The sequence below is a fragment of the Streptomyces sp. NPDC086777 genome, assembly GCF_040702065.1.
Lineage (GTDB): Bacteria > Actinomycetota > Actinomycetes > Streptomycetales > Streptomycetaceae > Streptomyces.
The window spans coordinates 1-55,708 of record NZ_JBFBJI010000042.1 but is presented as its reverse complement, the minus strand read 5'-3'; the positions used below and the strand labels follow the sequence as shown (position 1 = coordinate 55,708).

55 protein-coding genes (1 of these 55 cut by a window edge) are annotated in these 55,708 nt (G+C 71.9%); 28 read left to right on the top strand and 27 right to left on the bottom strand.

Annotation, left to right across the window (positions count from 1 at the left end; all coding sequences use genetic code 11):
* A protein-coding gene (locus tag AB0472_RS38370) for a response regulator transcription factor (RefSeq protein WP_366363701.1) crosses the window boundary here: on the top strand, positions 1-361 show its 3' portion. 305 nt of this gene lie to the left of the window's left edge; only the last 361 of its 666 coding nucleotides appear in the window; its start codon lies beyond the left edge, outside the window; it ends in the stop codon at positions 359-361.
* 182 nt (positions 362-543) lie between these two features.
* Positions 544-1,632 carry a glutamate--cysteine ligase gene (locus tag AB0472_RS38365; protein ID WP_366363699.1) on the top strand — a complete coding sequence of 363 codons (1,089 nt, stop codon included), beginning with the start codon at positions 544-546 and terminating at the stop codon, positions 1,630-1,632.
* 17 nt (positions 1,633-1,649) lie between these two features.
* Here the strand turns inward: AB0472_RS38365 and AB0472_RS38360 are convergent, their stop codons facing one another.
* Complete coding sequence (locus AB0472_RS38360) at positions 1,650-2,306, bottom strand: class I SAM-dependent methyltransferase (protein WP_366363697.1); 657 nt, start codon at positions 2,304-2,306, stop codon at positions 1,650-1,652.
* Positions 2,307-2,566: 260 nt separating this feature from the next.
* Here AB0472_RS38360 and AB0472_RS38355 point away from each other — a divergent pair, with 260 nt between their 5' ends.
* From AB0472_RS38355 to AB0472_RS38315, 9 genes are all read left to right on the top strand, one after another.
* Positions 2,567-3,784 (top strand): M20 family metallopeptidase, encoded by a 1,218-nt coding sequence (locus AB0472_RS38355; protein ID WP_366363695.1) that lies wholly within the window; start codon positions 2,567-2,569, stop codon positions 3,782-3,784.
* A 357-nt stretch (positions 3,785-4,141) separates the two neighbouring features.
* Positions 4,142-5,173, top strand: a complete 1,032-nt coding sequence (locus AB0472_RS38350) for a BMP family ABC transporter substrate-binding protein (RefSeq protein WP_366363693.1) — start codon at positions 4,142-4,144, stop codon at positions 5,171-5,173.
* Between the two features lie 244 nt (positions 5,174-5,417).
* Positions 5,418-6,467 carry a BMP family ABC transporter substrate-binding protein gene (locus tag AB0472_RS38345; protein ID WP_366363692.1) on the top strand — a complete coding sequence of 350 codons (1,050 nt, stop codon included), beginning with the start codon at positions 5,418-5,420 and terminating at the stop codon, positions 6,465-6,467.
* Between the two features lie 348 nt (positions 6,468-6,815).
* Positions 6,816-8,528, top strand: a complete 1,713-nt coding sequence (locus AB0472_RS38340; RefSeq protein ID WP_366363753.1) for an ABC transporter ATP-binding protein — start codon at positions 6,816-6,818, stop codon at positions 8,526-8,528.
* Entirely contained in the window at positions 8,525-9,646 is a 1,122-nt protein-coding gene (locus AB0472_RS38335) for an ABC transporter permease (protein ID WP_366363690.1), read from the top strand. The genes AB0472_RS38340 and AB0472_RS38335 overlap by 4 nt, the downstream gene beginning before the upstream one ends.
* Complete coding sequence (locus AB0472_RS38330) at positions 9,646-10,908, top strand: ABC transporter permease (RefSeq protein ID WP_366363689.1); 1,263 nt, start codon at positions 9,646-9,648, stop codon at positions 10,906-10,908. Before AB0472_RS38335 ends, AB0472_RS38330 begins: the two co-directional genes overlap by 1 nt.
* Positions 10,905-11,309, top strand: a complete 405-nt coding sequence (locus tag AB0472_RS38325; RefSeq protein ID WP_366363687.1) for a cytidine deaminase — start codon at positions 10,905-10,907, stop codon at positions 11,307-11,309. The genes AB0472_RS38330 and AB0472_RS38325 overlap by 4 nt, the downstream gene beginning before the upstream one ends.
* Positions 11,310-11,380: 71 nt before the next feature.
* A complete protein-coding gene (locus AB0472_RS38320; RefSeq protein WP_366363751.1) occupies positions 11,381-12,658 on the top strand; it encodes a thymidine phosphorylase in 1,278 nt (425 codons plus the stop codon).
* 95 nt (positions 12,659-12,753) lie between these two features.
* Entirely contained in the window at positions 12,754-13,338 is a 585-nt protein-coding gene (locus tag AB0472_RS38315) for a Uma2 family endonuclease (RefSeq protein ID WP_366363685.1), read from the top strand.
* Positions 13,339-13,346: 8 nt separating this feature from the next.
* On the opposite strand, the gene AB0472_RS38310 is transcribed toward AB0472_RS38315, so the two are convergent.
* On the bottom strand, positions 13,347-14,267 hold the full coding sequence (locus AB0472_RS38310) for an AEC family transporter (RefSeq protein WP_366363683.1): 921 nt from the start codon (positions 14,265-14,267) through the stop codon (positions 13,347-13,349).
* 152 nt (positions 14,268-14,419) lie between these two features.
* Here AB0472_RS38310 and AB0472_RS38305 point away from each other — a divergent pair, with 152 nt between their 5' ends.
* Positions 14,420-14,818 (top strand): STAS domain-containing protein, encoded by a 399-nt coding sequence (locus tag AB0472_RS38305; protein ID WP_366363681.1) that lies wholly within the window; start codon positions 14,420-14,422, stop codon positions 14,816-14,818.
* On the opposite strand, the gene AB0472_RS38300 is transcribed toward AB0472_RS38305, so the two are convergent.
* Positions 14,702-15,715: a sigma-70 family RNA polymerase sigma factor gene (locus AB0472_RS38300; RefSeq protein WP_366363679.1), complete on the bottom strand. Its 1,014-nt coding sequence runs from the start codon at positions 15,713-15,715 to the stop codon at positions 14,702-14,704. The genes AB0472_RS38305 and AB0472_RS38300 overlap by 117 nt on opposite strands.
* A gap of 212 nt (positions 15,716-15,927) precedes the next feature.
* Positions 15,928-17,196 (bottom strand): MFS transporter, encoded by a 1,269-nt coding sequence (locus AB0472_RS38295; protein ID WP_366363677.1) that lies wholly within the window; start codon positions 17,194-17,196, stop codon positions 15,928-15,930.
* Positions 17,197-17,259: 63 nt separating this feature from the next.
* Between AB0472_RS38295 and AB0472_RS38290 the strand changes: the two genes are divergently transcribed.
* Positions 17,260-18,213, top strand: coding sequence for a LysR family transcriptional regulator (locus AB0472_RS38290; protein WP_366363675.1), 954 nt, complete (start codon positions 17,260-17,262; stop codon positions 18,211-18,213).
* A gap of 101 nt (positions 18,214-18,314) precedes the next feature.
* On the opposite strand, the gene AB0472_RS38285 is transcribed toward AB0472_RS38290, so the two are convergent.
* Positions 18,315-19,079, bottom strand: coding sequence for a prolyl oligopeptidase family serine peptidase (locus AB0472_RS38285; protein ID WP_366363673.1), 765 nt, complete (start codon positions 19,077-19,079; stop codon positions 18,315-18,317).
* A gap of 123 nt (positions 19,080-19,202) precedes the next feature.
* Here AB0472_RS38285 and AB0472_RS38280 point away from each other — a divergent pair, with 123 nt between their 5' ends.
* Together AB0472_RS38280 and AB0472_RS38275 are read left to right on the top strand one after the other, a co-directional pair.
* Entirely contained in the window at positions 19,203-20,360 is a 1,158-nt protein-coding gene (locus tag AB0472_RS38280) for an adenosine deaminase (protein ID WP_366363671.1), read from the top strand.
* A 151-nt stretch (positions 20,361-20,511) separates the two neighbouring features.
* Complete coding sequence (locus tag AB0472_RS38275) at positions 20,512-20,862, top strand: ATP-binding protein (protein WP_366363669.1); 351 nt, start codon at positions 20,512-20,514, stop codon at positions 20,860-20,862.
* Between the two features lie 82 nt (positions 20,863-20,944).
* On the opposite strand, the gene AB0472_RS38270 is transcribed toward AB0472_RS38275, so the two are convergent.
* The 5 genes from AB0472_RS38270 to afsQ1 form a co-directional block, all read right to left on the bottom strand.
* Positions 20,945-21,145, bottom strand: coding sequence for a PspC domain-containing protein (locus tag AB0472_RS38270; protein ID WP_181805292.1), 201 nt, complete (start codon positions 21,143-21,145; stop codon positions 20,945-20,947).
* Positions 21,146-21,244: 99 nt separating this feature from the next.
* Complete coding sequence (locus tag AB0472_RS38265) at positions 21,245-21,796, bottom strand: VanZ family protein (protein WP_366363667.1); 552 nt, start codon at positions 21,794-21,796, stop codon at positions 21,245-21,247.
* A gap of 302 nt (positions 21,797-22,098) precedes the next feature.
* Positions 22,099-22,728 carry a hypothetical protein gene (locus AB0472_RS38260; protein WP_366363665.1) on the bottom strand — a complete coding sequence of 210 codons (630 nt, stop codon included), beginning with the start codon at positions 22,726-22,728 and terminating at the stop codon, positions 22,099-22,101.
* Entirely contained in the window at positions 22,728-24,284 is a 1,557-nt protein-coding gene (locus AB0472_RS38255; RefSeq protein ID WP_366363663.1) for a HAMP domain-containing sensor histidine kinase, read from the bottom strand. Before AB0472_RS38255 ends, AB0472_RS38260 begins: the two co-directional genes overlap by 1 nt.
* A 50-nt stretch (positions 24,285-24,334) precedes the next feature.
* On the bottom strand, positions 24,335-25,012 hold the full coding sequence (gene afsQ1 / locus AB0472_RS38250; RefSeq protein ID WP_177232965.1) for a two-component system response regulator AfsQ1: 678 nt from the start codon (positions 25,010-25,012) through the stop codon (positions 24,335-24,337).
* 253 nt (positions 25,013-25,265) lie between these two features.
* Here afsQ1 and AB0472_RS38245 point away from each other — a divergent pair, with 253 nt between their 5' ends.
* Entirely contained in the window at positions 25,266-26,003 is a 738-nt protein-coding gene (locus AB0472_RS38245; RefSeq protein ID WP_366363661.1) for a SigE family RNA polymerase sigma factor, read from the top strand.
* Positions 26,004-26,282: 279 nt separating this feature from the next.
* On the opposite strand, the gene AB0472_RS38240 is transcribed toward AB0472_RS38245, so the two are convergent.
* The gene (locus AB0472_RS38240) at positions 26,283-26,927 is read right to left on the bottom strand and encodes a uridine kinase (RefSeq protein ID WP_366363659.1); all 645 of its coding nucleotides are present in this window, start codon (positions 26,925-26,927) and stop codon (positions 26,283-26,285) included.
* Positions 26,928-27,054: 127 nt separating this feature from the next.
* On the opposite strand from AB0472_RS38240, the gene AB0472_RS38235 reads away from it, so the two are divergent.
* The gene (locus AB0472_RS38235) at positions 27,055-27,450 is read left to right on the top strand and encodes a hypothetical protein (protein ID WP_366363657.1); all 396 of its coding nucleotides are present in this window, start codon (positions 27,055-27,057) and stop codon (positions 27,448-27,450) included.
* A 101-nt stretch (positions 27,451-27,551) separates the two neighbouring features.
* Here the strand turns inward: AB0472_RS38235 and AB0472_RS38230 are convergent, their stop codons facing one another.
* Genes AB0472_RS38230 through deoC form a run of 3 tightly spaced genes read right to left on the bottom strand, consistent with a single transcriptional unit; the run spans position 27,552 to position 30,836 of the window.
* Positions 27,552-28,436 (bottom strand): aldehyde dehydrogenase family protein, encoded by an 885-nt coding sequence (locus AB0472_RS38230; RefSeq protein WP_366363655.1) that lies wholly within the window; start codon positions 28,434-28,436, stop codon positions 27,552-27,554.
* The gene (locus AB0472_RS38225) at positions 28,429-29,865 is read right to left on the bottom strand and encodes an aldehyde dehydrogenase family protein (RefSeq protein WP_366363653.1); all 1,437 of its coding nucleotides are present in this window, start codon (positions 29,863-29,865) and stop codon (positions 28,429-28,431) included. The genes AB0472_RS38230 and AB0472_RS38225 overlap by 8 nt, the downstream gene beginning before the upstream one ends.
* A 20-nt stretch (positions 29,866-29,885) precedes the next feature.
* Positions 29,886-30,836 carry a deoxyribose-phosphate aldolase gene (gene deoC, locus AB0472_RS38220; RefSeq protein ID WP_366363749.1) on the bottom strand — a complete coding sequence of 317 codons (951 nt, stop codon included), beginning with the start codon at positions 30,834-30,836 and terminating at the stop codon, positions 29,886-29,888.
* Between the two features lie 190 nt (positions 30,837-31,026).
* Here deoC and AB0472_RS38215 point away from each other — a divergent pair, with 190 nt between their 5' ends.
* From AB0472_RS38215 to AB0472_RS38205, 3 genes are all read left to right on the top strand, one after another.
* Complete coding sequence (locus AB0472_RS38215; RefSeq protein ID WP_366363651.1) at positions 31,027-31,707, top strand: PH domain-containing protein; 681 nt, start codon at positions 31,027-31,029, stop codon at positions 31,705-31,707.
* Between the two features lie 175 nt (positions 31,708-31,882).
* Positions 31,883-32,194: an AzlD domain-containing protein gene (locus AB0472_RS38210; RefSeq protein WP_366363748.1), complete on the top strand. Its 312-nt coding sequence runs from the start codon at positions 31,883-31,885 to the stop codon at positions 32,192-32,194.
* Positions 32,195-32,251: 57 nt separating this feature from the next.
* Positions 32,252-32,884, top strand: coding sequence for a TetR/AcrR family transcriptional regulator (locus AB0472_RS38205; protein ID WP_366363649.1), 633 nt, complete (start codon positions 32,252-32,254; stop codon positions 32,882-32,884).
* Here AB0472_RS38205 and AB0472_RS38200 read toward each other — a convergent pair.
* The 6 genes from AB0472_RS38200 to AB0472_RS38175 all read right to left on the bottom strand — a co-directional run bounded on the left by AB0472_RS38200 (position 32,871) and on the right by AB0472_RS38175 (position 39,745).
* On the bottom strand, positions 32,871-33,635 hold the full coding sequence (locus AB0472_RS38200) for an SDR family oxidoreductase (protein ID WP_366363647.1): 765 nt from the start codon (positions 33,633-33,635) through the stop codon (positions 32,871-32,873). The genes AB0472_RS38205 and AB0472_RS38200 overlap by 14 nt on opposite strands.
* A 115-nt stretch (positions 33,636-33,750) precedes the next feature.
* Complete coding sequence (locus AB0472_RS38195; RefSeq protein WP_366363645.1) at positions 33,751-34,323, bottom strand: EF-Tu/IF-2/RF-3 family GTPase; 573 nt, start codon at positions 34,321-34,323, stop codon at positions 33,751-33,753.
* Positions 34,324-34,714: 391 nt separating this feature from the next.
* The gene (locus AB0472_RS38190; protein ID WP_366363643.1) at positions 34,715-35,899 is read right to left on the bottom strand and encodes a hypothetical protein; all 1,185 of its coding nucleotides are present in this window, start codon (positions 35,897-35,899) and stop codon (positions 34,715-34,717) included.
* Between the two features lie 225 nt (positions 35,900-36,124).
* Positions 36,125-37,756 carry a phospho-sugar mutase gene (locus tag AB0472_RS38185; RefSeq protein ID WP_366363641.1) on the bottom strand — a complete coding sequence of 544 codons (1,632 nt, stop codon included), beginning with the start codon at positions 37,754-37,756 and terminating at the stop codon, positions 36,125-36,127.
* A 555-nt stretch (positions 37,757-38,311) separates the two neighbouring features.
* A complete protein-coding gene (locus AB0472_RS38180; protein WP_366363639.1) occupies positions 38,312-39,136 on the bottom strand; it encodes a purine-nucleoside phosphorylase in 825 nt (274 codons plus the stop codon).
* A 168-nt stretch (positions 39,137-39,304) separates the two neighbouring features.
* Complete coding sequence (locus AB0472_RS38175; protein ID WP_366363637.1) at positions 39,305-39,745, bottom strand: gamma-glutamylcyclotransferase; 441 nt, start codon at positions 39,743-39,745, stop codon at positions 39,305-39,307.
* Between the two features lie 98 nt (positions 39,746-39,843).
* Here AB0472_RS38175 and AB0472_RS38170 point away from each other — a divergent pair, with 98 nt between their 5' ends.
* A complete protein-coding gene (locus AB0472_RS38170) occupies positions 39,844-41,292 on the top strand; it encodes an NAD(P)H-quinone dehydrogenase (protein ID WP_366363635.1) in 1,449 nt (482 codons plus the stop codon).
* Positions 41,293-41,458: 166 nt separating this feature from the next.
* Positions 41,459-42,418, top strand: a complete 960-nt coding sequence (locus AB0472_RS38165) for a DeoR/GlpR family DNA-binding transcription regulator (RefSeq protein ID WP_366363633.1) — start codon at positions 41,459-41,461, stop codon at positions 42,416-42,418.
* A 53-nt stretch (positions 42,419-42,471) separates the two neighbouring features.
* On the opposite strand, the gene AB0472_RS38160 is transcribed toward AB0472_RS38165, so the two are convergent.
* Both AB0472_RS38160 and AB0472_RS38155 read right to left on the bottom strand, forming a co-directional pair.
* Positions 42,472-43,053 (bottom strand): TetR/AcrR family transcriptional regulator, encoded by a 582-nt coding sequence (locus tag AB0472_RS38160; RefSeq protein WP_366363631.1) that lies wholly within the window; start codon positions 43,051-43,053, stop codon positions 42,472-42,474.
* An 89-nt stretch (positions 43,054-43,142) separates the two neighbouring features.
* Positions 43,143-44,915, bottom strand: a complete 1,773-nt coding sequence (locus AB0472_RS38155; protein WP_366363629.1) for a biotin carboxylase N-terminal domain-containing protein — start codon at positions 44,913-44,915, stop codon at positions 43,143-43,145.
* A gap of 376 nt (positions 44,916-45,291) precedes the next feature.
* Here AB0472_RS38155 and AB0472_RS38150 point away from each other — a divergent pair, with 376 nt between their 5' ends.
* A complete protein-coding gene (locus tag AB0472_RS38150) occupies positions 45,292-45,834 on the top strand; it encodes a hypothetical protein (RefSeq protein ID WP_366363746.1) in 543 nt (180 codons plus the stop codon).
* Here the strand turns inward: AB0472_RS38150 and AB0472_RS38145 are convergent.
* The 4 genes from AB0472_RS38145 to AB0472_RS38130 form a co-directional block, all read right to left on the bottom strand.
* Entirely contained in the window at positions 45,806-46,408 is a 603-nt protein-coding gene (locus tag AB0472_RS38145) for a nucleoside triphosphate pyrophosphatase (RefSeq protein ID WP_366363627.1), read from the bottom strand. The two genes, AB0472_RS38150 and AB0472_RS38145, sit on opposite strands and share 29 nt — an antisense overlap.
* Before the next feature lie 95 nt (positions 46,409-46,503).
* Positions 46,504-46,632 carry a hypothetical protein gene (locus AB0472_RS38140; protein ID WP_366363625.1) on the bottom strand — a complete coding sequence of 43 codons (129 nt, stop codon included), beginning with the start codon at positions 46,630-46,632 and terminating at the stop codon, positions 46,504-46,506.
* 90 nt (positions 46,633-46,722) lie between these two features.
* Positions 46,723-46,932, bottom strand: coding sequence for an acyl-CoA carboxylase subunit epsilon (locus tag AB0472_RS38135; protein WP_366363623.1), 210 nt, complete (start codon positions 46,930-46,932; stop codon positions 46,723-46,725).
* Positions 46,933-46,941: 9 nt separating this feature from the next.
* Positions 46,942-48,525, bottom strand: a complete 1,584-nt coding sequence (locus tag AB0472_RS38130; RefSeq protein ID WP_366363621.1) for an acyl-CoA carboxylase subunit beta — start codon at positions 48,523-48,525, stop codon at positions 46,942-46,944.
* Between the two features lie 110 nt (positions 48,526-48,635).
* Between AB0472_RS38130 and AB0472_RS38125 the strand changes: the two genes are divergently transcribed.
* A complete protein-coding gene (locus AB0472_RS38125; RefSeq protein WP_366363619.1) occupies positions 48,636-49,508 on the top strand; it encodes a biotin--[acetyl-CoA-carboxylase] ligase in 873 nt (290 codons plus the stop codon).
* Between the two features lie 294 nt (positions 49,509-49,802).
* Entirely contained in the window at positions 49,803-50,918 is a 1,116-nt protein-coding gene (locus AB0472_RS38120) for an adenylate/guanylate cyclase domain-containing protein (RefSeq protein ID WP_366363617.1), read from the top strand.
* 65 nt (positions 50,919-50,983) lie between these two features.
* Here the strand turns inward: AB0472_RS38120 and AB0472_RS38115 are convergent, their stop codons facing one another.
* Complete coding sequence (locus tag AB0472_RS38115) at positions 50,984-51,625, bottom strand: hypothetical protein (protein WP_366363615.1); 642 nt, start codon at positions 51,623-51,625, stop codon at positions 50,984-50,986.
* 214 nt (positions 51,626-51,839) lie between these two features.
* On the opposite strand from AB0472_RS38115, the gene AB0472_RS38110 reads away from it, so the two are divergent.
* The 3 genes from AB0472_RS38110 (at position 51,840) to hutH (ending at position 55,584) form a co-directional block, all read left to right on the top strand.
* Complete coding sequence (locus tag AB0472_RS38110) at positions 51,840-52,634, top strand: enoyl-CoA hydratase-related protein (protein ID WP_366363613.1); 795 nt, start codon at positions 51,840-51,842, stop codon at positions 52,632-52,634.
* Between the two features lie 163 nt (positions 52,635-52,797).
* Positions 52,798-53,943, top strand: a complete 1,146-nt coding sequence (locus AB0472_RS38105; protein ID WP_366363611.1) for a sensor domain-containing diguanylate cyclase — start codon at positions 52,798-52,800, stop codon at positions 53,941-53,943.
* A gap of 102 nt (positions 53,944-54,045) precedes the next feature.
* A complete protein-coding gene (gene hutH, locus AB0472_RS38100) occupies positions 54,046-55,584 on the top strand; it encodes a histidine ammonia-lyase (RefSeq protein ID WP_366363744.1) in 1,539 nt (512 codons plus the stop codon).
* Positions 55,585-55,708: the final 124 nt, after the last annotated feature.

The following is a 55,708-nucleotide window of genomic DNA, read 5'->3' as shown; positions in this document are numbered from 1 at the left end:
CCTCGGCGCGGGCGCCCGCGGCTATCTGACGAAGAACGCCGGACGCCAGGACATCGTCCGCGCGATCCGCGCCGCCGCCGCGGGACAGTCGGTCCTGGACCGCGAGGTCCAGGACCGGCTGCTGGCCACGGTCCGCGCCAGGCCGACGGCGTCCGGGCCGCAGCTGCCCGCGGATCTCACGCCCCGCGAACGCGAGGTGCTCACCCTGATCGGCCAGGGTCTGCCCAACCGCGCGATCGCGGAGAAGCTCTTCGTGAGCGAGGCGACCGTCAAGACGCACATCAACAACCTCTTCGCCAAGGCCGACATCCGGGACCGGGCCGACGCCGTGCGCCGCGCCATCGCGGCCGGCCTGGCCTGACCTCTCGGCCGAGACCAGGGCGCCGGTGGCGTCCTCGGAGCCGCGGACGGTGTGCCGGTGGCGGTCCGGTGCCCCGCCGGCGGGCGCGGGTGGCGCGGCGGCAGGTGTCCGGTCGCTCCGGCTGGGAAGTCGGGGTGTGCAGCCTGCCGCGAACGGGCGCGGCGCGGACGGAGGGCGGCTTTGTGCGTACCGTCGGAGTGGAGGAAGAGCTTCTTCTCGTCGACCCGGCGTCGGGTGAGCCCAAGGCGTCGGCCCCGGCCGTGCTGGCGCGGGCCTCGCTGGTGGATCCGGGGCAGGACGTGTTCGAGAAGGAGCTCTACGGGCAGATGCTGGAGTTCGCCACCCATCCGCAGTCGGACATGGCGGAGCTGGGGGAGGAGATCGTCCGGTGCCGCAAGGAGGCCGCCCGGCTGGCCGGGGAGCTGGGGTGTGCCGTCGTCGCGCTGGCCTCGTCGCCGCTGCCCGTCAGTCCCTCCATCAGCGTGAACCCGCGGTACCAGTGGCTGGCCGAGCAGTACGGCATCGCCACCCGGGAGCAGCTGGTGTGCGGATGCCACGTGCACGTCGCCGTGGAGTCCGACGAGGAGGGGGTGGAGGTCCTCGACCGCATCCGGCCGTGGCTGCCGGTGCTCATCGCGATCAGCGGGAACTCGCCCTTCTGGCAGGGCAGCGACACCGGCTACGCCAGTTACCGCAGCCGGGTGTGGTCGCGCTGGCCGTCCGCCGGTCCGGTGGAGCTCTTCAGGTCCGCCGAGCGGTACCACCGGCTGGTGGCGGACATGGTGGCCACCGGAGTGATCCTGGACGAGGGGATGGCGTACTTCGACGCCCGGCTGGCCCGGCGCTATCCGACCGTGGAGATCAGGGTCGCGGACGTCTGCCTGCGGGCCGGGACCGCCGTGCTCGTGGCGACCCTCGCCCGCGCGCTGGTGGAGACGGCCGCGCGGGAGTGGCGTGCCGGGCGGGAGCCCGTCGACCACGGGGTGGGGCTGCAGCGGCTGGCGGGCTGGCGGGCCGCACGGTCCGGGCTCGGCGGCGAACTGCTCGATCCCGGCACCATGCGGCCCCGCGCGGCCCCCGCTGTACTGGAGTCGCTGCTCGCGCACACCCGGGACGCCCTCGCCGGCAGCGGTGACCTGGCGGCCGTGGAGGAGGGCGTGGCGCGGCTGCTGCGGTGCGGCAACGGCGCCGACGAGCAGCGGGAGCTGCTGTCGGGCTCCGCGAGCCTGCGGGACGTCGTCACGGGGTGCGTGCAGCGCACCCAGGAGTGACGCCGCCCGGTGTCCGGTCAGCCCGGCTTGCGGGCCAGGACGAACGCCCGCGGCCGCGTCTCCGACGCCACCGGCTCCCGGATCAGCGTCGCCGCCACGTCCAGGCCCGCCTTGGCGAGCATGTCGCCCACCGCGTACGCGGGGCGCCAGTAGTAGCGCAGGTCGATCTCGTGGCCGAAGCGTTCGGTGAGGTGGAGGCCGGGTGTCTCGCCCTTCTGGAAGGACAGCAGGACGTGGCCGCCGGGGACCAGCACGCGGTGGAAGCCGGCGAAGGTCGCCGGGAGGTGGTCGTCGGGGACGTGGATGATCGAGTAGAGGGCGAGGATGCCGCCGAGGGTCTCGTCGGGCAGGTCCAGGGAGGTCATCGAGCCCCGGTGGAAGCGCACGGCGGGGTGGGCCTCGCGGGCCAGGGTGACCATGGCCGGCGAGAGGTCGATGCCGAAGGCCTGGACACCCAGGTCGTTCAGGTGGGCCGTGATGTGGCCGGGGCCGCTGCCCAGGTCGGCCACGGGGGCGGTGCCGTTCGCCTTCACCAGCGCGGTGAAGGCGGCGATCATGGACATGTCTACCGGTAGGTCCGGGATGCCGGGAAAGGCGGCGGAGTAGTCCTTGGCGATCGTGTCGTAGGACGTACGGGTGGTCTGTATGAAGTCGGTCGTCTCCGGGTCCGTCACGGTCGCGCACGCTACCGGGCGGGCGGGGCCCGTGTGGCGAAGTCGCGGTGGCGGCCCGGTCCCGTTCCGGTGGGTGGACACGAGGGGCGTGATCGTCGTCAGGCGTGGTATCCGTGGAAGAGGAAACATATGTGTTACCCAGCCACGTCCGAGGTCATGCGTTCGCGGTCAGATTTTCTTCCCCTAACGGGCTGAACTTTTGTTGATCTCGGGTCAGTTGACCCTTCGGGCGTCCTACCCTTCAGAGGGTGAACCAATTGATGTCCCTAGAGACCGAGGCCGACCTCCCCGGGGCTGTGCTCCCCGGCGTGCTCAGCGAGGAACTGCACGCCGAACTCGTCGCCTTCCGCCGCGACCTGCACATGCACCCCGAGCTCGGAAACCAGGAGTTCCGCACCACCGCCGCCATCAAGGAACGGCTGGAGAAGGCCGGCCTGCGGCCGCGCGTCCTCCCGGCGGGGACCGGACTCATCTGTGACATCGGGCCGGTCGGGGACGGGCTTCCGGTGCTCGCCCTGCGGGCCGACATCGACGCCCTGCCCATCCCGGACATGAAGACCGAGTGCTCGTACCGGTCCACCGTGCCGGACCGCGCGCACGCCTGCGGGCATGACGTGCATACGACAGTGGTGCTGGGCGCCGGACTGGTTCTCGCCGAGCTGCACGCGAAGGGACAGCTGCCGCGGCCGGTACGGCTGCTCTTCCAGCCCGCCGAGGAGGTGCTGCCCGGCGGCGCCGCCGACGCCATCGAGGCCGGGGTGCTGGACGGGGTGGGGCGGATCATCGCCGTGCACTGCGACCCCCGCGTGGACGTGGGGCGGATCGGGCTCAGGACCGGTGCCATCACCAGCGCCTGCGACCGGGTCGAGGTCGCGCTGGACGGGCCCGGCGGGCACACCGCGCGGCCGCATCTGACGACCGACCTGGTCACCGCCGCCGCCCGGGTGGCCGTCGACGTGCCGGCGCTCATCGGGCGGCGCGTGGACAGCCGGAGCGGGCTGGCCGTGACCTGGGGCCGGATCGAGTGCGGGCACGCGCCGAACGTGATCCCGCAGCACGCCGAGCTGTCCGGGACCGTGCGCTGCCTGGACCTGGAGGCCTGGCGGACCGCGCCGGACGTCGTGCACGCCGCGATCGACGAGGTCGCCACCATGCACCGCGCCAAGTCCGAGATCAACTACGTGCGCGGGGTGCCGCCGGTCGTCAACGACCCGGTGATCACCGAACTGCTGCGGGACGCGATGACCGCCCGGCGCGGTACCGACTCCATCGAGACCACCGAGCAGAGCCTCGGCGGCGAGGACTTCTCCTGGTACCTGGAGCACGTGCCGGGCGCCCTGGCGCGGCTCGGGGTGCGCACGCCGGGCGAGCGGACCGTGCGCGACCTGCACCAGGGTGACTTCGACGCCGACGAGCGGGCGATCACCGTCGGGGTGGAGCTGTTCACGGCCGCCGCCCTGATCGACGCGACCATGTAGCCGGAGCGGCGGCGGTCCTTTCGGACGGCATGGCGGACGGCGGGAGAAACGGTCGCTCTCCCCGCAAGCCACGCAAGTCCCACAGGGGGCGAAGGGGTGCCCGGTCGGTACCCCTTCGCCCCCTTGTGTCACCCCGCCGTAACCGGCGGCGGCCGCTTGTAACCCGGAGTCGGCACGGTTCGATAACGGCCCGGAGAAACCCCGTTCCCCTCCCCTTCTACGCGCGTTACTGTGCGCCGAAATCGCCACCGTGGGTGGACGGTTGGGGAAGCGGGCCGGGGACGGTGCCGTGGGGACGAAGGGGTGCTTGCTGTGCGTCATATCTCGGGTCGGAGGACTCGGTTCTCCCAAGCTGCGGTGACCGTTGCCGTCATCGCCCTCGCGGCCGCCGGGTGCGGCAAGTCCAGCTCGGACAGCGGTGCGACCAGCACCAACTCGTCCGGCAAGTACAACGGCAAGGGCATAGGCCTCGCCTACGACATCGGCGGCAAGGGCGACCAGTCCTTCAACGACGCCGCGTTCGCCGGCTTCGAGAAGGCCGAGAAGGAGTTCGGCATCGGCGGCCGGGACATCGAGCCGCAGGACGGCGAGTCCGACGCCGACAAGGTGCAGCGCCTCGACACGCTCGCCAAGGCCGGCTACAACCCGATCATCGGGGTCGGCTACTCCTACGCGCCCGCCGTCAAGGAGGTCGCCGCCAAGTACCCGAACATCACGTTCGGCATGATCGACGACTCGACGATCCAGGCGAAGAACGTCGTCGACATGGTCTTCGCGGCCGAGCAGTCCTCGTACCTGGCCGGTGTCGCGGCCGCCTCCGCGACCAAGAAGGACCACATCGGGTTCATCGGCGGCGTGGACATCCCGCTGATCCACACCTTCGAGGCCGGGTTCGACCAGGGCGCCAAGTCCGTCAACCCGAAGATCAAGATCGAGTCGCAGTACCTGACGCAGACCGCGGCCGAGGGCGGCTTCTCCAGCCCGGACAAGGGCAAGACCGCCGCCCAGGGTCAGATCGACGCCGGCGCGGACGTCATCTACCACGCGGCCGGCCTGTCCGGTCAGGGCGTGATCGAGGCCGCCGCCGCCGACAAGGTCTGGGCGATCGGCGTCGACTCCGACCAGTACGCGCAGGACGCCCTCGCCAAGTACAAGGACTACATCCTCGGCTCGGCGCTGAAGAACGTCGGCGGCGCCGTCTACGACCTGGTGAAGTCGGTCTACGACGGCAAGCCGGAGAGCGGCACCGTCGAGGGCACCCTGAAGTCCGGCGGCGTCGGCTTCGCGGACACCAACCCGAAGTACAAGGCCATGACCAAGGTCGTCGCGGCCGTGGACAAGGCCAAGCAGGACATCATCGACGGCAAGGTCACCGTCAACACGAAGTAATGCGACATATATGAGTCGCCGGGTGAGCGGCCGTACCGAACGGTACGGCCGCCCGCACGTCGTGGCAGCCCCCGCGCCCCTTGCCTCCTGCAAGGGGCGCACTGCTGTCCGTAGCCTTGACGGTGACTGTGGCCACAGCTAGATAACGGACCGGACATTGGGGGTTTTCCGTCTGGTCTACGCGCGTTACGCTGCCGCGGAACCAGCGCCTGGTTTGGGCGCTTGCACGAAGGAGTCTCGTTCCATGCGCCGGGTGTCCCGAATCGCCGTTGCGGGCGTTGCAACCGCAGCCCTTGCCGTCACCGTTTCAGCGTGCGGCAGCTCGTCCAGCTCGTCCACCGGCAAGGCCGGCGCGTCCAAGGGTGTCGGTCTCGCCTACGACGTCGGCGGCAAGGGCGACCAGTCCTTCAACGACGCCGCGTACGCCGGCTTCCAGAAGGCCAACAAGGAGTTCGGCGTCACCGGCCGCGACATCGAGCCGCAGGACGGCGAGTCGGACGCGGACAAGGTGCAGCGGCTGGAGACCCTCGCCAAGTCCGGCTACAACCCGGTGATCGGTGTCGGCTTCGCCTACGCGCCCGCCGTCAAGGAAGCCGCCGCGAAGTTCCCGAAGGTCACCTTCGGCATCATCGACGACAACCAGGACCAGGCGAGCAACGTCGCGGACATGGTCTTCCACGAGGAGCAGTCCTCGTACCTGGCCGGCGTCACCGCCGCGCTGACCACCAAGTCGAACACCGTCGGCTTCATAGGCGGCGTGGACGTCCCGCTGATCCACAAGTTCGAGGCCGGCTTCGAGCAGGGCGTCAAGGCCACCAAGAAGAACATCACGGTCAAGGCCCAGTACCTGACCCAGACCGCCCAGGAGGGCGGCTTCTCCAGCCCCGACAAGGGCGAGGCCGCCGCCGAGGGCCAGATCGGCGCGGGCGCCGACGTGGTCTACGCCGCCGCCGGCCTCTCCGGCCAGGGCGTCATCAAGGCCGCCGCCGCGCACAAGGTGTGGGCGATCGGCGTCGACTCCGACCAGTACAACCAGGCCGCGCTGTCGAAGTACAAGAACTACATCCTGACCTCGGCCCTCAAGAACGTCGAGGGCGCGGTCTACGACCTCGCCAAGTCCGTCATCAAGGACAAGAAGCCGCTGTCCGGCGAGATCCGCGGCTCCCTGAACAACGGCGGCGTCGGCCTGGCCGACTCCAACCCGGTCTTCAAGAACAACGCCGCCCTGCAGGCCGCGCTCAAGAAGGCCGAGGCCGGCATCAAGGACGGCTCGATCACGGTCAAGACCTCCTGACCCAGGGGTCATGACCTTGTCGTAGGCATGGTCAAAAGAACGCTGTAATGGCAGCGTTACGGCCACGGAACGGGGTGCGGGAAGGATGTTCTTCCCGCGCCCCCTGTCATGGATCCGGGACCTCGACGGGGTCGCGGGCGCGGACCCGAGAGTTCGGTCAGGAAGCTCGGGTGCGGGTCCGGCCGGCCGGTCGGGGGTCCCGGGGACCGGTGGCAGGGGCAACCCTCGTTCGCGCGGCAGAATGCTCGGAACGGATCGAGAGTCGAAAAAGCTCGGTCGGGTCCGGGCACTATTTAAAGCAGGGGCGCTACGCGCGTAGAGTGACCCCTTTTCCGAGGAGAGTGCGCCATCGACGCGTCCAGCAGCCCTCCGCTCACCGCAGAGACGACAGCCGCGGTCGAGCTGGCGGGGATCACCAAGCGATTCCCGGGTGTCGTAGCCAACCACGACATCCACCTGTCCGTCCGCAAGGGCACCGTCCATGCCCTGGTGGGCGAGAACGGAGCCGGCAAGTCGACCCTGATGAAGATCCTCTACGGCATGCAGAAGCCGGACGAGGGCACCATCGCGATCGACGGCGAGCAGGTCTCCTTCTCGTCCCCGGCCGACGCCATCGCACGCGGCATCGGCATGGTCCACCAGCACTTCATGCTGGCGGACAACCTGACCGTCCTCGAGAACGTCGTGCTCGGCAGCGAGAAGCTGTACGGCATCGGCGGCAACGCCCGGAAGAAGATCAGGGAGATCTCCGACCGGTACGGCCTCGGCATCCGCCCGGACGCCCTCGTCGAGGACCTCGGCGTCGCCGACCGGCAGCGCGTGGAGATCCTCAAGGTCCTCTTCCGCGGCGCCAAGACCCTGATCCTCGACGAGCCCACCGCGGTCCTCGTCCCGCAGGAGGTCGACGCGCTCTTCGACAACCTGCGCGAGCTGAAGTCCGAGGGCCTCTCGGTCATCTTCATCTCCCACAAGCTCGGCGAGGTGCTCTCCGTCGCCGACGACATCACCGTCATCCGGCGCGGCACCACGGTCGGCACGGCGATCCCGTCCGAGACCACCCCGCGCCAGCTCGCCGAGCTGATGGTCGGCAGCGAGCTGCCCACCCCGGAGACCGCCGAGTCCACGGTCACCGACAAGGCCGTGATCACGGTGAAGAACCTCACCGTCCACGCCAGCGGCCCCTCGCTCGGCGAGGTCGGCGCGCAGCCCGAGACCGCCACCGTCGGCTCCTCCGGTGCCACCGCCCGCGGTGACGTCCTGGACGAGGCCACCGCCCCCGGCGCCGCCAAGCGCGTCCTCGACGACGTCTCCTTCACCATCCACGCCGGCGAGGTCATGGGCATCGCCGGAGTCGAGGGCAACGGCCAGACCGAGCTGATCGACGCGCTCATCGGCACCCGCAACGCCGACTCCGGCACCATCGAGTTCCTCGGCGAGGACGTCACCCCCTGGGGCACCCGCAAGCGCCGCGAGGCCGGCGTCGGCTACATCCCCGAGGACCGGCACCGCCAGGGCCTGCTCCTGGAGTCCCCGCTCTGGGAGAACCGCATCCTCGGCCACGTCACCGAGAAGCCCAACGCCAAGGGCTTCTGGCTGGACATCAAGGGCGCCCAGGCCGACACCCGCCGGATCGTCGAGGAGTACGACGTCCGCACCCCCGGCATCGACGTCACCGCCGCCTCCCTCTCCGGCGGCAACCAGCAGAAGCTGATCGTCGGCCGCGAGATGAGCCACCACCCGAAGTTCCTGATCGCCGCCCACCCCACCCGCGGCGTCGACGTCGGCGCCCAGGCGCAGATCTGGGACCGCATCCGGGAGGCCCGCCGCGAGGGCCTGGCCGTGCTGCTGATCTCCGCCGACCTGGACGAGCTGATCGGCCTGTCGGACACCCTGCGGGTGATCTTCGACGGAAGGCTGGTCGCGGACGCCGACCCGGCCACCATCACCCCGGAGGAGCTCGGCTCCGCCATGACGGGTGCCGCGTCCGGCCACCTGGAACACGTAGACACCGCCCCAGAAGGACACGAAGGCGCCGACGGCCCGGAGGACGAGGCCCGATGAAGAAGTTCGACAAGGAGCGGGTGCTCCTCGCGCTGGCCGGCCCGGTCATCGCGCTCGTCCTCGCGATCGCCCTGACCTCGATCGTCCTGCTCGCCTCGAACCGCAACCCGTTCGAGCCGTACGTGCTCATGCTCCAGCAGCTGCCGTACTCGGACATCCAGGTCCTGATCATCAACCAGGCGGCGATGTACTACATCGCGGCCATCGCGGTCGCCCTCGGCTTCCGGATGAACCTGTTCAACATCGGCGTCGACGGCCAGTACCGCCTCGCCGCCGTGATGACGGCCGTGGTCGGCGCCAACGTGGGCCTGCCCGCCTTCCTGCAGATCCCGATGCTGCTCCTGGTCGCCATGCTCACCGGCGCCTTCTGGGCCGGTATCGCGGGCGTCCTCAAGGTCACCCGAGGGGTCAGCGAGGTCGTCGCCACGATCATGCTGAACGCCATCGCCACCAGCGTCATCGGCTACGTCACCCTCTCGAACGTGTGGGGTGTCCAGGTCGGCAACAACATGACGACCGGCGTGATGAAGAAGTCCGGCTGGTTCCCCGGCATCAACCTGGGCTCCGACGTCGGCGAGATCTACGGCATGGTCTTCGTCGCCATCGCCCTCGGCATCGGCTACTGGGTCGTCCTCAACCGCACCCGCTTCGGCTTCGACCTGCGCGCCACCGGCGCCTCCGAGTCCGCCGCGGCCGCCTCCGGCGTCGACGCCAAGCGCATGGTCCTGCTGTCCATGCTGATCTCCGGCGCCGTCTCCGGCCTCTCGGGCCTCCCGCTGCTGCTCGGCGACTCCCACACCTACAGCCTCGACTTCCCGGCCGGCCTCGGCTTCACCGCCATCGGCATCGCCCTGCTCGGCCGCAACAACCCGGGCGGCATCGCCTTCGCCGCCCTGCTGTGGGCCTTCCTCGACAAGGCCTCGCCCGCCCTCGACTACGCGACCCCGGTGGCGTACGAGAAGGAGATCGCCACGATCATGCAGGGCCTGATCGTCTTCTCCGTCGTCATCTCCTACGAAGCCGTACGGCAGTGGGGTCTGCGCCGCCAGCAGCGCCAGGTCGGCGCGGAGCTCGCCGCGGCCGCCGCCAAGAACACCAAGAAGGAGGTGGCGGCCTGATGTCCACCGCGACCATCGCCAAGCCGCAGGCGAAGCAGCCCGGCAGGGGCGGCCGCCGAATGTCGCTCCCGGTACTCCTGCTGGTCATCGCCGGCGTACTGGTCCTCACCTCGGCCGTGCGCATCATCACCGGCGCCGAGGGCATCACCTCGACCGGCCAGATGTCCACCGCGCTGCGCCTCGCCGTCCCGATCGGCCTCGCCGGTCTCGGCGGTCTGTGGGCCGAGCGCGCGGGCGTCGTCAACATCGGCCTCGAAGGCATGATGATCCTCGGCACCTGGTTCGGCGCCTGGGCCGGCTACCAGTGGGGCCCCTGGGTCGGCGTCGTCTTCGGCATCCTCGGCGGCGCGCTCGGCGCCCTGCTGCACGCCGTCGCCACCGTCACCTTCAACGTCAACCACATCGTCTCCGGTGTGGCCCTGAACATCCTCGCCCTGGGCGCCACCCGCTACCTCTCGAAGTTCACCTTCGAGAACGCCGAGGGCGGCTCCTCCAAGCAGTCCCCGCCGATCGACTCACTCGGCACGTTCAGCGTCCCGGGCCTGTCCGACTGGCTGGACACGCTCAACCAGAAGCACTGGTTCTTCATCTCCGACATCGCGGGCCTGGTCGGCGGTCTGCTGACCGACCTCTCCCCGCTGACGGTGATCGCGGTGGCCCTCGTACCGATCACGTGGTGGGTCCTGTGGCGTACCGCCTTCGGCCTGCGGCTGCGCTCCTGCGGCGAGAACCCGGTCGCGGCCGAGTCCCTCGGCGTCAACGTCTACAAGTACAAGTACATCGCGGTGATCATCAGCGGTGGCTTCGCCGGCCTCGGCGGCGCCTTCCTCTCCATCGTCGCCTCCAACGTGTACCTCGACGGCCAGACCGCCGGCCGCGGCTACATCGGCCTCGCCGCGATGATCTTCGGCAACTGGATGCCGGGCGGCCTCGCCCTCGGCGCCGGCCTGTTCGGCTACACCGACAGCCTCAACCTGCGCGGCGGCACGGTGAACGTCCACGCGCTGATCCTGCTCCTCGCGATCCTGCTGGTGTTCGGCGCCGGCTACCTGGCGTGGAAGAAGAAGTACGTCCCGGCCGTCATCACGACCGTCATCTCGGTCCTGATGTTCGTCTGGTACGCCACCACCGACGACGTCCCGCGTCAGCTGGTGACCGCGACCCCGTACATCGTCACCCTCCTCGTCCTCTCGCTGTCCGCGCAGTCCCTGCGGATGCCGAAGGCGGACGGCCTGCCGTACCGGAAGGGACAGGGCAAGTGACCGCCGAGGACGCCGGCTTCGACTGGGAGGCCCTGCGGGCCGGGGCGCGGGAGGCCATGTCCCACGCCTACGCCCCGTACTCCGGCTTCCCGGTCGGGGCCGCCGCCCGGGTCGACGACGGCCGTACGGTCTCCGGCTGCAACGTGGAGAACGCCTCGTACGGACTCGGCCTGTGCGCCGAGTGCGGACTCGTCTCCGAGCTGCAGCGCACGGGCGGCGGCAGGCTCACGCACTTCACCTGCGTGGACGGCACGGGCGCCCTCCTCGTCCCGTGCGGCCGCTGCCGCCAGCTGCTCTACGAGTTCGGCGGCCCGGAGCTCCTCCTGGACACCCCGGAGGGCGTCCTGCCCCTCTCCGAGATGCTGCCCCAGGCCTTCGGCCCGGCCCATCTCACCAAGTAATCCCGTACGGCCCCTTCCGGTTGGGAGGGGCCGTACGCATCGCACTTCTCGAAGGGAACGCCATGGCCACCATGGACGCCGTCTCCGTCATCCGCACCAAGCGGGACCGCGGTGAGCTCAGCGACCACCAGATCGACTGGGTCATCGACGCGTACACGCGCGGCGAGGTCGCCGACGAGCAGATGTCGTCGCTCGCGATGGCCATCCTCCTCAACGGCATGAACCGCCGCGAGATCGCCCGCTGGACCGCCGCGATGATCGCGTCCGGCGAGCGCATGGACTTCTCCTCCCTGTCCCGTCCGACGGCCGACAAGCACTCCACGGGCGGCGTCGGCGACAAGATCACCCTCCCGCTCGCGCCCCTGGTGGCGGCCTGCGGCGCGGCCGTCCCGCAGCTCTCCGGCCGCGGCCTCGGCCACACCGGCGGCACCCTGGACAAGCTGGAGTCCATCCCCGGCTGGCGCGCCCTGCTCTCCAACGAGGAGATGCTGAACGTACTCGACACCACCGGCGCGGTGATCTGCGCGGCGGGCGACGGCCTGGCCCCTGCCGACAAGAAGCTGTACGCGCTGCGCGACGTCACCGGCACGGTCGAGGCGATCCCGCTGATCGCGTCCTCGATCATGTCGAAGAAGATCGCCGAGGGCACCGGCTCCCTGGTCCTGGACGTGAAGGTCGGCACCGGCGCCTTCATGAAGACCATCGAGGACGCCCGTGAGCTGGCCTCGACCATGGTGGGCCTCGGCACCGACCACGGCGTGAAGACGGTCGCGCTCCTCACCGACATGTCCACCCCCCTCGGTCTCACGGCCGGCAACGCCCTGGAGGTCCGCGAGTCGGTGGAGGTGCTGGCCGGCGGCGGCCCGGCCGACGTCGTCGAGCTGACGATCGCCCTGGCCCGGGAGATGCTGGCGGCGGCGGGCATCCACGACGCCGACCCGGCGAAGGCGCTGGCCGACGGTTCGGCGATGGACGTCTGGCGCCGGATGATCGCGGCCCAGGGCGGCGACCCGGACGCGACGCTGCCGGTGGCGAAGGAGCAGCACGTGGTGAAGGCCGCCTCCTCGGGTGTCCTGACCCGCCTCGACGCCTACGGTGTCGGCGTCGCCGCCTGGCGCCTCGGCGCGGGCCGCGCCCGCAAGGAGGACCCGGTGCAGGCGGGCGCCGGCGTCGAACTCCACGCCAAGCCCGGCGACACGGTCACCGCGGGCCAGCCCCTGCTCACCCTGCACACGGACACCCCGGAGCGCTTCGAGTACGCGCTCCAGGCGATCGAGGGGTCGTACGACATCGCGGCGGCGGGTACAGCCTTCACGGCGTCGCCGGTGGTGCTGGAACGTATCGCCTGACCAGGTGTTTCTTCTTTCGGGTGAACGGGACCGGTGGACCTCCGCCGGTCCCGTTCGGCATGCTGGGATCGGTGACGCAGCCGAAGGAGACCGCCATGAGCGCACTCACCGTGGGCCAGGACCCCGACCAGAACTGGGACGAACTCGTCCGGTACTGGGAGGAGATGGAATGGCCCGAGGGCAGCAAGGTGGAGATCATCGAGGGGATCATCACCGTGTCACCTGCTCCCGCCTCCCGCCACAACGTGATCGCGGCGCGCATCCAACGCCGCCTCTACAGCGTGCTACCCGACGACTTGGAGATCTTCCAGACTCAGGCCGTCGAGGTACCTTCGCGTCTGGGCATGCTCATCCCGGACCTGCTCGTGGCACCTGTGCAGGTTTGTGTGGAGGCGGACTCCCACATCCCTGCCGCCCTCGCCGAACTCGTCGTCGAGGTCACCTCCAAGTCCAACGCCCGGCACGACCGCATCAGCAAGGCCGCTGCCTGCGCCACCGCAAGCATCCCGCTCTACCTCCTGATCGACCGCTGGGCCCCCGGCGGCCCCACCGCGACGCTCTACGGCGAGCCGAAGGGCGACGTCTACCGGGTGCTCAGCGCCGTCAAGTTCGGCGACCCCATCACGCTGCCGGAGCCGTTCGGCCTCACGATCGACACCGGCGAGTTCCCCGTCGGCTGACCGGCCCGTCACCCCAGCAGCGCTGCCACCACCACCAGCACCGGCACCGACAGCACAGTCGACAGCAGGATCGAGTCGCGGGCGAGTTCCTCGCCGACGTGGTAGGTGCTGGCGTACGTGTACAGGTTCTGCGCGGCCGGCAGTGCCGAGGTCACCGTCACGTCCAGCAGAGGCGCGCCGTGCAGGTCGAAGACGGCCGACGCCAGGGCCCAGGCAGCCAGCGGCTGGCCCACCGACTTCAGGGCGACGGACAGGAGAACCGGGTGGCGTTCGCGGCCCCGGCCGGGGAGTCTGCTGCCGCGCAGGGAGATGCCGAAGGCCAGCAGCACCGCCGGGACGGACATGTTGCCGATCAGCGTCAGAGGGTCCATGACCGGGCCGGGGACGTGGATCGCGAGACCCGAGACCGCGACGCCGGACAGGGAGCCCACGGCTATCGGGTTGCGGAGCGGGGTCAGCAGGCGGCGCCACCAGGGGCCCTTCTCGCCCGCGCCCGACAGGTCGAGGACCGTCAGAGCGACCGGGGTGAGGAGCACCACCTGGAACAGCAGCACCGGGGCCACCAGGGACGCGTCGCCCAGTACGTACACCGCGATCGGGATGCCGAGGTTGCCGGAGTTGACGTAGCTGGAGCAGAGCGCGCCGATCGTCGTACGGCCCACGCCCCAGCCCCGTGCGACACCCACCGCCACGAACGCGCCCGCCGCCGCGGCCGTGCTCAGGGCCGTCACCAGGAGACGGCTGGAGAAGACGACCGCCAGGTCGGCCCTGGCGAGCGTGGTGAAGAGCAGGGCGGGGGAGGCGACGTGGAAGGCGAGCTTGGTGAGGACCTCGCGGCCGTTCTCCCCCAGGTGGCCGCCGCGGCCGAGGGCGTAGCCGACGGCGATGACGATCGCGATCACCGCGAAACCGCTCAGCACCCCTTGCACGGGACCCCCATGGCATGCGCGAGGCCGTCGGGTATCCGGGAGGGTGCTGGTCTGTGGGACATACATCTAACCCTCTGGTGCGGGTCAGGCGCAGGTCAACTTTGTGATCCTTGTGATCTGCGCGGCCGCGCGGGGGCGCACCGCACCTACCGATGAGTTGCAGGGCCCGGTTCGGTCTACCGCTCGTGGATGCCGTGACCCCCGCCGTGCTCGTGCTGTCGGGCCCCGTCGTCAGGGACGAGGTGCCGGGGCTCTGCCACGACGTACGTGAGCTGCTCGGGGCGGGCGAGGCCGGGGCCGGCAGCCGCGTCGTCGTCTGCGACGTCGGCGGTCTCGGGCCGCCGGGCCTCGCGGCCGTCGACCTGCTGGCCCGCCTGGAGCTGTCCGCCCGCCGGGCCGGCGGGCGGATACGACTGCGGAACTGCGACCCCGCCCTACGCTCCCTGCTCCGGTTCGTCGGACTCGGAATCCAGATGGAGGGGGAGGCCGAAGAGCGGGAACCACCGCTTGGTGTCGAGGAAGAAGTGGAACCCGGTCAGCCGGCCGTCTGAGATCTCCAGGACCTGGACGGCCCAGGGGCTCCAGCCGCCGGTGTCCGGGTCGGGCTTGTACTGGGCGAAGCCGGGCAGGCCGTTGACCCGGACCGGGAACAGCCGCGAGCCCTCGCAGGCGGAGCCGATGGTGGTCATGAAGCCGGTGATGTCGTCGTGGCCGGTGAGCCACAGGTCGAACGGCGGCATCGTCATGATGGCGTCCTCGTGGAGGAGCGCCGTCAGAGCCGTCATGTCGTAGCCCTCGAAGGCGGCGACATAGCGCTCCAGGAGCTTCTGCTGCTCCTCGTCGAGCGGGTCGGAGACCTCGGCGGCGGCGCCGGACTGCCGCTGCTCGGCCAGCGTGGCCCGGGCCCGCTGCAACGCGCTGTTGACCGAGGCGACCGTGGTGCCGAGCAGCTCGGCCACCTCGTTGGCCCGCCAGGCCAGCACCTCGCGCAGGATCAGCACCGCCCGCTGCTTGGGCGGCAGCTGCTGGAGCGCGGCCATGAAGGCCAGCCGGATCGACTCCTTGGCCACGGCCGCCTCCGCCGGGTCGTCCACCGTCGGCAGCACGCGGGCGTCCGGCACCGGCTCCAGCCAGGTGTTGTCGGGCCGCGGCGAGAGCGCCGCCCGGGCCAGCGGCGTCGACTCGCTGAGGTCCATCGGCCGGGCCCGTTTGTTGCCCGCGGTGAGCATGTCCAGGCACACGTTCGTCGCGATCCGGTACAGCCACGAGCGCAGACTGGAGCGGCCCTCGAACTTCTCGTAGCTCCGCCAGGCCCGCACCAGGGTGTCCTGGACCGCGTCCTCGGCCTCGAAGGACGAGCCGAGCATGCGGTAGCAGTACCCCGTCAGCTCGGTCCGGTGCTTCTCCAGTGCGACGTCGAGGTCCGCCGTCGCCGTGCCGTTGCTCATTTCCGTCCACCCACCCCTGTGGCCGTTCCTGTTCGCGCGCCGTTGCGCTTCAGCACTCGAAGCTAGCGCAGGGGACTGACAAAGGCGCCCGGAGTGAGGAAACGTGCAGGTGGGATGGGGTGCGCCCACCAACTCGGGTAGTGCTGTCGGTGGGCGGGTGCGGCGCCGTCGTGGCTTGTCGCGCAGTTACCCGCGCCCCCTTTCGGGGCGCGTCAGTGGGCGTTGGCCAGGAGGGTGCGGCGGGCTGCCACGGAGCCCAGGACCGTGATGGTCACGACGCCCAGGATCGCGAGCAGGCCCACGCCGACCGTGCCTGACCAGCCGTTCGCGTGGAAGGCCAGCGCGCCCACCGTGCTGCCCGCGCTGGACCCGATGTAGTACGCGGACTGGTAGAGGGCCGAGGCCTGGGCCCTGCCGCGGGTGGCGGTCCTGCTGACGGCGGAGGAGGCGACCGCGTGGCCCGCGAAGAAGCCCGCGGTGATCAGGACCAGGCCCAGCAGGACCAGCGGGAGCGAGTCGGCCAGGGAGAGGAGGAGGCCGGTGGCCGTGGTGCCGCCCGCCAGGTACAGGGCGCCCCGCCGGCCCAGCCGGCCGACCAGGCGGCCCGCGGTCGACGCGGACACCGTGCCGACCAGGTACACCAGGAAGATCGAGCCGACGATGCCCTGGGGGAGCGAGAAGGGCTCCTGGGTCAGGCGGTAGCCGATCACCGTGTAGACGCCGCCGAAGACGGTCATGAAGAGCGCGCCGATCGCGTACAGGCGGCGCAGCAGCGGGTCGGCCAGGTGGTCGCGGACCGTGCCGAGCAGCAGGCGCGGATGCAGCGAACCCGCCGTGAAGTGCCGCGGCGCCGGCAGGAGCAGCCGGAAGGCGACGGCGCAGCCGACCGCGATCACGCCGATCGTGCCCACGGCCACCCGCCAGCCCCACTCCTGTGCGACCCAGCCGGTGATGACCCGGCCGCTCATCCCGCCCACGCTGTTGCCCGCGACGAACAGGCCTATCGCCGTGACCAGCGCCTTCGGCCGGACCTCCTCGGCCAGATAGGCCTGCGCCGACGCCGGCAGACCGGCCAGCGCAGCGCCCTGGACGCCGCGGAGCAGGATCAGCACACCGAGGGACGGCGCGAAGGGCACCAGCAGTCCGACGGTCACCGCGACCGCCAGCGAGGCCGTCATGACCGTGCGGCGTCCGAACCGCTCCGAGAGGGCGCTCATCGGGATGACGAACAGCGCCAGACCGCCGGTCGCCGCCGCCACCGTCCAGCTCGCGTCGCTCGCGGAGACGCCGTAGCCGTCCGAGATCAGCGGGAGCAGGGCCTGCGTGGAGTAGAGGAGGGCGAAGGTCGCGACACCGGCGAGGAAGAGCGCGAAGCTCATCCGGCGGTAGCCGGGACCGCCCGGGGTCAGACGGGAGTCGGAGGCGGGGACGGACGGAACGGCGTCCAGGGTGGTGGACGCCCCGGTACTGGCGGGAGACATGCCTTGAACGTACGGACCCCGTCGTTGATCCGTCCAATGCACGGAATCGCCATAATCGTTCCCATGGAGCATCAGCACAGGTCCACGAAGCGCCTGTCACCGGACAGTGACACAGAAGACATGACGATGTTGCTGGCCCCACGCCTCGCGTACTTCGCCGGCGTGGCCCGCACGGAGCATGTCACCAGGGCCGCCCAGGAGCTGAACGTCCCCCAGTCCACCCTCTCCCGCGCCATGGCCCGCCTGGAACAGGACCTGGGCGTCGACCTCTTCACCCGGCACGGCCGCACCGTCTCCCTCACCCCGGCCGGCCGCACCTTCCTCACCTCGGTCGAGCGCGCCCTCGGCGAGGTCCGGCGCGCCGCCGACGAGGTACGCGCCGACGCCGACCCCACCACGGGCAAGGTGGCCTTCGGCTTCCTGCACACCATGGGGGCGGAGACGGTGCCCGGCCTCCTCCAGGCCTTCCGTGCCGACCATCCCCGGATCCGCTTCAGTCTCGTCCAGAACTACGGCGAGGCGATGATCGAGAAGCTGCGCGCGGGCGAGCTGGACCTCTGCCTCACCTCGCCGGTCCCGGACGCCCCCGGCCTGGCCGCCCGCCGCCTCGACGAACAGAAGCTGCGCCTGGTGGTGCCCGCCGACCACCCGCTGGCCAACCGCAAGCGCATCCGCCTGGCCGAGGCCGCCGACGAGACCTTCGTGACCCTGGAACCGGGCTACGGCCTCCGCCGCATCACGGACGACCTCTGCAAGGAGGCGGGCTTCAGGCCGCGGATCGCCTTCGAGGGGGAGGAGGCGGAGACCCTGCGGGGCCTGGTGGCCGCCGGGTTGGGGGTCGCACTGCTCCCGCCACCGGCCTTTCCCCGCCCGGGAGTCGTGGAACTCACGGTCACGGCCCCGAGAGCGGCGAGAGAGATCGGCGTGGCCTGGCTGGAGGGCCGTCCGGACACCCCGCCGGTGGCGGCCTTCAAGAGATTCCTCCTCTCAAGAAGGGGCAACCTGCTCCCGGCCTAGCGACAGGGCGCCCCCTTAGGGGCGCTGGGGGTACCCCCGGCCGAAGGCTGGGGGAGGAACCGCGTGAGCACCCACCAGGCACCCGCAGCCTGAAACGGGGCTCAGCCCCTCCGCAACGACTTGCCGAACCCCGCAGCCAACGGCATCCGCAACCCGATCGGCGGCGGCGCGGCCAGTGCGTCCTCCACCGGCCGTGACACCGCCCGCCCGTACAACGCCCCCATCACGAAGTCCGAAGCGAGCGCGAGGACTTCGTCGCGGTGCTGGTGCAACCCGTGGCCGTCCGAGTGCACCTCGAACCGGCACACCTCCCGGTTCGCCTTCTTCGCCCGCGAGGCCAGCCGGAACGACAGCTCCGGATCGGTCCGTTCGTCGTTCGTGCCGTGCACGATCAGCACCCGCCGCCCCACCAGCTGCCGAACCGGTTCCGCGGGCGCCGCCACATCGTCCTCGGGCAGCCAGGGGGCGATGGACACCACGGAGTTGACGGCCTCGTGCCCGCCCGCGCGCAGCGCGGCCCGGCCGCCCATCCCCACGCCGAGCAGGCACACCGGAACATCGCCGTACCGCCGTACCACCTCGTCGGCCGCCCAGTCGGCGTCCCCGGCGAGATGCGCCTCGCTGCCGTTCCACCCGCGATAGCGGTAGTGGACGACGTGCGCGGCCAGTCCCTCGTCCCGGCCGTCCCGGGCGAGCCGGCGGCCGAGCGCGCGGACGAAGGCCGTCGCCCATACGAGGGACGGCCGTCGCGCGGAGACCTCCTCCCCGCCGGGGAGGAGCAGGACCGCGCCGCTCACCGTCGTCGGCTCCTGGCCGACTGCCCTGCTCAGGCTGGCCGTTCGGGCCGGCGTCGCTTGCTGTGCCATGACAGAACAGTGTCAGAAGTGGCGGTGTACGCGACCCGTCCGTGCGGTCACCATTGCGTATCGACGGAAACGGAATTCTCCGAGTACCCGGACATCTACGCGCGTAGGAGTTACAGTGCGGAAATGACGAGCCAGAGCACCGCGAACACCCCGACGCCGGACCAGATCCGCCGGGCGCCGAAGGTTCTGCTGCACGACCACCTCGACGGCGGCCTGCGTCCGGGCACCGTCGCCGACCTCGCCCGGGAGACCGGGTATGCCGGTCTCCCCGAGACCGACCCGGACAAGCTCGGCGCCTGGTTCCGCGAGGCCGCCGACTCCGGTTCGCTGGAGCGGTACCTGGAGACGTTCTCGCACACCGTCGGTGTCATGCAGACCCGGGACGCCCTGATCCGGGTCGCCCGCGAGTGCGCCGAGGACCTCGCCGAGGACGGCGTCGTCTACGCCGAGGTGCGGTACGCCCCCGAACAACACCTGGAGCGGGGGCTCAGCCTCGAAGACGTCGTCGAGGCCGTCAACGAGGGCTTCCGGCAGGGCGAGGCCCTGGCGCGGGAGAACGGCCGGCGGATCCGGGTCGGCGCCCTGCTCACCGCCATGCGGCACGCGGCCCGCTCCCTGGAGATCGCCGAGCTCGCCAACCGCTACCGGGACCTGGGCGTCGTCGGCTTCGACATCGCCGGCGCCGAGGCGGGCTACCCGCCCACCCGGCACCTGGACGCCTTCGAGTACCTCAAGCGCGAGAACAACCACTTCACCATCCACGCCGGGGAGGCCTTCGGGCTGCCGTCCATCTGGCAGGCGCTGCAGTGGTGCGGCGCCGACCGGCTCGGGCACGGCGTGCGGATCATCGACGACATCCAGGTCCACGAGGACGGCACGGTCAAGCTCGGCCGGCTCGCCTCGTACGTCCGCGACAAGCGGATCCCGCTGGAGCTGTGCCCCAGCTCCAACCTCCAGACCGGCGCCGCCGACTCCTACACGGGGCACCCGATCGGGCTGCTGCGCCGGCTGCACTTCCGGGCCACCGTGAACACCGACAATCGGCTGATGTCCGGGACCAGCATGAGCCGGGAATTCGAGCATCTCGTCGAGGCGTTCGGTTACACGCTCGACGACATGCAGTGGTTCTCCGTCAATGCGATGAAATCAGCGTTCATTCCTTTCGATGAACGACTTGCCATGATCAATGACGTTGTGAAGCCCGGGTATGCGGAGCTGAAATCCGAATGGCTGTTCCGGCAGACCGCCTCCACCAGCGGTTCTGCCGACCCGGAGGGCTGATCGGGCCTCCTGGCGGGGTGCGGAATGCGGACGGGCCTTCACCGGCCGTCCGCATTTCGGTGTTTGCGGCCGACAGTCCGGCATGTTTACGGTCGGGGACCGCTCAGCGTGTTATCGATCCCCGTCTCCGTATTCCAAGGACGCATTGACGATGAAGCAGTCTGCTGCCAAGACCCTCGGTGTCGCCGCCCTCGGTGCCGCCTTCGCCGCTGTCGGCGCGGGCGCGGCCAACGCGGCCCCGGCCGTCCCGGACTCCCAGGCCCTGGACACCGTCACCAAGACGCTGCCGGCCGAGAACGTCTCCAAGGCGCTGCCGGGCGCCGGCGAGGCCGTGGCGCAGGGGCAGAGCGCCCTCGGTGCCGGACTGACCGCCGTCCAGCCGGCCGTCAGGCAGGTGCTCGCCGGCGGCCCGACCAAGCCCGTCGCCGGCCTCCTCGGCGGCCTGCCGGTGCAGGGCCTGCCCACGCACGGCCTGCCGGTGAACGGGATTCCGCTCGGCTGACCTCTCCCCGGCCGATCGGCAATGCCGTTGGGGCGCCCCGGAAACGTCCGGGGCGCCCCAACGGCGTTGCCGTACCACGCGGTCACCAGGCGGTGGAGGCCTTCTCCTCGGAGGGGAGGAGGATCCACAGCGCTATGTAGAGCAGGAACTGCGGCCCCGGCAGCAGGCAGGACAGCAGGAAGATCACCCGCATGGTGGTCGCGGAGGTGCCGAAGCGCCGGGCCAGCGCGGCGCACACTCCGCCGATCATGCGGCCATGGGTGGGGCGGGCGAGGCTGGACATCTGCGGCTCCTTCGTGAGCGTCCGGTGCGAGGCGGCCCTTGCGGCCCCTCGTTCGTCCACCCACGACACTACGGAGACGAACCGGGTCGAAGCGTCGCTCTACGGGGCGATCCCGACCCTGGGAATCGTCGGGGTACGACCCTGAGCGGCTTCCTCCTGGGGGAGGGCGGCGGGCCGCCGTCGCTCACCCCGTCGGCGGAGCCGGGCGCGGGCCGCCGGCACCACCGCCAGATGGGCGATCACCACACCCGCCGTGTTGAGCAGGATCGAGTCGACGTCCACCACCCGGCCCGGCACCCCGGTCTGCAACAGGGCTATGCCCGTGGAGATCAGCGCGCCCGCGGCGGCCGAACTGGTCAGGGAGGCGAGCGGGGAGACCCGGAGCCTGCCGTGCGTCATCGGCAGCAGCACACCCAGCGGCGCGAGCAGCGCGAACCCCTCACCGATGCGGTGCGCCGCCTCACGCGGGCCGAGCACCAGGTCGGCGCGGATACCGGCGAGAGGGTGCAGGTTGGCGGGCATCACCCAGGGCACGTCCAGCGGCCGCAGCATCAGCCAGGCGACGAACACGAGATGTGCGGCAAGGAGGACACCCCCTGCCACACGGACGCGGATCGCGGCGCTGCCGCCGATGGAGCCTTGACGCTGCACGCCCCCGTAGACGCGCCCGCGCACACGATCGGTTCCGGATACAGCGATGAGGCCTCGGCCACACGCCGCCCCGTCAGGGGCGCGGAACCCGCGCGAGCAACCGTCCACGACCCGCACCGGCCGCACGGCCTCGGGCGGTACCCCACTCGGCGCCCCATCGGCAGTGCCGCGGCATGCCGTCGACCGACCGCGGCGCCGTCGTGGCTGGTCGCGCAGTTCCCTCCCCAGCCTTCGGCCGGGGGGGGGACCCCAGCGCCCCTGACGGGGCGCTGTCCCTCGCGCCGCCGACGGGGCGCCGGTTGTCAGCTGGAGGGGACCTCGGTGGACGGTGGGCGGTTTCCGGCCGGTGCGTTGCGTACCGCGTCCGTGCACTCGTACCGCCGCAGCGGCTCCCTGCCCGGCCCGCCCAGGATCACCGAACCGTCCCCCTCGGCGGCCGCCGAGTCGGACAGCGTGCACACGATCTGGGCGAGTGCGTACGCCGTCAGCTGCGGCGGCGACGTGCTCAGCCGCAGCGTGTCGTCGGGATCCCCGGCCCGCGGCCCCCACACGCTCATCCCGCCCCGCACGTACGTCGTGTAGCCCGCCTCCTTCTCGGCGGCCGACGGCGTCTCGGCGAGCTGGTCGAGCAGCCCCTGGGCGACGATGACCCGCCGCTTGGCGTCCGCCGACCCGTCCGGCACCCGCACCTGGCGGTCGACGGTCACCAGCGACGAACCGCACAGCAGGAACACCTGCACCGGCACCCCGCGCTCGTCCTGCGCCGACAGGTCCGGCTGGGTCATCGAGCACGGCACCCGCGAGGGCGCCCCGCCGAAGTCGGTCGGCACCTCGGTGGCCCGGATCCCGCACCCGGAGAGCGCCAGCGCCAGCCCGGCGACGGCCAGCAACGGCCCGCCGTGCCGCCGTGCCGCCAGTCCTCTTACGTGCATCAGGCGTCCTTCTCCCCGGTGTCCCCGGTGTCCCCGGTGTTCCCGGCTTCCCCGGGCTGCCCGGTGTCCTTGCTCTCCTCCGTCAGCCGGGAGGCGTCCCGGGGCAGCCGGAGGGTGAACACCGCGCCGCCCTCGGGGGAGTTCGCGGCGGTGATCGAGCCGCCGTGGATGCGGGCGTTCTCGGTGGCGATGGACAGGCCCAGGCCGCTGCCCTCGGAGCGCGGCCGGGAGGCGCTGGCCTTGTAGAACCGGTCGAAGACGTGCGGCAGCACGTCCTCCGGGATGCCCGGACCGTGGTCCCGTACGGCGACGACCAGTTCAGCGCCTTCTTCCCGGTCCATCCGCACCGACACCCGCACCGGCGACCCGCCGTGCTTGAGCGCGTTGCCGATCAGGTTGGCGAGGATGACGTCGAGGCGGCGCGGGTCGAGGCGGGCGTGGATGCCGCGCTCGGCGTCCAGGTCCACCGCGTCCAGCCAGGCGCGGGCGTCGATGCAGGCGGTGATCTGGTCGGCGATGTCGACGTCGTCGAGGACGAGACGGGCCGTACCGGCGTCGAAGCGGGTGACCTCCATCAGGTTCTCGACGAGGTCGTTGAGGCGGCGCGTCTCGCTGACGACCAGCCGGACGGCGGGCTCGATCATCGGGTCCATCGACCCGGACTCCGCCTCCAGCTCCTCCTCCAGGATCTCCGTCACGGCGGTGATCGCGGTGAGCGGGGTGCGCAGTTCGTGGCTCATGTCCGCGACGAACCGCCGCGAGGCGTCGTCCCGCGCGGCCATGTCGTCGACCCGCTTCTCCAGCGCCTCGGCCGCGTCGTTGAACGTCCTCGACAGGTCCGCGAGTTCGTCCGTCCCGGAGACCCGCAGCCGGGTGTCCAGCTTGCCCTCGCCGAGCCGCCGGGCGGCGACCCCGAGCCGGTGCACCGGCTTCAGCACGGTCGTGGCGGCGGCCTGCGCCAGCAGCGCCGACCCGATGAGGGCGAGCCCGGTGGCGATCCCCAGCGACCAGGCCAGCGAGTTGAGGTCCTTCGCCTCCGGCTCCAGGGACTTCATCATGTAGCCGGTCGGGCCGCCGCCGATCAGGCGGGTGCCCGCGACGAGATACGGCGTGCCGTGGTCGACGACCCGCTGCCAGTACAGGTGGTACGCCGACTTGTTGCTGTCGGTCACCTTCTGCTGCTTGTCGACGGCCTTGCGCAGCGAGGTCGGCACGTCGTCCAGCGCGAACGCGCTGAGCCCGTCCGAACTGCCGTACACGGTCTTGCCGTTGCTGTCCTGGCCGACCAGCAGCACGCTGAACCGCTGGCTGCTGCCGGCCATCTGCCCGGCCGTGCGCTGCAGTTCGTCCTGCGTCGGGTGCACGGGCAGCGCCCCGGCGCGGTTCTGCATCTCCTGCTGGAAGTCGCGCAGCACCGCGTCCTGGGTACGGGTGAGCACGGCCTCGCGGTTGAGCCAGTACGCGATGCCGGACGCGGACACGGCGGCGGTCAGCGCGACGAGCCCGAAGACGACGACGAGCCGCAGCCGCAGACTGGTGAAGCGCAGCCGGGACATGGCTCCCCTGCGATCCGCGGCCCAGCCGCGGAACCCCCCCTGCACGTCCGTCACTGAGGGGCGTCCAGGCGGTAGCCGACACCGCGCACGGTACGGATCAGGGTCGGGGACGAGGGCACGTCCTCCACCTTGGCGCGCAGCCGCTGAACGCACGCGTCCACCAGGCGGGAGTCACCGAGGTAGTCGTGCTCCCAGACCAGCCGCAGCAGCTGCTGCCGGGACAGCGCCTGCCCCGGACGCCGGCTCAGTTCGAGCAGCAGCCGCAGCTCGGTCGGCGTCAGCTGCAGATCCTCGCCGTTCTTCGTCACGGTCATCGCGCTGCGGTCGATGACGACGTTGCCGAAGGTCGCGGAGTCGGTGGACTCCCGCTCCCCGCGCCGTAGCACGGCCCGGATCCGGGCATCGAGCACCCGTCCCTGGACCGGCTTGACGACGTAGTCGTCGGCTCCGGACTCCAGCCCGACCACCACGTCGATGTCATCGCTGCGCGCGGTCAGCAGAATGATCGGCAGCTGGTCCGTGCGCCGGATGCGCCGGCACACCTCGAACCCGTCGATGCCGGGCAGCATGACGTCGAGGACGATCAGATCGGGCCGCTGCTCACGCAACAGCTTCAGACCGTCCTCACCGGTCGCAGCGGTGGCCACCCGGTGTCCCTGGCGCGTCAGAGAGAGCTCCAGGGCCGTGCGGATGGCGTCGTCGTCCTCGATCAGCAACAGGGAAGGCACGGGCTCATTCTGGCCCATGCGGGCCCCGTCGTACGACCGGTGCGGCGTGCAGCTCCCGGCAAACCTCCGTACCGCCACCACCTGTGCACGCTCTGTGGACGTTCTGTGCCGGACCCCTGTGACAGGTCTGTGACAGTCGGCGGATACGGCCGTGAAGGTGGCCCGGCAGTCTTTTCGGCACGGGCAAGCGAGTGAACACGGCGAGCGGCCCGAGCAAGCCGAACTACCGGAAGTCCACGACGGGGGGCGCGAGATGAACACGCTGATCGGTCACAGCACCAGCGCAGTGATCACGCGTCTGCACGACGTGAACCGGGGTTCCGAGAAGTCCGGTGCCGTGAGCGGGCGGGGGTGCGCTCGCGGCACCGGGCGTCAGCACACCGGCTACATGACGGTGGTTGACAGCTTCACGGGGGAAGCACACGGGGGATCCGCCTACAGGGAGGACACGGGGGAGCGCCGCTCACTGACCGAGGCGGAGTTCACCGCCTACGTCCAGGAGCGCCGCGCCTCCCTGTACGCGACCGCCTACCACCTGACCGGCGACCGTTACGAGGCCGAGGACCTGCTGCAGAGCGCGCTGTTCTCGACGTACCGGGCGTGGGACCGGATCAGCGACAAGGCGGCCGTGGGCGGGTACCTGCGCCGCACCATGACCAACCTGCACATCAGCGCCTGGCGGCGCCGCAAGCTCAACGAGTACCCGACCGAGGAACTGCCGGAGACGCCCGGCGACACGGACGCGATGAGCGGCACCGAGCTGCGCGCGGTCCTGTGGCAGGCGCTGTCCCGGCTCCCCGAACTCCAGCGCACCATGCTGGTCCTGCGCTACTACGAGGGCCGCACGGACCCGGAGATCGCGGAGATCCTCGACATCAGTGTCGGCACGGTGAAGTCCAGCATCTGGCGGTCGCTCCGCCGGCTGCGCGAGGACGAGGTCCTCAGCTTCGGCCGTGACGAGGAGGACGCCTTCGGGGAGCTCGTCGCCTGAAGGTCTGGGGATCCGGGGGGATCCTGACGGGGGAGACCCCGGGGAAACCCGGGGACACGGGGGAGGGTCCGGGGGGACCCACGGGGGAAAGCGGATCCGGGGGGATCCGGGGGGAAGCACGGGGGAGCTCCGCCACGGGGGACACGGGGGTGTTCGGCGGGGCAACGGGGGAAGCGGGACTGGAGGGCCGGGGGGTCCGTCCAGTCCCGCTTCTTCACTCCGCTGCGCGCCTGAACCGGCGCCGCTCTCGCGGAGGTGGTTGCGCGCCGTCGTGGTTCCTCAATTGAGGGTTGCGGTGGTCTTCGTTGTCCCTTGCCGGCCCACGGCAGCCGCCGCCATCCGGGTCAGTGCCTCGTCCCGGTCGCAGGGGCGGGCGCCCAGCGCCACCTGGCGGGCCACGATCGTGCGTTCCGCCCGCATCAGCCGCCAGCCGCGCCGCAGCAGGAACGGGACCGACTTGCGGCCCTCCCTGAGGTCGCGCAGGAACCGGCGCCGGAACGTCTTCACCGGGCCCCGGCTCAGGCACAGCGCGTCGGCCAGCAGGCCCAGTTCGCGGCAGCGCTCCACGATCTCGGCGGCGAAGATGCCCTCGGCGATGAACAGCGGGGTGCGGCCGATGTCGAGTGTCTCCGCGCCGGTGCGGGCGCTCAGTGCTATGTCGTACACCGGTACGGGCGTCGCTCCCGTGGCGCACAGCTTGCCGATCGCCTCGACGGCGACCTGGGCGTCCCAGGACTCCGGGTGGTCCCAGTCGATGTCCGAACTCCCCGCCACCAGCGGCAGAGTCGGGTCGTCGCCCTCTTTGTAGAAGTCGTCGAGGCGCAGGACGGGGAGCCCGGAACGGGCGGCGACCAGTGACTTGCCCGAGCCCGAGGGGCCGCACAGCAGCACGACGCGGGCGGGGGGCGGGGGATGAATGCTCACGGAACACCAGTTTGACGTATGGGGGGCCTCCTGCCGACCCCGCGGGTCGGCTTTGGAGCGTGAGTCACACCTCAACTACCCTGTGTGTCGACACGATTACCTTGCGTACGAGAAGGTGGCACCAGCGATGTCCCGACACGCGTCCTCCCCGACCCCGACCGCCCGGCGTGCTCTCACCGCCCTTGCCACGGCGGGTGTGGCGCTCGGCGCGGGCGCCGCGACGGCGGCCGCGGACACCCGGCCCGCGGCGGACGTGGTCCACACCCGACCCACCTCGCTCGGCCACGTCGACCCGCAGGCGGGCGTGCGGGCGCTGGGCGCGGTGCTGCCGTACGTGACGGGGACGGTGGCGGCCCTGAAGCCGAACCCCCTCGCGGGCACGGGTGTCGACCCGCTGGACAACGGGGTGGGGACCCAACTCGCCGACTTCAAGCCGCTGACGTCGAAGACGCTGACGGGGCCGGTGGCGCAGGCCCCGTCGGTCGGGGCGTTGCCGGTGGTGGGGCAGGTCCTAAGGGGCTGAGCGGGGTGGGGAACCGCGGGCCGGCGGTGGCTTGTCCGCAGTTCCTCCCCCTGGCCTTCGGCCGGGGCCCCAGCGCCCCTTGCGGGGCGCTCCGGTGCACGTCAGTACGAAGAGCCGGACGCGCCCAGTGCCCCCGTCGGGTGCCAGACCGTCTTCGTCTCCAGGAACGCCGTGAGGCGCTCGGTTCCCGGGGTCTCGGTGTAATCCACAGCCTGTGGACGCAGGACGCGCTTCAGGTTGTCGGCCGCCGCGATCTCCAGCTCCTTGGCCAGCACCTCGTCGGCGCCCGCGAGGTCGATCGCGTTGACGTCCTGGTGGGCGGCGAGCGGCGCCGCGATCTCCGCCGTACGGCCGGAGAGGACGTTGACGACTCCGCCCGGCACGTCGGAGGTGGCCAGCACCTCGGCCAGCGAGAGGGCCGGGAGCGGGGACTTCTCGCTCGCGATCACCACCGCGGTGTTGCCCGTGGCGATCACGGGGGCGACGACCGACACCAGGCCCAGGAACGACGACTCCTGCGGGGCCAGGACGGCCACCACGCCGGTCGGCTCCGGGGCGGAGAGGTTGAAGAACGGGCCCGCGACCGGGTTGCCGCCGCCGACCACCTGGGCGATCTTGTCGGTCCAGCCCGCGTACCAGACCCAGCGGTCGATCGTCGCGTCCACCACGGCGGCCGCCTTGGACTTGCCGAGGCCCTCCGCGTCGGCGACCTCGCGGACGAACTGGTCGCGGCGGCCCTCCAGCATCTCCGCGACGCGGTAGAGGACCTGGCCCCGGTTGTAGGCGGTGGCGCCCGACCAGCCGCCGAACGCCTTGCGCGCGGCGACGACCGCGTCCCGGGCGTCCTTGCGGCTCGACTGCGGCGCGTTGGCCAGCCAGTTGCCCTTCGAGTCGGTCACCTCGTACACCCGGCCGCTCTCGGAACGCGGGAACTTCCCGCCGACGTACAGCTTGTAGGTCTTGAACACACTGAGTCGCTCAGACATCGAGGTACGCCTCCAGGCCGTGGCGGCCGCCCTCGCGGCCGAAGCCCGACTCCTTGTACCCACCGAACGGCGAGGTCGGGTCGAACTTGTTGAACGTGTTGGACCAGACGACGCCGGCGCGCAGCTTGTTCGCGACCGCCAGGATCCGCGACCCCTTCTCGGTCCAGATGCCGGCGGAGAGGCCGTACTGGGTGTTGTTGGCCTTGGCGACCGCCTCGTCGGGCGTCCGGAAGGTCAGGACCGACAGGACGGGGCCGAAGATCTCGTCGCGAGCGATGGTGTGCGCCTGGGTGACGTTGGTGAAGAGCGTCGGCGCGAACCAGTAGCCGGCGGAGGGGAGCTCGCACGCCGGGGACCAGCGCTCGGCGCCCTCCGCCTCGCCCTGGTCGGCGAGGGCGGTGATGCGGGCCAGCTGCTCCGCGGAGTTGATCGCGCCGATGTCGGTGTTCTTGTCCAGCGGGTCGCCGAGGCGGAGCGTGGACAGCCGGCGCCTGAGGGAGTCGAGCAGCTCGTCGTGGATCGACTCCTGGACGAGCAGACGGGAGCCCGCGCAGCAGACCTGGCCCTGGTTGAAGAAGATGCCGGTGACGATGCCCTCGACGGCCTGGTCGATCGGGGCGTCGTCGAAGACGATGTTGGCGCCCTTGCCGCCCAGTTCGAGGGTGAGCTTCTTGCGGGTGCCCGCGACGGTCCGCGCGATCTCCTTGCCGACGGCGGTGGAGCCGGTGAAGGCGACCTTGTTGACGTCGGGGTGGGCGACCAGCGCCGCGCCCGCGTCGCCGTAGCCGGGGAGGATGTTGACGACGCCCTTGGGCAGGCCCGCATGGCGGCAGATGTCCGCGAAGAACAGGGCGGACAGGGGGGTCGTCTCGGCGGGCTTGAGGACCACCGTGTTGCCGGTGGCGAGCGCCGGGGCGATCTTCCAGGCCAGCATCAGGAGCGGGAAGTTCCAGGGGATGACCTGGCCGGCCACGCCGAGCGGCCGCGGGTCGGCGCCGTAGCCGGCGTGGTCGAGCTTGTCGGCCCAGCCCGCGTAGTAGAAGAAGTGCGCGGCGACCAGGGGGAGGTCGGCGTCGCGCGTCTCCCTGATCGGCTTGCCGTTGTCCAGGGTCTCCAGGACGGCCAGCTCGCGGCTGCGCTCCTGGATGATGCGGGCGATGCGGAAGAGGTACTTGGCGCGCTCGGAGCCCGGCAGCGCGGACCACTTCTCGAACGCCTTGCGGGCGGCCCTGACGGCCCGGTCCACGTCCTCGGCGCCGGCGCGGGCGACCTCGGAGAGGACCTCCTCGGTCGACGGGCTGACCGTCTTGAAGACCTTGCCGTCGGCCGCGTCCGTGAACTCGCCGTCGATGAAGAGGCCGTAGGAGGGCGCGATGTCGACGACGGAGCGGGACTCGGGCGCCGGTGCGTACTCGAATGCGGTGGTCATCTTTTCCTTGGCCATGGTGATCAGTCCACCGTCACGTAGTCGGGGCCGGAGTAACGGCCGGTGGCCAGCTTCTGACGCTGCATCAGCAGGTCGTTCAGGAGCGAGGAGGCGCCGAACCTGAACCAGTGGTTGTCCAGCCAGTCCGCACCGGCGGTCTCGTTGACGAGAACGAGGAACTTGATCGCGTCCTTGCTGGTCCGGATCCCGCCGGCGGGCTTGACCCCGACCTGGACGCCGGTCTGCGCCCGGAAGTCGCGCACCGCCTCCAGCATGAGGAGGGTGTTGGCCGGGGTGGCGTTGACCGCGACCTTGCCGGTCGACGTCTTGATGAAGTCGGCGCCCGCGAGCATGCCCAGCCAGGAGGCCCGGCGGATGTTGTCGTACGTCGACAGCTCGCCGGTCTCGAAGATGACCTTCAGGCGGGCGGCGCCCGAGGCCTCCTTCACGGCGGTGATCTCGTCGTACACCTTCAGGTAGTTCCCCGCGAGGAACGCGCCCCGGTCGATGACCATGTCGATCTCGTCGGCGCCGGCGCTCACGGCGTCCCGCACGTCCGCGAGCTTCACGTCGAGCGCGGCCCGGCCGGCCGGGAAGGCGGTGGCGACGGAGGCGACCTTGACGGACGAGCCGGCGACGGCGTCCTTCGCGGTGGCCACCATGTCGGGGTAGACGCAGACGGCGGCCGTGGCGGGGGTCGTACGGTCCGTCGGGTCCGGGCGGACCGCCTTGGCGCCGAGCGCCCGGACCTTGCCCGGGGTGTCCGCGCCTTCCAGCGTCGTCAGGTCGACCATCGAGATGGCGAGGTCGATGGCGTACGCCTTCGCGGTGGTCTTGATGGAACGGGTGCCGAGGGAGGCGGCACGCGCCTCCAGGCCGACCGCGTCGACGCCGGGCAGCCCGTGGAGGAAGCGGCGCAGCGTGCTGTCGGACGCGGTGACGTCAGCAAGTGCGTGGGGTGCGGTGGTGGGCATGGTCACCAGCCGAGCATATCTACGCGCGTAGCAGCTGTACACCCCGAGGGCGCGGTTCTTCTCGCCTGCGGGTGGGACCGTCCCCCGGAGGGGCGCGGGGACCGCGCGGGCGACCACCCGCGACCCGCACGCGCGTACGGTGACCAAGCCCGCACCGCGCACGGGCGCACGCCTGAGGCAGAATCGGCGCATGACCACGCCCCTCGTGAAGGACCGCATCTACCGCTCGCCCCAGGCGCTGATCGGTGGCGTACTGCTTCTCGTCATCGTCGGCTGGCTCGGTATCGACGCGCTGATCCGGGGGCACGGCCACACCCCCTGGCTGGCCCTCGCCGCGCTCATCCTCGTCGTGCCGCTGGTCGTCGCGTTCACCCTGCGTCCCGCGGTGTTCGCGGGCGAGGACCGGCTGCGGGTACGGAACCCGTTCCGGGTGATCACGCTGCCGTGGGGGGAGATCGCCTCGCTGCGGTCCGGGTTCTCGAACGAGGTGATCGTCAAGTCCGGCGCGAAGTACCAGCTGTGGTCGATCCCGGTGTCCCTGCGGGGCCGCAAGAAGGCGGCGCGGCAGCAGGCGAGGTCGCAGGCGGACGCGCGGCGCGGGCGGACCGGGCCGGGGGCCGGGGGTGCCGGGCGCGGGCTCGGGGGGTTCGGCGGCTTCGGAGGGTTCGGGGGGCAGGCCTCGGCCGAGCAGGCGGACGGGCCGATGCGCGCGGAGACCGACAAGGTCATGGACGACCTGCGGGAGATGCTGGAGAGCAGGGAGTCGGCGGAGTCGGCGCAGGGCGAGGTCACGGTGCGGTGGGCGTACGAGGTGGTTGCGCCGGTGGTGGCGGGGGCGGTGTTGCTGGCGATCCTGCTGGTGGTGTTGTAGGGCCGTGGCGGGGGCGAGGGTCGGCGTCCGGGCGCGGCCCGGTGGGGGTTCTCGCGTAGTTCCCCGCGCCCCTGGGGGGCTGTCGGTGGTGGCGGTTGGGTGGGTCCGGCATCCACCGCCGCGCTGCTGATACGGAGCCGCAAGGAGGCGTCGTCCCGTGCCTGACACCCGTTGACTGCTGTTGGCCGTCGCCGTCTCGGCCGCCGTCACCTGGGCGCTGCGCGCGCTGCCGTTCACCGTCCTGGCCTCGCTGCGTGCCGGCAGGACGGTGCGCTACCTCGGCGCCCGGATGCCCGCCGGCGTGATGGTGATCCTCTTCGTCCACTGCCTGCGCGACCTGCCGCTGACCCAGCCCCGCGGCACCGCGCCCCTCGCCGCGCTCGCGGTCACCGTCGGACTGCACCTGCGGCGCCGCAACGCCCTGCGCGGCATCATCGCGGGCACCGCCGTCAGCGTGGCCCTGGCCGGCACGCTCTTCACCGGCTGAACCCGCGGAGCCCGGCGTAGAGTGGACCGCACGGTCCACCGTACGGAGGCGGGTGCGATGCGCCACAAGGAGCTGACGGCCAAGGGGAAGGCCACCCGGCGCCGGATCGTCGAGGGGGCCGCCGAGGTGCTCCGGGAACGGGGCGTCGGCACGGTGACGCTGGACGACGTCATGGCCAGGACCGGCACCAGCAAGAGCCAGCTCTTCCACTACTTCCCGGACGGCAAGGACGAACTGCTGCTCGCCGTCGCGCGGTTCGAGGCGGAGCAGGTGCTGGAGGACCAGCAGCCGTATCTCGGCCGCCTCGAATCCTGGGAGGACTGGCAGCGGTGGCGGGACGTGGTGGTCGCCCGCTACGAGGCGCAGGGCGACACCTGTCCGCTCGGATCGCTGTTCCTCCAGGTCGGCCGGTCGACGCCGGGCGCGCGGGCGATCGTGGTCGAGCTGTTGCGGCAGTGGCAGGACAGCCTCGCCGCGGGCATCCGCGCGGTACGGGCCGGCACCGGCCCCGGCAACGATGCGGACGTGGACGTCGAGGCACGGGCCGCCGCCCTGCTCGCCGCGATCCAGGGCGGGGTGTCCATCCTGCTGTCGACGGGACGCTCCGCCCACCTGCGGGCCGCCCTCGACCAGGGGATCGCGGACCTGCGGCGCGACCTGGACCCCGCCCCGGCCGCTACGCCGCGATGACCGCCGCGGTGGTACGGCCGCCGTCCACGTCGAGCACGATCCCGTGCACGAACGACGACTCGTCGGCCGCCAGGTACACCGCCGCGCTCGCGATCTCCTGCGGCGTGCCCATCCGGCCGGCCGGGGTCCCCGCCATCATCGCCTCGGCGGCCCCGACGTGCTCGGCGTCCGCCGCCAGCACCACACCCGGCGAGATCGCGTTCACCCGCACCCCCTGCGCCCCGAACTCCGCTGCCCACGCCCGGGTCAGCGTCTCCATCGCGCCCTTGGTGGAGCTGTACAGCGCGCCGACGGGGATGCCCAGCCGCGCGATCCAGGACCCCAGGTTGACGATCGTCCCGCCCCCGGCCCTTGCCATGGCGGGTGCGACGGCCGCGGTCAGGAAGAACGGGGCCTTGACGTTCACGGCGTAGACCTGGTCGAACGTCTTCTCGTCGGTGGCGGGGGTCGCGTCGGCGGGATAGATGCCCGCGTTGTTGACGAGGACGTCGATACGGCCGCCCAGCACCCGCGTCGCCTCCTCGGCGAGCGCCCGCGACGCGGCGGCGCTGCCGTCCAGGTCGGCCCGCACGAAGTCGGCCCGACCGCCCCTGGCCCGGATCCCCTCGACCACCTCCGCCCCACGCCCCGCACTCCGCCCCGAGACGACGACGTGCGCCCCCTCCACGGCGAACGCCTCCGCGACCGCCCGCCCGATGTTGCTGGTCGCACCGGTCACCAGCGCGCTCTTGCCGCTCAGCCGCATGGTCATGATCAACCCTCCGTGTCACGTGGTCCCCGTCGGACGCGGACCACTGTGCGCCCAGAAAAATGGACCGGCAAGTCCAAAAATGGCGGGGTGTGCGGGGCGCCCGGCGTTCCGGAGCTCAGGTCGGTAGACGGGTCACGGTGCCGGAGCCGGCGGCCCGCCCGAGATGGCGGAACGCGAAAGCCTGGGCTACCTCCAGGGCGACGGGTTCGTCGAGGGTGACGGTCACCCCGGCCCCGTGGCGGGGCCGCACCACGTCGACCCCGTGCAGCGTGACAGCGCCCCACACCGCGGCGCTGCGGGTGTGGAAGCGGAGACGATCACCGGACACCACGTCCGCACCGCCGTGTTCCTCGGACAGCAGGACGATGTCCGCGGTGAAGCGGGCGTGGGCGCCGACGGAGCCCGGTGCCGCGAGTACCTGGCCCCGCTCCACCGTGTCCGCCGCAGTGCCCGGCAGCAGTATCCCCACGTGCATGTCCGCACCGGCCTCGCCGACGCGTACCCGGCCCGCGTCGATGTCCGCCACCCGGACGGTCGTACCGCCCCCGGAGCCGACGATCTCCACCTCGTCACCCCTGCGTACCCGACCGCGTTCGATCCGGCCGGTCACCATGACCGCCCGGCCCTGTCGCAGGCGGAAGACGTCTTCGACGGGCATCAGGAACGGCTGCTCCACCGTATTCACCACCGGCCCAAGGTACGGCCGCGGCGGTCCGCCTCGAACCTCGGGCGCGGCACCCTGCCGCCCTGCCTCCGGCAGACGCCGGCCGCCCGCCGGACGTCCCTTCCTCGCACAACTCCCGGACGGGACCGTGCACTTCGCCACGGTCCGCCGAACCGGTCCCGGCCCCGGCCCATCGCCGGTTCGGGCAGTGACGGCGTCCACCGTCCCGCGTCCAGGGCGGCGCGGACGCCGAGTGGCATCGGCGGGTCCGGACCCGCGTGCCCGATCCCGAGGCGAGGGCGCAGCGGCCGGGGCGGCCGGGGCGGCGTGGGCGGCCGGGGTGGCCGAGGCGGTGCGGGTGGCCGGGGTGGCCGAGGCGGTGCGGGGACCGGTCACCTGGTGTGAGGCTGACCGCTCATGGCGCGCTCGGCCACACCAGGAGCATGTACGCGCCGCAGTACGCCGAGCCCGCGACGGCCGCCGTCAGGACGAGGACGCGGACGCGTGCCGAGGCGCGGGCGAGATACCCGGCGAGCGGCAGCAGCAGCGGGAAGCCGGGGAGGAGGAAGCGGGCGCGCGGGAAGTAGACGCCGCCGCTGGCCGCCACGATCACCAGCAGGACCGCGCTGAAGACGAGCAGCGGGAGCGGCTGCCGGTCCGCCGCGGCCAGTCCGAACAGGACGACGGAGGCCAGTATCGTCAGGCTCACCACGACCAGGAACAGCTCCGGACGCGAGACCTGCCCGAACAGGTGCCGCAGCCAGCGCAGGGTCTCCGCGCCGCCGTCCAGCTCGTTGTGCCACATCCGCTGTACGGCGAAGTAGCCGTCCCAGCGGTGGAGTCTGACGCCCACCCAGCCGACGTAGGCGCACCAGCCGAGCGGTGCCGTCAGGGCCGCCGTGAGGGCGCGCGGCGAGAAGCGGGCGCGCAGGGAGAACAGGGCGGTGACGGTGACGGCGGCGGCCACGGCGATGCCGGTCGGCCGGGTCAGGCCGGCGAGGACCGAGCCGGCCGCGGCGTACAGCCAGCGCTCGGTCAGCACCGCGTACAGCGTCCACGCGGCGAACGCCGTGAACAGGGATTCGGTGTAGCCCATCCACTGCACCAGACCCACCGGGTACGCCGCCCACAGCACGGTGAGCAGGAGGCCGACCCTGCGGCCGGCCAGCCGGTCGCCCACCGCGAAGACCCCCCAGGCGGCGACCACGGACGCCAGCCACGCGAGGGCCAGCCCGGTGCTGGCCCGGGTGCCCGGGGTCAGCACCGCGACGGCCTTCACCAGGAGCGGGTACAGCGGGAAGAACGCCAGGTTGTTGTGGTCGTACGCGGTGCCGAGGACGTGGGTGTACCCGTGGTCCGCGATGCCCAGGTACCAGCGGGAGTCCCACTGCGTCGCCAGCATCGGCCACACGCCGTGGTGGCGCCGGTGCGCCCAGACGGTGAGGAACATCAGGCCGGTGAGGCGTACGGCGAGGTACGCGGCGAGCGCCGGAACCGCCCGGCGCAGGGCGTGGCGGGGTACGGCCGCGGTGGGGAGGTGGGGTCGTCGGGTGCCCGGGATGTGCCCGCGGGGGGCGGTGTCGGGGGCGGTCGAGGACACGGCGGCGGCTCCAGTACGACGGCTGTTTCGGCGGGGGTTACCCGCTCACCGTTTCCCGGCCGCCGGGGCGGTGCATGGCGCCGCGTCAACTGCCGTCGGGAAATCACCCGATGGGGTGCCACCGACCCGTACATGGGGCGACCGAGAGGTTCGGTCCAGGGTGTCCCGTACGGCGGGCTGACCGGCGGGGTGCCACCGGGCGGTGGGGGCACCCCGTGCGGTGTGTCAGATGCCGGCTGCCGAGGAGAGGTCCCGCTTGACGGCCGCGAGCAGTTCGGCGGCCTGCGCGCGGGCGGCCGGGAGTGCGTCGTGGTCGGCCACGGGGACGACGACCTCCAGATAGCACTTCAGCTTGGGCTCGGTGCCGCTGGGGCGGACGATGACCCGGGCGCCGGTGAGGGTGTAGCGGAGACCGTCGGTGGGGGGCAGGGTGGCGGTGCCCCGGGTGAGGTCCTCGGCCCTGGTGACGGGGAGGCCCGCGAGTTCGGTCGGGGGGTGCTCGCGGAGCGTCCGCATCGCCCGTGCGATGACGGAGAGGTCCTCGACGCGGACCGAGAGCTGGTCGGTGGCGTGCAGGCCGTGTTCCACGGCGAGGTCGTCGAGGAGGTCGAGGAGGGTACGGCCCTCCTCCTTGAGGACCGAGGCCAGCTCGGTGATCAGGAGGGCGGCGGTGATGCCGTCCTTGTCGCGGACGCCGTCGGGGTCGACGCAGTAGCCGAGGGCCTCCTCGTAGCCGTAGCGCAGGCCGTCGACGCGGGCGATCCACTTGAAGCCGGTGAGGGTCTCCTCGTAGGGGAGGTTCGCCTTCTCCGCGATGCGGCCGAGGAGCGAGGAGGAGACGATCGACTCGGCGAAGACGCCGGTGGCGCCGCGGCGGACCAGGTGGGCGGCGAGGAGGGAGCCGACCTCGTCGCCGCGGAGCATGCGCCATGCGCCGCCGTCCTTGACGGCCGCGGCGCAGCGGTCGGCGTCCGGGTCGTTGGCGATGATCAGGTCGGGGTCGGTCTCGCGGGCCTTGGCGAAGGCGAGGTCCATCGCGCCGGGCTCTTCCGGGTTGGGGAAGGCGACGGTCGGGAAGTCCGGGTCCGGGTCGGCCTGTTCGGCGACGAGGGTGGGGGTGGGGAAGCCGGCGCGGGCGAAGGCGGCGAGGAGGGTGTCCCGGCCGACGCCGTGCATGGCCGTGTAGACCGTGCGGGCGGTGCGGGGGGAGCCGTCGGCCAGGACCGCGTCGGTACGGGCCAGGTAGGCGTCCAGGACCGTGTCGTCCAGGGTCTCCCAGCCGGTGTCGGGGCGGGGGACGTCGTGGAGGGTGGTGATCGCGTCGATCTCGGCGGCGATCTCGGCGTCCGCGGGCGGGACGATCTGGGAGCCGTCGCCGAGGTAGACCTTGTAGCCGTTGTCGCGGGGCGGGTTGTGGCTGGCGGTGACCTCCACGCCGGCGACCGCGCCGAGGTGCCGTATGGCGAACGCGAGGACGGGGGTGGGGAGGGGGCGGGGGAGGACGACGGCCTTGAGGCCGGCGCCGGTCATGACCGCGGCGGTGTCGCGGGCGAAGTCGGCGGACTTGTGGCGGGCGTCGTAGCCGACGACGACGGTGCCGGTGCCCTGGCCGTGGTTCTTCAGGTACGCGGCGAGGCCGGCGGCGGCGCGGATGACGACGGCGCGGTTCATGCGCATGGGGCCGGCGCCGAGTTCGCCGCGGAGGCCTGCGGTGCCGAACTGGAGCGTGCCGCTGAAGCGGGCCGACAGTTCGGTGAGGTCACCGGCGTCGATGAGCTTGGCGAGCTCGTCGCGGGTCTCCGGGTCGGGGTCCTCGGTCTGCCAGGCTCGGGCCCGGGCGATGAGATCGTCGTGCACGGTCGTCGTCCAACCTCTCGTGGTGTGCCTGCGGCGCATCCGCGGCTTCGGTGGGGGTGCGCGTAGCGCCTACGGGCGGTGGGTGAGTCGGGGCCGGGGCGGGGAGTCTCCGTCCTCGGACCGGCGGTGCTGTCTCTCGTGCCGTGCGGGATGCCGGACGCCGGCCACTGCGGGCGGAAACTCCCCGCCCCGTCCCCTCACGCCCACGGCGACACCCCACCTACCCACCCCACCCTCCCACTCCATCGCCCTGATGCCCGGCTTCCGGTCCCGTCCCCATCGCATCTCTGTCCCGGGTGGCCGCCGGTCCCGTGGCGCTTGTGGTGTGGGCGGTTGCCGGTGCCGTCGCGATTCTGGCGTGGGTGGCTGCCGGGCCCGGTCGCACCTGGACTGTGCGTGGGGCGGCGTCCCGTTTGTGCTGGGGGCTGTGGCGTCCCGGTGCGTTTCTGGCGTGGGTGGGTGCAGCGCCCCGTAAGGGGCGCGGGGAACTGCGCGAGCGGCCACGACGGGCCCGCAGGCGCCGTCGGGCCGTGGTCGGCAACCCGGACGGCGTCCTCAGAGCCTGCCCAGTACCTGCGTCAGCAGTTCGCCCATGCGCGCCGCCGAGTCGCGGCCCGCCTGGAGGACCTCCTCGTGGTTGAGGGGCTCGCCCGTCATACCCGCGGCGAGGTTCGTCACCAGGGAGATGCCCAGGACTTCGGCGCCCGCCTCGCGCGCAGCGATCGCTTCGAGGACCGTCGACATGCCCACCAGGTCCGCCCCGATCACGCGGGCCATGCGGATCTCGGCCGGCGTCTCGTAGTGCGGGCCGGGGAACTGCGCGTAGACGCCCTCTTCGAGGCTGGGGTCGATCTCCTTGCACAGGGCGCGCAGGCGGGGGGAGTAGAGGTCGGTGAGGTCGACGAAGTTGGCGCCGACGATGGGGGAGGTCGCCGTCAGGTTGATGTGGTCGCTGATCAGGACCGGCTGGCCGGGACGCATGCCCTCGCGCAGGCCGCCGCAGCCGTTGGTGAGGATGATCGTCTTGCAGCCGGCGGCCACGGCGGTGCGGACGCCGTGGGCGACGGCGGCGACGCCCCGGCCCTCGTAGTAGTGCGTGCGGCCCAGGAAGACCAGCGCGCGCTTGTCACCGGAGGAGTACGAGCGGATCTTGCCGCCGTGCCCCGCGACGGCCGGCGGCGGGAAGCCGGGCAGCTCGGTGACCTGGAACTCGGCGTCGGGAGCGCCCAGGGCGTCGACGGCCGGGCCCCAGCCGGAGCCCATCACGAGGGCGACGTCGTGGGTGTCGGCGCCCGTGAGCGCGCGCAGGCGGGCGGCGGCCGCGTCGGCGGCGGCGTGCGGGTCGCCCTGGATGTCGTCCGGAAGAAGAGATGCGTTCACGCGGACGAGAGTAGCCGGTCTGGGCCTACGCGCGTAGATGACGGAGCTCATGGGATTGCGATCGTTGTCTTGTCGTTTCCGACGAGAGGGTGTGACGCGGGGGACTTTTGAGTCGGCTGTGGGCGGTCTGTGCCGGTTCCGGGTGCGGTCGGCCGGCGGCATGCTGTGTCAGCAGGGCCGCTTGCGCAGCTCCATCACGTAGTCGTGCGGTGCGCCGGCGGACTCGGCAGCGTCGGCGATCTCGCCCAGGTAGCGGGCGGACGGCAGGCCGCCCTCGTAGCCGTCGAGGACGTAGAGCCAGGCGGTCTCCTCGCCCTCCAGGGTGTGCACGCGGACCTTGGCGCGGCGGTAGATGCCCAGGCCGACGCCCTCCCAGCGGTCCATGGACTCCTCGTCCATCGGGGCGAGGTCGTACAGGCCGACGAAGACCTGGGAGACGGGGTCCTCGACGATGGTCGCCAGGGCGCCTTCCCAGCCCATCTGCTCGCCGCCGAAGGTCAGCCGCCAGCCGTTCAGCCAGCCGGTGGCGCGCAGGGGCGAGTGCGGGGCGCGGCGGGACATCAGCCGCGCGTCGAGATTGCCGGCGTACGCGGCGTAGAGCGACGACATGGGGGAAGGGTACGGCAGCCGTCACGGGTGTCACTCCCGTCCCGGGAAGCGCCCGGCGCCGCCCCCCCGGGCAGTAGCACCTTGAAGCGTGCGGGACAATGGAGTACGTGACTCGGATCGTGATCATCGGTGGCGGACCCGGCGGCTATGAAGCGGCGCTGGTGGCCGCGCAGCTCGGCGCGGAGGTGACCGTCGTCGACTGCGACGGTCTGGGCGGAGCGTCGGTGCTGACCGACTGCGTGCCGTCGAAGACCCTTATCGCTACGGCCGAGGTCATGACGACCTTCGATTCGTCGTACGAGGAATTGGGGATCATCGTCGCCGATGACACCCCGCCGCTGGAGCAGGCCGCGCGGGTGGTCGGGGTCGATCTGGGGAAGGTCAACCGGCGTGTGAAGCGGCTGGCGCTGGCGCAGTCGCACGACATCACGGCCTCGGTCACGCGGGCCGGTGCGCGGGTCATGCGGGGACGTGGGCGGCTGGAGGGCATGCAGGCCCTGGACGGGTCGCGGAAGGTCGTCGTCAGCGCCGCGGACGGCAGTGAGGAGACCCTGGTCGCGGATGCGGTGCTGATCGCGACCGGCGGGCACCCGCGGGAGGTGCCCGACGCCCTGCCCGACGGCGAGCGGATCCTGAACTGGACTCAGGTCTACGACCTGACCGAGCTGCCCGAAGAGCTGATCGTGGTCGGGTCGGGTGTGACCGGTGCCGAGTTCGCCGGTGCGTACCAGGCGCTGGGGTCCCGGGTCACGCTGGTGTCCTCGCGGGACCGGGTGCTGCCGGGCGAGGACCCGGACGCGGCCGCCGTCCTGGAGGACGTCTTCCGGCGCCGCGGCATGAACGTCATGGCGCGGTCGCGGGCGGCCGCGGCGAAGAGGGTCGGGGACCGGGTCGAGGTCACGCTCGCGGACGGCCGGGTCATCAGCGGTTCGCACTGCCTGATGGCCGTCGGTGCCATTCCGAACAGCGCGGGGCTGGGGCTGGAGGAGGCCGGGGTGAAGCTGCGCGACTCCGGGCACATCTGGACCGACAAGGTGTCTCGGACGACGGCTCCGGGTGTGTATGCCGCCGGTGACGTGACGGGTGTGTTCGCGCTGGCGTCGGTGGCCGCCATGCAGGGCCGGATCGCGATGTACCACTTCCTGGGTGACGCGGTGGCGCCGTTGAACCTGAAGACCGTCTCGTCGAATGTCTTCACCGATCCCGAGATCGCGACGGTGGGGTACACGCAGGCCGACGTGGACGCGGGCAAGATCGACGCCCGGGTGGTGAAGCTGCCCTTGCTGCGCAACCCGCGCGCGAAGATGCAGGGCATCCGGGACGGCTTCGTGAAGATGTTCTGCCGGCCGGGGACCGGGATCGTGGTCGGCGGTGTGGTCGTCTCGCCGCGGGCCTCCGAGCTCATCCACCCGATCTCGATCGCCGTCGACAACAATCTGACGGTCGAACAGATCGCGAACGCGTTCACCGTGTATCCGTCTCTTTCGGGGTCGATCGCGGAGGTGGCGCGGCAGTTGCACACGCGGAAGGTGAACGGGGACGCCTGACGGCCGGAACCGACTACCCGCTGGTCACGGGGAGTTGTCGGGCATGCGTACGGCATAGTCGCGCGGGGTAGGCCCTATACCACTCCTGACCCTGCTGTGCGAACAACTTCTGCTATTCGGCGCAAACTGCTGAAAGCAGACGGTCGTTGGGGTTACTGTCAGTTTCGTGTTCGCTGCAGAACGTCGCCAATTGATCCTCGAAATGGTGCGAGCGAACGGGGCCGTGTCGCTCCGTGAGCTCGCCCGCGTCGTCCAGACCTCCGAAGTGACCGTACGGCGGGACGTGCGCGCACTGGAGGCAGAAGGACTCCTCGACCGCCGGCACGGCGGTGCGGTACTGCCGGGCGGGTTCACGCGGGAGTCCGGCTTTCCGCAGAAATCTCATCTCGCGACCGCCGAGAAGACGGCCATCGCCGATCTCGCCGCGGGCCTCGTCGAAGAGGGCGAGGCCATCGTGGTCGGGGCGGGTACCACCACGCAGGAGCTCGCCCGCCGGCTGGCGAGAGTGCCCGGCCTGACCGTCGTCACCAACTCGCTGCTGGTGGCGCAGGCGCTGGCCCACGCCAACCGGGTCGAGGTCGTGATGACCGGCGGGACGCTCCGCGGGTCCAACTACGCCCTCGTGGGCTCCGGCGCGGAGCAGTCCCTGCAGGGGCTGCGCGTGTCGAAGGCCTTCCTGTCCGGGAGCGGGCTCACCGCCGAGCGGGGGCTCTCCACGTCCAACATGCTGTCGGCGTCCGTCGACCGGGCGCTGGTGCAGGCCGCCGCGGAGGTCGTGATCCTCGCCGACCACACCAAGCTCGGCACGGACACGATGTTCCAGACCGTGCCGACCGACGTCATCACCCGGCTGGTCACCGACGAGCCGCCGCCCCACGACGACCGTGCCGTCACCGAGCTGCAGGCCCTTGCCGATCAGGGGGTGCAGATCGCCGTGGCCGGGGCGTCCGGGAACCCGGGGGGTGATCAGGTCCCGGCGCGGCAGCAGCATCAACAGCGTCGGGACGTTGCCCTGCCGGGGCCGCGGCGGAGTCAGGCGCCGGGGTTGCGGTCGGCGTCGATGCTGGGGGGAGAGCAGGCGGCGGGAGGCGAGCGGGGGCGGGTCGCCGACATGCGGCGGCGGTGAGGGGGCTTGAGGGTCCGGGCGCCGTGCCGGTCCCGAGGCCGCGCGGGTGCGGGTCAGCCGTGGCCGGTCGCGCCGTTCCCCACGCCCCTGGGTTTCCCGGGTTCGAGTCCCTTCAGAGTCAGGGTCAGCAGTCTGTCCGCAAGCTCCGGGTCTCCCGGTGACTCCTCCGCTGCCAGGGCGATGGCGTGGGTGAGTTGGAGCAAGTCGTTGATCTGAACGTCCGCTCTTACCGTGCCCGCGTTCTGAGCGCGGGTCAGGAGGGCGTTGCCCGCCTCCCGCATCGGGGTGCCGCAGCGGGCCAGGGCCGAGGCCGGGGTTGCTGACATCAGGGCCCTCGACAGGCCCCGGTACGCCGCCGCATGGGCGACCACCTCGCGAAGCCAGGTCAGCAGGGCCTGGCAGGGGTCGACCGCGGTCTGCAAGTCGGCGGCCCTGGCCAGGAGCGCACCTACCGCGTCCTCGAAGACCGCGCTCATCAGGGCGTGCCGGTTCGGGAAGTGGCGGTAGAGGGTGCCGATGCCCACGCCCGCCCGGCGGGCCACGTCCTCCAGCGAGGCGTCCGTGCCGTGCTCGGCGAACACGGTGCGGGCCTCGGCCAGCAGCCGCTCGTGGTTGCGGCGGGCGTCCGCGCGCATGGGGCGTTCCATGGTCCGGGAAGCCGTCCAGAAAGTCGGGTGCCCGGCGAACGGGTGATGTTCGCCGGGCGGTGTGGTGCGGGGTGGCGTCAGTCCTTGATCTCGCAGATCACGGCGCCGGAGGTGAGGGAGGCGCCGACCTCGGCCGCGAGGCCCTTGACGGTGCCGGCCTTGTGGGCGTTGAGGGGCTGCTCCATCTTCATCGCCTCGAGTACGACGATCAGGTCGCCCTCCTTGACCTCCTGGCCCTCCTCGACCGCGACCTTGACGATCGTGCCCTGCATGGGCGAGGCGAGGGTGTCGCCGGAGGCGGCCGGGCCGGACTTCTTGGCGGCGCGGCGCTTCGGCTTGGCGCCCGCGGCAAGGCCGGTACGGGCCAGGCTCATGCCCAGGGACGACGGCAGGGAGACCTCGAGACGCTTGCCGCCGACCTCGACGATGACCGTCTCACGGCCGGTCTCCTCCTCGGCCTCGGCGTCGGCCGGGGCGGCGAAGGGCTTGATCTCGTTGACGAACTCGGTCTCGATCCAGCGGGTGTGGACGGTGAACGGGTCCGTGGAGCCGGTGAGCTCCGGGGCGAACGCCGGGTCCCGGACCACGACACGGTGGAAGGGGATGGCGGTGGCCATGCCCTCGACCTGGAACTCGTCCAGGGCACGGGCGGCCCGCTGCAGGGCCTCGGCGCGGGTGCGGCCGGTGACGACCAGCTTGGCGAGCAGGGAGTCCCAGGCGGGGCCGATGACCGAGCCGGCCTCCACGCCCGCGTCCAGGCGGACGCCGGGGCCGGACGGCGCGTCGAAGGTGGTGACGGAACCGGGGGCGGGCAGGAAGTTGCGGCCCGGGTCCTCGCCGTTGATCCGGAACTCGAAGGAATGGCCGCGCAGCTCCGGGTCGTCGTAGCCGAGTTCCTCGCCGTCGGCGATCCGGAACATCTCGCGGACCAGGTCGATGCCGGCGACCTCCTCGGTCACCGGGTGCTCGACCTGGAGGCGGGTGTTGACCTCCAGGAAGGAGATCGTGCCGTCCTGGCCGACCAGGAACTCGCAGGTGCCGGCGCCCTCGTAGGCGGCCTCCTTGAGGATGGCCTTGGAGGCGCGGTACAGCTCGGCGACCTGGGCGTCGGACAGGAAGGGGGCCGGGGCCTCCTCCACGAGCTTCTGGTGGCGGCGCTGCAGCGAGCAGTCACGCGTGGACACGACGACCACGTTGCCGTGCTTGTCGGCCAGGCACTGCGTCTCCACGTGCCGCGGCCGGTCCAGGTAGCGCTCCACGAAGCACTCCCCGCGCCCGAAGGCGGCCACCGCCTCACGGACGGCGGAGTCGTACAGCTCCGGGACCTCTTCGAGGGTGCGGGCGACCTTCAGGCCGCGTCCGCCGCCGCCGAAGGCCGCCTTGATGGCGATCGGCAGGCCGTGCTCCTCCGCGAAGGCCACGACCTCGTCGGCACCCGAGACCGGGTCCGGGGTGCCGGCCACCAGCGGGGCGCCGGCCCGCTGGGCGATGTGCCGGGCGGCCACCTTGTCGCCCAGGTCGCGGATCGCCTGCGGCGGCGGGCCGATCCAGGTCAGGCCCGCGTCCAGGACCGCCTGCGCGAACTCCGCGTTCTCCGAGAGGAACCCGTAGCCCGGATGGACGGCGTCCGCGCCGGCTTCGCGGGCGGCGTTGAGGACCTTGGAGATGTCCAGGTAGCTGGTGGCGGGGGTGTCACCGCCCAGGGCGAACGCCTCATCCGCGGCGCGGACGTGCAGAGCGTCCCGGTCCGGTTCCGCGTAGACGGCCACGCTCGCGATCCCGGCGTCCCGGCAGGCCCGGGCCACGCGGACAGCGATTTCGCCACGGTTGGCGATGAGCACCTTGCGCACGATTGAGGCTCCCTCCTTGAAACAAGCCGAGTTTAGGGACTGCCGACACGGCACTTCGACCCGTCCCCAATGGTGACCTTGCCCACACGGAGCGTGATGCGAAGCTCACCCGACCCGCGAAATCCCTTGTCGCACCTCGGTACGCAGGACTCCTTCGGGAAACCCTAGCCCTGTCATGTGGTCAAGGTCTCTGTGAGAGCGTGCCGCGCCCCACTCCGTTTCTTTGTTGAGTCCCTACGAATGGCCCAACGTTTCTTTGCTGCCGACCGGACCCTTGTCCCGCGGTTTACCCGTTAGTAGCGTTCGCGATGTCTTGAACGTACTTCAAGTAACACCGGCTCGGGTCCGGGCCGTGAACGAAAGTGGGTGGGGACCGGTGGTGCGCAGACCGGTGGCGTGGGTCGTGGCGGTCATACTCTTCGCCGAGGCATTGGGCATCGCGGCACTCAACTGGTTCATGGGAGTGGTCGTCGACCGCCAGGACATGTCCCTGGCCGGACTCGACCCGGACAAGATGTCGGTGTCCGCGAAGGCCGGTGCGGTGGTCTTCGGCCTCTACTTCGCGCTGTGCGGCCTGGTGGCCCTGCTGGTCGCCATCCGCAACCGGCCGCCCGCCGGCCTCGGCCGGGTGCTGCTGATCAGCGTGGCGGTCGTGCACGCCCTCCTGGGGGCCGTGTCGTGGGGGCTGATCGGCTGGCGGGCGTTCCTGTTCATGGTCGTCGTCCTCGGGCTCGTCGTCCTGCTGCTGATGACGTACGACCGGGTGGACGGCGCCGACGGGACGGGGGCCGGGGTCGACGCCGGGGACGGTTCCGGCCCCGCGGGCGAGCCGGAACCGGAACCCGGGCCGGGGGCGGAGGCGAAGAACGACACGCCACCCGCGGGGCCGTTCACTCCACCGGCGCCCACAACTCCGTGATGCCGACGCCGAGCTCCGCCAGGAGCCGGCGGACCAGGGGCAGGCTGATGCCGATCACGTTGCCGTGGTCGCCGTCGATGCCCTCGATGAACGGCGCGCTGCGGCCGTCCAGGGTGAACGCTCCCGCCACGTAGAGCGGCTCCCCGGTGGCGACGTACGCGGCGATCTCCTCGTCGGTGGGCTCGCCGAACCGTACGACCGTGGACGCGATCGCCGACACCCGGCGCTTGCTCGCCGTGTCCCAGACGCAGTGCCCGGTCTGCAGGGTGCCGACCCGGCCGCGCATCGACTTCCAGCGGGCGGTGGCCTCCTCGGCGTCCCCCGGCTTGCCGAGGGCCCGGCCGTCGAGGTCGAGGACGGAGTCGCAGCCGATGACGATCGCGCCCTGCACGTCGGGGCGGGCGGCGACCACGGACGCCTTCGCCTCCGCGAGGGCGAGGGCGAGGTCGGCCGGGGTGGGCGCGGTGACGGCCTCCTCGTCCACGCCGCTGACGATCACCTCGGGGGCGAGGCCCGCCTGGCGCAGGAGGTTCAGCCGGGCGGGGGACTGGGAGGCGAGGACGAGTCTGCGCATGGGGGCAGCGTATCGGGGCGGGCCGACAGGGGGTCGCTCACCTCACGCGAGGCCGACGGGGGCTGCTCACCTCACGCGAGGCCGACGGGGGCTGCTCACCTCACGCCGAGCACGATCATCAGCAGGATCATGACCAGGGCCAGGAAGACGCCGAGCCGCCGGAGGGTTCTCTGCATGTCCTGCAGGTCCTTCGGCGGCTCGTCTTCGGGGTCCGACCACAGCATGTCACCAGCGTGCGGCTCGGCCGCCCCCGGGCGCCTGAGTAGGGGTACTCAGATTGGTGCCCGGGGTTCCGCTTACGTGGCCCGTCGCTCCTAGGCCGGCCAGTAGGTGCGGGTCCAGGCGGTCGGGCCCGGCAGGGGCAGCCGTTGGCGGGCGATGCGGCTCGGGTCGGACCAGGCGTCCCTCGATCCGGGGGTGCCCTCGGGGGCGGCTGCCGCGGCGGCCGCGCGGGCCCTGACGACCGCCACGGCGGCGGCCAGTTCCTCCGGGGTCGGGTTGCCCCGTATGACCTTGATCGTCACAGCGGCTCCTTAGAGGGGGATGTTGCCGTGCTTCTTCGGGGGCAGCGACTCGCGCTTGGTGCGGAGCTGGCGCAGGCCCCGTACGACGTGGCGGCGGGTGTCCGACGGCATGATGACGGCGTCGACGTAGCCGCGTTCGGCCGCCGTGTAGGGGTTGAGGAGGGTGTCCTCGTACTCCTGGATGAGCTGTGCCCGCGTCGCCTCGACGTCGGCGGCCTCCGCGATGGTGCGGCGGTGCAGGATGTTGACCGCGCCCTGGGCGCCCATGACGGCGATCTGGGCGGTGGGCCAGGCCAGGTTGAGGTCGGCGCCCAGGTGCTTGGAGCCCATGACGTCGTACGCGCCGCCGAAGGCCTTGCGGGTGATGACGGTGATGAGGGGGACCGTGGCCTCGGCGTAGGCGTAGATCAGCTTGGCGCCGCGGCGGATGATGCCGTCGTGCTCCTGGCCGACGCCGGGCAGGAAGCCGGGGACGTCCACGAAGGTGATGACCGGGACGTTGAAGGCGTCGCAGGTGCGGACGAAGCGGGAGGCCTTCTCGCTCGCCTTGATGTCGAGGCAGCCGGCGAACTGCATCGGCTGGTTGGCGACGATGCCGACCGGGTGCCCCTCCACGCGGCCGAACCCGGTGACGATGTTCGGCGCGAACAGGGCCTGCGTCTCGAAGAACTCGCCGTCGTCGAGAACGTGTTCGATGACCGTGTGGATGTCGTACGGCTGGTTCGCGCTGTCCGGGACCAGGGTGTCCAGCTCACGGTCCTCGTCGGTGACCGTGAGGTCGGCCTCCTCGGGGAAGACCGGGGGCTCGGAGAGGTTGTTGGACGGCAGGTACGACAGCAGCTGCTTGACGTACTCGACGGCGTCCTTCTCGTCACCGGCCATGTGGTGGGCCACGCCGGAGACGGAGTTGTGGGTCCGGGCGCCGCCCAGCTCCTCGAAGCCGACGTCCTCGCCGGTGACCGTCTTGATGACGTCGGGTCCGGTGATGAACATGTGGGACGTCTGGTCGACCATGACCGTGAAGTCGGTGATGGCCGGGGAGTACACGGCGCCGCCTGCGCAGGGGCCGACGACGAGCGAGATCTGCGGGATCACGCCGCTCGCGTGGGTGTTGCGGCGGAAGATCTCGCCGTACGCGCCGAGGGAGGCGACCCCCTCCTGGATCCGGGCGCCGCCGGAGTCGTTGATGCCGATGACCGGGCAGCCGGTCTTCAGGGCGAAGTCCATGACCTTCACGATCTTCTGGCCGTAGACCTCGCCGAGGGCGCCGCCGAAGACGGTGAAGTCCTGCGAGAAGACGGCGACGGGGCGGCCGTCGACCGTGCCGTACCCGGTGACGACGCCGTCGCCGTAGGGGCGGTTCTTCTCCAGGCCGAAGTTGGTGGAGCGGTGCCGGGCGAACTCGTCCAGCTCGATGAAGGAGCCCTCGTCGAGGAGCAGCTCGATCCGCTCACGGGCCGTCAGCTTGCCCTTGGCGTGCTGCTTCTCGACGGCGCGCTCCGAACCGGCGTGTGTCGCTTCGTGGACACGGCGCTGGAGATCCGCGAGCTTCCCCGCGGTCGTGTGAATGTCGATCTCTTCCGGCTCGGACATCGGGATGCGGCTCCCTGCCTGCTCAAAAGGGGGGACGGTTACTCATCCGTAGCGTAGTGGGGTGCCTACCAAACGGCAGTGCGGCGTACAACACACCTAGGGTGGCTTGCATGACGCCGCGAGACGCAGCAGACGCGAACAACAATCGTTGGTCCGACCTGGACCGTCCACCGCTGAACGGGGCCGGTCTGCGCAGGGCCCTGGTGCGGGACGGCGGCCAGGGCCTCTACACCGGCGTCGAGGTCGTGGGCCGCACCGGCTCCACCAATTCCGATCTGGTGGCCCGGGCCGTTGCGGGGGACGCCGACGAGGGTGCGGTGCTGGTCGCCGAGGAGCAGACGGCGGGGCGGGGGCGGCTGGACCGGCGGTGGACGGCGCCGCCGCGCTCGGGCCTGTTCTTCTCGGTGCTGCTGAAGCCGGCCGAGGTGCCGATGGCCCGCTGGGGCTGGCTGCCGCTGCTCACGGGCGTGGCGGTGGCGACGGGGCTGGCCCGGGGCGCGGGCGTCGACACGGCGCTCAAGTGGCCGAACGACCTCCTGGTCACCGTCGGTGACGACGAACGCAAGGCCGGGGGCATTCTCGCGGAGCGGGCCGGCGAGGACGGGGTGGTGGTCGGCGTCGGCATCAACGTCACGCTCCGCGCGGCGGAACTCCCCGTGCCGCAGGCCGGTTCGCTGGCGCTGGCCGGGGCGGTCAGCACGGACCGGGAGACGCTGCTGAGGGCCGTCCTGCGGTCCCTGGAGGACTGGTACGGGCGCTGGCGCGCGGCAGGCGGCGATCCCGGCGTGAGCGGGCTCCAGGAGGCCTACGCGGCGGGTTGCGCGACGCTGGGGCGGACGGTGCGGGCGGAGCTGCCCGGGGACCGGGCGCTGGTCGGTGAGGCGGTGGCGATCGACGGCGACGGCAGGCTGGTGATCGCGACGGAGGAGGGGGTCCAGGAACCGGTGGGCGCGGGGGACATCGTGCACCTGCGGGCTGCGTGAGAGCGGGTTGGGGACGCTTGCCGGCGCTTGCAGGGTGCTGCCCGCGCCCGCCCGTGCCGCCCCGGCGGCACGACTGCCCGCGGCTGAGGAGGGGGCGGCCGGGCAGATGCGGCGGGCGAAGCGCCCCGTAAGGGGCGCGCGGAACTGCGCGAGCAGCCCCGACCCGCCCGCACCCGAGAATCGACCCCTCACCACCCCGATGTCGACTTACCTCACGAAGTGAGCTACCGCACAGCTGCCGTAGAGTTGAGGCTGGTCGGTATGCGACCGCGGTAGATCGGAAGGGCAGCAGGCGTGACCGTCGACGACACGGGCTCCGGCGAGGGCGCGGACGCCGCCGACTCCGGCGAGGACCCCCTCGCGCTGCGTCTCGAAGGCCTGATCCTCGGGGCTGAGCGCCGCTACACCCCCTTCCAGGCGGCCCGCAGCGCCGGCGTCTCCATGGAGCTGGCGTCGAGGTTCTGGCGGGCGATGGGCTTCGCCGACATCGGGCAGGCCAAGGCGCTGACGGAGGCGGACGTGCTGGCCCTGCGCCGGCTCGCCGGTCTCGTCGAGGCGGGGCTGCTCAGCGAGGCCATGGCCGTGCAGGTGGCGCGGTCCACCGGGCAGACCACCGCCCGTCTGGCCGAGTGGCAGATGGATTCCTTCCTGGAGGGCCTGACCGAGCCGCCCGAGCCGGGCATGACCCGCACCGAGGTCACGTACCCGATCGTCGAACTGCTCCTGCCCGAGCTGGAGGAGTTCCTCGTCTACGTCTGGCGCCGCCAGCTCGCCGCCTCGGCCGGCCGGGTCGTGCAGGCCACCGACGACGAGGAGATGGTCGACCGCCGCCTCGCCGTCGGGTTCGCCGACCTCGTGGGGTTCACCCGGCTGACCCGGCGCATGGAGGAGGAGGAACTCGGCGAGCTGGTCGAGGCCTTCGAGACAACCGCCGCCGACCTGGTGGCGGCCCGTGGCGGCCGGCTCATCAAGACCCTCGGCGACGAGGTCCTGTACGCCGCCGACGACGCCGGTGTCGCCGCCGACATCGCACTGCGCCTGGTGGAGACCATGGCGAACGACGAGACGATGCCGGAGCTGCGGGTCGGCATGGCCTTCGGCACGGTCACCACCCGAATGGGCGATGTCTTCGGTACGACCGTGAACCTCGCCTCCCGCCTCACCTCGATAGCCCCGCGCGACGCGGTGCTCGTCGACAGCGCGTTCGCGGAGGAACTGATCCGGGTCGGGGAGGCGCCGGCCTCGGAGGCGGCCGCCGCGGAGGAGGCGGCGACCGCCGAGAAGGAGGGCGAGGAGCCCCCGGTGTACCGCTTCGCGCTGCAGCCGATGTGGCAGCGTCCGGTGCGTGGCCTGGGCGTGGTCGAGCCCTGGCTGCTCACCCGCAGGGACGAGCCCGTCCCGTCCGCGTAGGCCGGGCCTCCCGAGGACCGGCGGCGCCTCTCCCCGTCGCGGGCGCGGCGTCCGCGGACTCGGCGTCAGCCGCCCGCCGCCGCGTCGACGCACAGGCCGATGATCGGGACGCAGAGGCCGGTCCCGGCCGGGGTGGTGGGGTGTGACGTGGGGGTGGGGGCGGCCGTGTTCCCGGGCGGTGCCGAGGTCGGCCGCCGAGTGGGCGCGGGGGCCGGTGGGTCGGGGGCCTCGGGAATGGTGGTCGGTCCCGGGGTGGCCTGCGCGCCGGGCGGGCTCGGGGGCGCGCTCTTCAGGGGTACGACGGTGGAGGTCGTCGTCGGCATCGGACTCGCCCCGGCCGTCACCGAGGTCGGCGAGGTCGGCGAGCGGTCCGGCCGGGGGACGGCGGTGACGGTGGCGACCGTGGCGGCGGGGATCGACCGGTCCGTCCCGGTGCCCGGGTCCGGCCGCGGTTGCGCCTCGGCGGCGCCGGGGCCGCCGGCGCCCGGACCGACGCTCACCCGGACCAGGCTCAGGGCCCCGGCGGCCAGCGCGATACCGCCCGCGACGAGCAGGACCCGGCGGGGGCGCGGGCGGCGGTGCCGGCCCCGGGGGTGCGTGACGAAGCGGCGCGGGACGGCCGGGGCCGGGGCCGGGTCCGTGGCCGGCGCCGGCTCCGCTGCCGTGAGGTCGGTCTCTGGCGTCGGCTGCGTCGACGTCTCGGTCATCACGATCCCTCCCCGTGCGCTCGCGCCCCCGATGCGCCATGGCGAGCGCACGTTATGCGCTCCCTTGGGCGGTGCGGCGGGACTTGGGCGGGATGTCACTCGAACGGGTTGCCGGGGTTCGATTCGGGAACCGGGTGTCTGCTCTTTCCCGTTCGCGCCTCTGCTGCGATGATCGAGGCCAGGATGTTAACCCGCGTTAACCGGAGGGTGTGTCGTGAGCGAGGAGCGGTTCGGGGAGTTCGTGCTGGTACGACGGCACGGCAGGGTCGCCGAGTTCGTGCTGGACCGGCCGCGGGCCATGAACGCGGTGTCGGTGGAGATGGCACGTTCGATCGTCGCCGCGTGCGCCGCCCTGAGCGCCGACCGGGACGCCCGGGTGGTCGTGCTGACCTCCTCGCACGAGCGGGCGTTCTGCGTCGGCGCCGACCTGAAGGAGCGCAACGCGATGAGCGACGCGGAGCTGCTCCGGTCGCGGCCGCTGTCGCGCGGGGCGTACACCGGCGTGCTGGAACTGCCGATGCCGACGATCGCCGCCGTGCACGGCTACGCGCTCGGCGGGGGCTTCGAACTGGCCCTGTCCTGCGACGTGATCGTGGCCGACGGCACGGCCGTGGTGGGTCTGCCCGAGGTGTCGGTGGGCGTGATCCCGGGCGGCGGCGGCACCCAGCTGCTGCCGCGCCGCGTGGGAGCGGCCCGTGCGGCCGAGCTGATCTTCTCGGCGCGCCGGGTGGAGGCGCCGGAGGCGCGTGCGCTGGGTCTCGTCGACGAACTGGTGGAGGCGGGGCGGGACCGGGAGGCGGCGCTGGAGCTGGCCGCGCGGATGGCGGCGAACTCGCCGGTCGGGCTGCGGGCGGCGAAGCGGGCGCTGCGGCTGGGGCACGGGCTGGATCTGCGGACGGGGCTCGACGTCGAGGACGCGGCGTGGCGGACGGTGGCGTTCTCGGGGGACCGGGCGGAAGGGGTGGCGGCGTTCAACGAGAAGCGGACGCCGGAGTGGCCGGGGGAGTGAGGTGCGGGTGGGCCGGGGCCGGGGGGCGGCGCCGCTCACCGGCGCCGGGGGGACTGCGCGATCGGCCCCCACCGGCCGGCAGCCGGCGACGGGACCGGTCGTCGCAACACCTGTTCGCCGCACCAATGTCCCGAATGAACCAGATCCTCCCTAACCTGGAGTAATGGGTGAGGACAACCGGCTCGCCGCCGTCGTGGCGCTGGCCCAGGGCATGGCTGCGGCTCACACCCCACACGAGTGCTGGCACGCCGCCGCGGCCGGTGCCTGCCGTGCCCTGGACGGCAGCTTCGCCGCACTCTCCGTCTGGGAGCGCGAGCTCGGCCGGCTCCGGGTCCTCGTGAACGTCGGGGAGCGCGCCCCCGACGAGGAGGAGTTCCCGGAGGCCGAGGCGTATCCGGTGCACCAGTTCCCGGAGATCACCGAGTTCCTCCACGAACGCTGGGCGGGCGGCGGCGGACCCAACGCCTGGGTCGAGACGGCCGAGGGTCCCGCCGCCGGCCGCCCCGGCTACTCCCACCAGCGGGTCGCCGCCCTGCGCCGCCGGGGCCGCGGCTGCTGCCTGGTCGCGCCGATCGTGCTGCACGGCAGGGCCTGGGGCGAGCTGTACGTGGCCCGCGCCGTCCACGCCCCCCTCTTCGGCCGCGCCGACGCCGACTTCGCCACCGTCCTCGCCTCCGTCGTCGCCGCCGGGATCGCGCAGACCGAGCGGCTGGAGGAGGCCCGCCGGCTCGCGTACACCGACGCCCTCACCGGGCTCGCCAACCGCCGTGCCGTCGACGTACGCCTCGACGAGGCGGTCGAGCAGCACCGTGCGGAGGGGGTCGTGGTCAGTCTCGTCGTCTGCGACCTCAACGGGCTGAAGAAGGTCAACGACACCTGCGGGCACGCCGTGGGCGACCGTCTGCTGGAACGCTTCGGCTCGGTGCTGTCACTGTGCGGGGCGATGCTGCCGGGTGCGCTGGCCGCGCGGCTCGGCGGGGACGAGTTCTGTCTGCTCACGGTCGGCCCGCCGGTCGGCGACGTGGTCAAGGCGGCCGACGAACTCTGCCGCCGGGCCGCGGAGTTGGAGTTGGGTGAGGGGGTCGCGTGCGGGGTCGCCTCGACCGCGGACGCGATCGGTCCCGTCCGCTCGGGGCGACGGCTGTTCCGGCTCGCCGACGCGGCCCAGTACCGGGCCAAGGCGCTGCGCGCCGGGCGGCCGGTGGTGGCCGGGCGGGAGGGTCCCGACGACCCCGTGGTGCGGCTGGCCGACGCGCCGCCGCCGGAGCACGCGGAGCGGCGGAGCTTCCGCGGGCGCCGGGGGCTGTGAGGTACGGGTGCGGCGTACGGCTGTGACGTACAAGTAAGGGGCGAACCCGCGACCCAGTAGTGACAGCTCCCGCATTCAATGCGTACGCTCCTGAATATGGATATGCACACTGTGGTGGTGGGGACGTCCGGTGTCACCGCGTCCGACGTTCTGGCCGTGGCGCGCGGCGGCGCCCGGATCGAACTGTCCGCGGAGGCGGTCGCGGCCCTCGCGGCGGCCCGCGGGATCGTGGACGCGCTGGCGGCCAAGCCGGACCCGGTCTACGGCGTCAGCACCGGCTTCGGCGCCCTGGCGACCCGGCACATCAGCCCGGAGCTGCGGGCCCAGCTGCAGCGCAACATCGTCCGTTCGCACGCGGCCGGGATGGGGCCGCGGGTGGAGCGCGAGGTCGTACGGGCCCTGATGTTCCTGCGGCTGAAGACCGTCTGCTCCGGACACACCGGTGTGCGTCCCGAGGTCGCCCAGACCATGGCCGACGTGCTGAACGCCGGCATCACCCCGGTCGTGCACGAGTACGGCTCCCTGGGCTGCTCCGGGGACCTGGCCCCGCTCTCCCACTGCGCCCTCACGCTCATGGGCGAGGGCGACGCCGAGGGCCCCGACGGGGTGGTACGGCCCGCCGGTGAGCTGCTCGCCGAGCACGGGATCGCCCCCGTCGAACTGCGCGAGAAGGAGGGGCTGGCCCTCCTCAACGGCACCGACGGCATGCTCGGCATGCTGGTCATGGCCCTCGCCGACCTCGACATGCTCTACAAGTCGGCCGACGTCACGGCCGCGTTGAGCCTGGAGGCGCTGCTCGGTACGGACAAGGTGCTCGCGCCCGAGCTGCACGCCATCCGGCCGCACCCGGGGCAGGGCGACAGCGCCGCCAACATGCTCGCGGTGCTTCAGGGTTCCCAGCTGACCGGGCACCACCAGGACGACGCGCCGCGCGTCCAGGACGCGTACTCGGTGCGGTGCGCTCCGCAGGTCGCCGGGGCCGGCCGGGACACGCTCGCGCATGCCCGCCTGGTCGCCGAGCGGGAGCTGGCGTCGGCCGTCGACAACCCCGTCGTCCTGCCGGACGGACGGGTGGAGTCGAACGGCAACTTCCACGGCGCACCGGTCGCCTACGTCCTCGACTTCCTCGCCATCGCGGTGGCCGACCTCGGGTCGATCGCCGAGCGGCGGACGGACCGGCTGCTGGACAAGAACCGCAGCCACGGGCTGCCGCCGTTCCTGGCGGACGACGCGGGCGTCGACTCGGGTCTGATGATCGCCCAGTACACGCAGGCGGCGCTGGTGAGCGAGCTGAAGCGGCTCGCCGTTCCGGCGTCGGCCGACTCGATCCCGTCCTCGGCGATGCAGGAGGACCACGTGTCGATGGGGTGGTCGGCGGCGCGCAAGCTGCGGACGGCCGTGGGCAATCTGACGCGGATCATCGCCGTCGAGCTGTACGCGGCCAGCCGGGCCGTCGAGTTGCGGGAGGGCCTGGCGCCGGCGCCGGCGTCCCGCGCCGTGATCGACGCGGTGCGCTCCGCGGGGGTGCAGGGGCCGGGGCCCGACCGGTTCCTCGCGCCGGATCTGGCCGCCGCGGAGGAGTTCGTGCGCGGCGGCGGCGTCGTCGCGGCGGCGGAGAAGGTGACCGGGACGCTGCGGTAGTTCGTCGGCCGCGGGTGCGTGGGTGCCGGTGAACGCCTCAACTCGAGCACCAAGCCACGGGACAGAGGAGCATGCGCGTCGGGCAGGAGGCGGTACAGAGCCGAAAGGAACGATCGATCACGAG

What these genes read in the sequence shown, in the direction of transcription:
- AB0472_RS38355 (WP_366363695.1), top strand. Translation starts at nt 2,567, where the DNA reads ATGTCCCTAGAGACCGAGGCCGACCTCCCCGGGGCTGTGCTCCCCGGC.
- AB0472_RS38345 (WP_366363692.1), top strand. Translation starts at nt 5,418, where the DNA reads ATGCGCCGGGTGTCCCGAATCGCCGTTGCGGGCGTTGCAACCGCAGCC.
- AB0472_RS38335 (WP_366363690.1), top strand. Translation starts at nt 8,525, where the DNA reads ATGAAGAAGTTCGACAAGGAGCGGGTGCTCCTCGCGCTGGCCGGCCCG.
- AB0472_RS38330 (WP_366363689.1), top strand. Translation starts at nt 9,646, where the DNA reads ATGTCCACCGCGACCATCGCCAAGCCGCAGGCGAAGCAGCCCGGCAGG.
- AB0472_RS38320 (WP_366363751.1), top strand. Translation starts at nt 11,381, where the DNA reads ATGGACGCCGTCTCCGTCATCCGCACCAAGCGGGACCGCGGTGAGCTC.
- AB0472_RS38315 (WP_366363685.1), top strand. Translation starts at nt 12,754, where the DNA reads ATGAGCGCACTCACCGTGGGCCAGGACCCCGACCAGAACTGGGACGAA.
- AB0472_RS38305 (WP_366363681.1), top strand. Translation starts at nt 14,420, where the DNA reads ATGAGTTGCAGGGCCCGGTTCGGTCTACCGCTCGTGGATGCCGTGACC.
- AB0472_RS38300 (WP_366363679.1), bottom strand. Translation starts at nt 15,715, where the DNA reads ATGAGCAACGGCACGGCGACGGCGGACCTCGACGTCGCACTGGAGAAG.
- AB0472_RS38295 (WP_366363677.1), bottom strand. Translation starts at nt 17,196, where the DNA reads ATGTCTCCCGCCAGTACCGGGGCGTCCACCACCCTGGACGCCGTTCCG.
- AB0472_RS38290 (WP_366363675.1), top strand. Translation starts at nt 17,260, where the DNA reads ATGGAGCATCAGCACAGGTCCACGAAGCGCCTGTCACCGGACAGTGAC.
- AB0472_RS38285 (WP_366363673.1), bottom strand. Translation starts at nt 19,079, where the DNA reads ATGGCACAGCAAGCGACGCCGGCCCGAACGGCCAGCCTGAGCAGGGCA.
- AB0472_RS38280 (WP_366363671.1), top strand. Translation starts at nt 19,203, where the DNA reads ATGACGAGCCAGAGCACCGCGAACACCCCGACGCCGGACCAGATCCGC.
- AB0472_RS38275 (WP_366363669.1), top strand. Translation starts at nt 20,512, where the DNA reads ATGAAGCAGTCTGCTGCCAAGACCCTCGGTGTCGCCGCCCTCGGTGCC.
- AB0472_RS38270 (WP_181805292.1), bottom strand. Translation starts at nt 21,145, where the DNA reads ATGTCCAGCCTCGCCCGCCCCACCCATGGCCGCATGATCGGCGGAGTG.
- AB0472_RS38260 (WP_366363665.1), bottom strand. Translation starts at nt 22,728, where the DNA reads ATGCACGTAAGAGGACTGGCGGCACGGCGGCACGGCGGGCCGTTGCTG.
- AB0472_RS38255 (WP_366363663.1), bottom strand. Translation starts at nt 24,284, where the DNA reads ATGTCCCGGCTGCGCTTCACCAGTCTGCGGCTGCGGCTCGTCGTCGTC.
- AB0472_RS38245 (WP_366363661.1), top strand. Translation starts at nt 25,266, where the DNA reads ATGAACACGCTGATCGGTCACAGCACCAGCGCAGTGATCACGCGTCTG.
- AB0472_RS38235 (WP_366363657.1), top strand. Translation starts at nt 27,055, where the DNA reads ATGTCCCGACACGCGTCCTCCCCGACCCCGACCGCCCGGCGTGCTCTC.
- AB0472_RS38230 (WP_366363655.1), bottom strand. Translation starts at nt 28,436, where the DNA reads ATGTCTGAGCGACTCAGTGTGTTCAAGACCTACAAGCTGTACGTCGGC.
- AB0472_RS38225 (WP_366363653.1), bottom strand. Translation starts at nt 29,865, where the DNA reads ATGACCACCGCATTCGAGTACGCACCGGCGCCCGAGTCCCGCTCCGTC.
- deoC (WP_366363749.1), bottom strand. Translation starts at nt 30,836, where the DNA reads ATGCCCACCACCGCACCCCACGCACTTGCTGACGTCACCGCGTCCGAC.
- AB0472_RS38215 (WP_366363651.1), top strand. Translation starts at nt 31,027, where the DNA reads ATGACCACGCCCCTCGTGAAGGACCGCATCTACCGCTCGCCCCAGGCG.
- AB0472_RS38205 (WP_366363649.1), top strand. Translation starts at nt 32,252, where the DNA reads ATGCGCCACAAGGAGCTGACGGCCAAGGGGAAGGCCACCCGGCGCCGG.
- AB0472_RS38200 (WP_366363647.1), bottom strand. Translation starts at nt 33,635, where the DNA reads ATGACCATGCGGCTGAGCGGCAAGAGCGCGCTGGTGACCGGTGCGACC.
- AB0472_RS38175 (WP_366363637.1), bottom strand. Translation starts at nt 39,745, where the DNA reads ATGTCGTCGCTCTACGCCGCGTACGCCGGCAATCTCGACGCGCGGCTG.
- AB0472_RS38170 (WP_366363635.1), top strand. Translation starts at nt 39,844, where the DNA reads ATGGAGTACGTGACTCGGATCGTGATCATCGGTGGCGGACCCGGCGGC.
- AB0472_RS38160 (WP_366363631.1), bottom strand. Translation starts at nt 43,053, where the DNA reads ATGCGCGCGGACGCCCGCCGCAACCACGAGCGGCTGCTGGCCGAGGCC.
- AB0472_RS38145 (WP_366363627.1), bottom strand. Translation starts at nt 46,408, where the DNA reads ATGCGCAGACTCGTCCTCGCCTCCCAGTCCCCCGCCCGGCTGAACCTC.
- AB0472_RS38140 (WP_366363625.1), bottom strand. Translation starts at nt 46,632, where the DNA reads ATGCTGTGGTCGGACCCCGAAGACGAGCCGCCGAAGGACCTGCAGGAC.
- AB0472_RS38130 (WP_366363621.1), bottom strand. Translation starts at nt 48,525, where the DNA reads ATGTCCGAGCCGGAAGAGATCGACATTCACACGACCGCGGGGAAGCTC.
- AB0472_RS38125 (WP_366363619.1), top strand. Translation starts at nt 48,636, where the DNA reads ATGACGCCGCGAGACGCAGCAGACGCGAACAACAATCGTTGGTCCGAC.
- AB0472_RS38115 (WP_366363615.1), bottom strand. Translation starts at nt 51,625, where the DNA reads ATGACCGAGACGTCGACGCAGCCGACGCCAGAGACCGACCTCACGGCA.
- AB0472_RS38105 (WP_366363611.1), top strand. Translation starts at nt 52,798, where the DNA reads ATGGGTGAGGACAACCGGCTCGCCGCCGTCGTGGCGCTGGCCCAGGGC.
- hutH (WP_366363744.1), top strand. Translation starts at nt 54,046, where the DNA reads ATGCACACTGTGGTGGTGGGGACGTCCGGTGTCACCGCGTCCGACGTT.